Source organism: Caballeronia humi, assembly GCF_001544475.1.
GTDB classification, from domain to species: Bacteria; Pseudomonadota; Gammaproteobacteria; order Burkholderiales; family Burkholderiaceae; genus Caballeronia; species Caballeronia humi.
On the sequence record NZ_FCNW02000002.1, the window covers coordinates 166,674 to 223,220 of the forward strand.

51 protein-coding genes and 1 riboswitch (2 of these 52 running past the window's edge) are annotated in these 56,547 nt (G+C 65.0%); of the genes, 23 read left to right on the plus strand and 28 right to left on the minus strand.

The features are described from left to right. A protein-coding gene (locus AWB65_RS03685; RefSeq protein WP_087665846.1) for a Fe2+-dependent dioxygenase crosses the window boundary here: on the minus strand, positions 1-658 show its 5' portion. Its footprint begins 29 nt before the window's first position; the window shows 658 of its 687 coding nt (coding positions 1-658); its start codon is at positions 656-658; the stop codon falls past the left edge of the window. A gap of 86 nt (positions 659-744) precedes the next feature. Further along, the gene (locus AWB65_RS03690) at positions 745-2,955 is read right to left on the minus strand and encodes a TonB-dependent receptor (RefSeq protein ID WP_087665847.1); all 2,211 of its coding nucleotides are present in this window, start codon (positions 2,953-2,955) and stop codon (positions 745-747) included. Positions 2,956-3,169: 214 nt separating this feature from the next. Next, positions 3,170-3,347: riboswitch (yybP-ykoY riboswitch) on the plus strand. A gap of 8 nt (positions 3,348-3,355) precedes the next feature. Here AWB65_RS03690 and mntP point away from each other — a divergent pair. Next, complete coding sequence (mntP, locus tag AWB65_RS03695; RefSeq protein WP_087665848.1) at positions 3,356-3,925, plus strand: manganese efflux pump MntP; 570 nt, start codon at positions 3,356-3,358, stop codon at positions 3,923-3,925. Positions 3,926-3,929: 4 nt separating this feature from the next. Here the strand turns inward: mntP and yjfF are convergent, their stop codons facing one another. The 12 genes from yjfF to AWB65_RS03755 all read right to left on the minus strand — a co-directional run bounded on the left by yjfF (position 3,930) and on the right by AWB65_RS03755 (position 22,068). Then, positions 3,930-5,015: a galactofuranose ABC transporter, permease protein YjfF gene (gene yjfF / locus AWB65_RS03700; protein WP_235007492.1), complete on the minus strand. Its 1,086-nt coding sequence runs from the start codon at positions 5,013-5,015 to the stop codon at positions 3,930-3,932. Then, positions 5,012-6,049, minus strand: coding sequence for an ABC transporter permease (locus AWB65_RS03705; protein WP_087665849.1), 1,038 nt, complete (start codon positions 6,047-6,049; stop codon positions 5,012-5,014). Before AWB65_RS03705 ends, yjfF begins: the two co-directional genes overlap by 4 nt. Then, the gene (locus AWB65_RS03710) at positions 6,046-7,560 is read right to left on the minus strand and encodes a sugar ABC transporter ATP-binding protein (RefSeq protein ID WP_087665850.1); all 1,515 of its coding nucleotides are present in this window, start codon (positions 7,558-7,560) and stop codon (positions 6,046-6,048) included. Before AWB65_RS03710 ends, AWB65_RS03705 begins: the two co-directional genes overlap by 4 nt. A gap of 39 nt (positions 7,561-7,599) precedes the next feature. Further along, complete coding sequence (locus AWB65_RS03715; RefSeq protein WP_087665851.1) at positions 7,600-8,568, minus strand: ABC transporter substrate-binding protein; 969 nt, start codon at positions 8,566-8,568, stop codon at positions 7,600-7,602. Between the two features lie 196 nt (positions 8,569-8,764). After that, positions 8,765-13,381 carry a cellulose synthase subunit BcsC-related outer membrane protein gene (locus tag AWB65_RS03720; protein WP_087665852.1) on the minus strand — a complete coding sequence of 1,539 codons (4,617 nt, stop codon included), beginning with the start codon at positions 13,379-13,381 and terminating at the stop codon, positions 8,765-8,767. Then, entirely contained in the window at positions 13,375-14,526 is a 1,152-nt protein-coding gene (bcsZ, locus tag AWB65_RS03725) for a cellulose synthase complex periplasmic endoglucanase BcsZ (RefSeq protein ID WP_087665853.1), read from the minus strand. The genes AWB65_RS03720 and bcsZ overlap by 7 nt, the downstream gene beginning before the upstream one ends. A 1-nt stretch (position 14,527) precedes the next feature. Further along, positions 14,528-17,026 (minus strand): cellulose biosynthesis cyclic di-GMP-binding regulatory protein BcsB, encoded by a 2,499-nt coding sequence (gene bcsB / locus AWB65_RS03730; protein WP_087665854.1) that lies wholly within the window; start codon positions 17,024-17,026, stop codon positions 14,528-14,530. 3 nt (positions 17,027-17,029) lie between these two features. Then, positions 17,030-19,237, minus strand: coding sequence for a UDP-forming cellulose synthase catalytic subunit (gene bcsA / locus AWB65_RS03735; protein WP_087665855.1), 2,208 nt, complete (start codon positions 19,235-19,237; stop codon positions 17,030-17,032). Next, positions 19,234-20,022: a cellulose biosynthesis protein BcsQ gene (gene bcsQ / locus AWB65_RS03740; RefSeq protein WP_087665856.1), complete on the minus strand. Its 789-nt coding sequence runs from the start codon at positions 20,020-20,022 to the stop codon at positions 19,234-19,236. The genes bcsA and bcsQ overlap by 4 nt, the downstream gene beginning before the upstream one ends. Further along, positions 20,019-20,744 (minus strand): cellulose biosynthesis protein BcsP, encoded by a 726-nt coding sequence (bcsP, locus tag AWB65_RS03745; RefSeq protein WP_087665857.1) that lies wholly within the window; start codon positions 20,742-20,744, stop codon positions 20,019-20,021. Before bcsP ends, bcsQ begins: the two co-directional genes overlap by 4 nt. Positions 20,745-20,920: 176 nt before the next feature. Continuing rightward, positions 20,921-21,376, minus strand: a complete 456-nt coding sequence (gene bcsD / locus AWB65_RS03750; protein WP_087665858.1) for a cellulose biosynthesis protein BcsD — start codon at positions 21,374-21,376, stop codon at positions 20,921-20,923. A 494-nt stretch (positions 21,377-21,870) separates the two neighbouring features. Then, a complete protein-coding gene (locus AWB65_RS03755; protein WP_087665859.1) occupies positions 21,871-22,068 on the minus strand; it encodes a hypothetical protein in 198 nt (65 codons plus the stop codon). A 455-nt stretch (positions 22,069-22,523) separates the two neighbouring features. Here AWB65_RS03755 and AWB65_RS03760 point away from each other — a divergent pair, with 455 nt between their 5' ends. Then, on the plus strand, positions 22,524-23,138 hold the full coding sequence (locus tag AWB65_RS03760) for an NAD(P)-dependent oxidoreductase (protein WP_087665860.1): 615 nt from the start codon (positions 22,524-22,526) through the stop codon (positions 23,136-23,138). Positions 23,139-23,158: 20 nt separating this feature from the next. On the opposite strand, the gene AWB65_RS03765 is transcribed toward AWB65_RS03760, so the two are convergent. From AWB65_RS03765 to AWB65_RS03785, 5 genes are all read right to left on the minus strand, one after another. Beyond that, a complete protein-coding gene (locus AWB65_RS03765) occupies positions 23,159-23,623 on the minus strand; it encodes a DUF3331 domain-containing protein (protein WP_087665861.1) in 465 nt (154 codons plus the stop codon). 191 nt (positions 23,624-23,814) lie between these two features. Then, the gene (locus AWB65_RS03770) at positions 23,815-24,654 is read right to left on the minus strand and encodes an ABC transporter permease (RefSeq protein ID WP_087654343.1); all 840 of its coding nucleotides are present in this window, start codon (positions 24,652-24,654) and stop codon (positions 23,815-23,817) included. A gap of 5 nt (positions 24,655-24,659) precedes the next feature. Then, positions 24,660-25,931: an ABC transporter permease gene (locus tag AWB65_RS03775; protein WP_087665862.1), complete on the minus strand. Its 1,272-nt coding sequence runs from the start codon at positions 25,929-25,931 to the stop codon at positions 24,660-24,662. Positions 25,932-25,997: 66 nt separating this feature from the next. Further along, positions 25,998-27,035, minus strand: a complete 1,038-nt coding sequence (locus AWB65_RS03780) for an ABC transporter substrate-binding protein (protein ID WP_087654341.1) — start codon at positions 27,033-27,035, stop codon at positions 25,998-26,000. A 64-nt stretch (positions 27,036-27,099) separates the two neighbouring features. Then, positions 27,100-28,191, minus strand: coding sequence for an ABC transporter ATP-binding protein (locus AWB65_RS03785; RefSeq protein WP_087665863.1), 1,092 nt, complete (start codon positions 28,189-28,191; stop codon positions 27,100-27,102). 179 nt (positions 28,192-28,370) lie between these two features. Between AWB65_RS03785 and pdxR the strand changes: the two genes are divergently transcribed. Together pdxR and AWB65_RS03795 are read left to right on the plus strand one after the other, a co-directional pair. Then, positions 28,371-29,879, plus strand: coding sequence for a MocR-like pyridoxine biosynthesis transcription factor PdxR (gene pdxR, locus AWB65_RS03790; RefSeq protein WP_087665864.1), 1,509 nt, complete (start codon positions 28,371-28,373; stop codon positions 29,877-29,879). 144 nt (positions 29,880-30,023) lie between these two features. Next, entirely contained in the window at positions 30,024-30,458 is a 435-nt protein-coding gene (locus tag AWB65_RS03795) for an RcnB family protein (RefSeq protein WP_087665865.1), read from the plus strand. Between the two features lie 48 nt (positions 30,459-30,506). Here AWB65_RS03795 and AWB65_RS03800 read toward each other — a convergent pair whose 3' ends face one another. Further along, positions 30,507-31,073, minus strand: coding sequence for a TetR/AcrR family transcriptional regulator (locus AWB65_RS03800; protein ID WP_087665866.1), 567 nt, complete (start codon positions 31,071-31,073; stop codon positions 30,507-30,509). 100 nt (positions 31,074-31,173) lie between these two features. Between AWB65_RS03800 and AWB65_RS03805 the strand changes: the two genes are divergently transcribed. Further along, positions 31,174-31,641, plus strand: coding sequence for a nuclear transport factor 2 family protein (locus AWB65_RS03805; protein ID WP_087665867.1), 468 nt, complete (start codon positions 31,174-31,176; stop codon positions 31,639-31,641). A gap of 21 nt (positions 31,642-31,662) precedes the next feature. On the opposite strand, the gene AWB65_RS03810 is transcribed toward AWB65_RS03805, so the two are convergent. Further along, positions 31,663-32,688, minus strand: a complete 1,026-nt coding sequence (locus AWB65_RS03810; protein WP_087665868.1) for a transporter — start codon at positions 32,686-32,688, stop codon at positions 31,663-31,665. A gap of 170 nt (positions 32,689-32,858) precedes the next feature. Here AWB65_RS03810 and AWB65_RS03815 point away from each other — a divergent pair, with 170 nt between their 5' ends. From AWB65_RS03815 to AWB65_RS03825, 3 genes are all read left to right on the plus strand, one after another. Next, on the plus strand, positions 32,859-33,251 hold the full coding sequence (locus AWB65_RS03815) for a hypothetical protein (RefSeq protein ID WP_235007493.1): 393 nt from the start codon (positions 32,859-32,861) through the stop codon (positions 33,249-33,251). Positions 33,252-33,344: 93 nt separating this feature from the next. Further along, positions 33,345-33,785, plus strand: coding sequence for a response regulator (locus tag AWB65_RS03820; protein ID WP_087665869.1), 441 nt, complete (start codon positions 33,345-33,347; stop codon positions 33,783-33,785). A gap of 308 nt (positions 33,786-34,093) precedes the next feature. Beyond that, on the plus strand, positions 34,094-34,366 hold the full coding sequence (locus tag AWB65_RS03825; protein ID WP_087665870.1) for a hypothetical protein: 273 nt from the start codon (positions 34,094-34,096) through the stop codon (positions 34,364-34,366). A gap of 134 nt (positions 34,367-34,500) precedes the next feature. Here the strand turns inward: AWB65_RS03825 and AWB65_RS03830 are convergent, their stop codons facing one another. Beyond that, positions 34,501-35,457: a chemotaxis protein gene (locus AWB65_RS03830; RefSeq protein ID WP_087665871.1), complete on the minus strand. Its 957-nt coding sequence runs from the start codon at positions 35,455-35,457 to the stop codon at positions 34,501-34,503. Positions 35,458-35,779: 322 nt separating this feature from the next. Here AWB65_RS03830 and AWB65_RS03835 point away from each other — a divergent pair, with 322 nt between their 5' ends. From AWB65_RS03835 to AWB65_RS03855, 4 genes are all read left to right on the plus strand, one after another. Continuing rightward, positions 35,780-36,220 carry a CBS domain-containing protein gene (locus tag AWB65_RS03835; protein WP_087665872.1) on the plus strand — a complete coding sequence of 147 codons (441 nt, stop codon included), beginning with the start codon at positions 35,780-35,782 and terminating at the stop codon, positions 36,218-36,220. Positions 36,221-36,633: 413 nt separating this feature from the next. Then, positions 36,634-37,617 carry a diacylglycerol/lipid kinase family protein gene (locus AWB65_RS03845; protein ID WP_087665874.1) on the plus strand — a complete coding sequence of 328 codons (984 nt, stop codon included), beginning with the start codon at positions 36,634-36,636 and terminating at the stop codon, positions 37,615-37,617. After that, on the plus strand, positions 37,614-38,450 hold the full coding sequence (locus tag AWB65_RS03850) for a metallophosphoesterase family protein (RefSeq protein WP_087665875.1): 837 nt from the start codon (positions 37,614-37,616) through the stop codon (positions 38,448-38,450). The genes AWB65_RS03845 and AWB65_RS03850 overlap by 4 nt, the downstream gene beginning before the upstream one ends. Then, positions 38,447-39,277 (plus strand): phosphatase PAP2 family protein, encoded by an 831-nt coding sequence (locus tag AWB65_RS03855; protein WP_087665876.1) that lies wholly within the window; start codon positions 38,447-38,449, stop codon positions 39,275-39,277. Before AWB65_RS03850 ends, AWB65_RS03855 begins: the two co-directional genes overlap by 4 nt. On the opposite strand, the gene AWB65_RS03860 is transcribed toward AWB65_RS03855, so the two are convergent. Beyond that, positions 39,264-39,659, minus strand: a complete 396-nt coding sequence (locus AWB65_RS03860; RefSeq protein WP_087665877.1) for a PPC domain-containing DNA-binding protein — start codon at positions 39,657-39,659, stop codon at positions 39,264-39,266. The genes AWB65_RS03855 and AWB65_RS03860 overlap by 14 nt on opposite strands. A gap of 118 nt (positions 39,660-39,777) precedes the next feature. Between AWB65_RS03860 and AWB65_RS03865 the strand changes: the two genes are divergently transcribed. Together AWB65_RS03865 and AWB65_RS03870 are read left to right on the plus strand one after the other, a co-directional pair. Further along, on the plus strand, positions 39,778-40,167 hold the full coding sequence (locus AWB65_RS03865; protein ID WP_087665878.1) for an MAPEG family protein: 390 nt from the start codon (positions 39,778-39,780) through the stop codon (positions 40,165-40,167). A 24-nt stretch (positions 40,168-40,191) separates the two neighbouring features. Further along, positions 40,192-40,863, plus strand: coding sequence for an alpha/beta hydrolase (locus tag AWB65_RS03870; RefSeq protein ID WP_087665879.1), 672 nt, complete (start codon positions 40,192-40,194; stop codon positions 40,861-40,863). On the opposite strand, the gene AWB65_RS03875 is transcribed toward AWB65_RS03870, so the two are convergent. Beyond that, the gene (locus AWB65_RS03875; protein ID WP_087665880.1) at positions 40,860-41,828 is read right to left on the minus strand and encodes a nucleoside hydrolase; all 969 of its coding nucleotides are present in this window, start codon (positions 41,826-41,828) and stop codon (positions 40,860-40,862) included. The two genes, AWB65_RS03870 and AWB65_RS03875, sit on opposite strands and share 4 nt — an antisense overlap. Before the next feature lie 97 nt (positions 41,829-41,925). Here AWB65_RS03875 and AWB65_RS03880 point away from each other — a divergent pair, with 97 nt between their 5' ends. Next, positions 41,926-42,459, plus strand: a complete 534-nt coding sequence (locus AWB65_RS03880) for a hypothetical protein (RefSeq protein ID WP_087665881.1) — start codon at positions 41,926-41,928, stop codon at positions 42,457-42,459. Positions 42,460-42,468: 9 nt separating this feature from the next. On the opposite strand, the gene AWB65_RS03885 is transcribed toward AWB65_RS03880, so the two are convergent. Further along, positions 42,469-42,831, minus strand: a complete 363-nt coding sequence (locus AWB65_RS03885) for a hypothetical protein (protein WP_235007494.1) — start codon at positions 42,829-42,831, stop codon at positions 42,469-42,471. 449 nt (positions 42,832-43,280) lie between these two features. Between AWB65_RS03885 and mprF the strand changes: the two genes are divergently transcribed. After that, positions 43,281-45,875: a bifunctional lysylphosphatidylglycerol flippase/synthetase MprF gene (mprF, locus tag AWB65_RS03890; protein WP_087666035.1), complete on the plus strand. Its 2,595-nt coding sequence runs from the start codon at positions 43,281-43,283 to the stop codon at positions 45,873-45,875. Next, positions 45,863-47,140 carry a virulence factor family protein gene (locus tag AWB65_RS03895; protein ID WP_374729729.1) on the plus strand — a complete coding sequence of 426 codons (1,278 nt, stop codon included), beginning with the start codon at positions 45,863-45,865 and terminating at the stop codon, positions 47,138-47,140. The genes mprF and AWB65_RS03895 overlap by 13 nt, the downstream gene beginning before the upstream one ends. Before the next feature lie 54 nt (positions 47,141-47,194). Here AWB65_RS03895 and AWB65_RS03900 read toward each other — a convergent pair whose 3' ends face one another. Together AWB65_RS03900 and AWB65_RS03905 are read right to left on the minus strand one after the other, a co-directional pair. Next, complete coding sequence (locus tag AWB65_RS03900; RefSeq protein ID WP_087665882.1) at positions 47,195-47,704, minus strand: DUF1993 domain-containing protein; 510 nt, start codon at positions 47,702-47,704, stop codon at positions 47,195-47,197. A gap of 78 nt (positions 47,705-47,782) precedes the next feature. Continuing rightward, on the minus strand, positions 47,783-47,956 hold the full coding sequence (locus tag AWB65_RS03905; RefSeq protein WP_087666037.1) for an oxidoreductase-like domain-containing protein: 174 nt from the start codon (positions 47,954-47,956) through the stop codon (positions 47,783-47,785). 204 nt (positions 47,957-48,160) lie between these two features. Between AWB65_RS03905 and AWB65_RS03910 the strand changes: the two genes are divergently transcribed. The 3 genes from AWB65_RS03910 (at position 48,161) to AWB65_RS03920 (ending at position 53,374) form a co-directional block, all read left to right on the plus strand. After that, the gene (locus AWB65_RS03910; protein WP_087665883.1) at positions 48,161-50,611 is read left to right on the plus strand and encodes a penicillin acylase family protein; all 2,451 of its coding nucleotides are present in this window, start codon (positions 48,161-48,163) and stop codon (positions 50,609-50,611) included. Positions 50,612-50,674: 63 nt separating this feature from the next. Further along, the gene (locus tag AWB65_RS03915) at positions 50,675-52,144 is read left to right on the plus strand and encodes a M20 family metallopeptidase (protein WP_087665884.1); all 1,470 of its coding nucleotides are present in this window, start codon (positions 50,675-50,677) and stop codon (positions 52,142-52,144) included. A 135-nt stretch (positions 52,145-52,279) separates the two neighbouring features. Continuing rightward, a complete protein-coding gene (locus tag AWB65_RS03920) occupies positions 52,280-53,374 on the plus strand; it encodes a malate/lactate/ureidoglycolate dehydrogenase (RefSeq protein ID WP_087665885.1) in 1,095 nt (364 codons plus the stop codon). A 164-nt stretch (positions 53,375-53,538) separates the two neighbouring features. Here AWB65_RS03920 and AWB65_RS03925 read toward each other — a convergent pair whose 3' ends face one another. Then, positions 53,539-54,432 (minus strand): NAD-dependent epimerase/dehydratase family protein, encoded by an 894-nt coding sequence (locus tag AWB65_RS03925; RefSeq protein WP_087665886.1) that lies wholly within the window; start codon positions 54,430-54,432, stop codon positions 53,539-53,541. A 110-nt stretch (positions 54,433-54,542) separates the two neighbouring features. On the opposite strand from AWB65_RS03925, the gene AWB65_RS03930 reads away from it, so the two are divergent. The 3 genes in view from AWB65_RS03930 to AWB65_RS03940 are tightly spaced (at most 59 nt apart) and all read left to right on the plus strand, a layout consistent with a single transcriptional unit that may run on beyond the window. Beyond that, positions 54,543-55,436 carry a LysR family transcriptional regulator gene (locus AWB65_RS03930; protein ID WP_087665887.1) on the plus strand — a complete coding sequence of 298 codons (894 nt, stop codon included), beginning with the start codon at positions 54,543-54,545 and terminating at the stop codon, positions 55,434-55,436. 47 nt (positions 55,437-55,483) lie between these two features. Next, a complete protein-coding gene (locus AWB65_RS03935; RefSeq protein ID WP_087665888.1) occupies positions 55,484-55,873 on the plus strand; it encodes a RidA family protein in 390 nt (129 codons plus the stop codon). Between the two features lie 59 nt (positions 55,874-55,932). Beyond that, positions 55,933-56,547: the 5' end (the start) of an HdeD family acid-resistance protein gene (locus AWB65_RS03940; protein WP_087665889.1), read on the plus strand. Its footprint extends 801 nt past the window's final position; 615 of the gene's 1,416 nt are visible here — the first part of the coding sequence; the start codon lies at positions 55,933-55,935; its stop codon lies off the right edge, out of view.

Sequence of the window (56,547 nt, forward strand, 5' to 3'; positions counted from 1 at the left end):
TGTGATAGCACCCGACGAGACTGCGCCGCGCGGCATCGTCCGCGTTTTGCGCGTTCAGGCGCTGGATTGCTGTATCCATATCGAAGAGCAGCGTGCGGCGCATGTCGTCGCGCACGAGGCTCTGCACCCAGAAGAAGCTCGCCACGCGCGCCCCGCGCGTCACGGGCCGCACCTGATGCAAACTTGTCGCCGGATAGACGAGCGCATGTCCCGCGGGCAGCTTCACTTCCTGCACGCCGTAGGTATCCTCGATCACGAGTTCGCCGCCGTCGTACTCGTCGGGCTCGGAAAGAAACAGCGTGATCGACACATCGGTGCGCACGCGCGCGCCGTGTCCCGGCACGATGCGGATCGCGCCGTCGACGTGACTGCCGAAATGCATCCCGCCTTCGTAACGATTGAAGAGCGGCGGATACACGCGGTTCGGCAGCACGGCGCTGATGAAAAGCGGATGCCGCTCCAGCGCGCCGAGTATCACGTCGCCCATTTCGCGCGCGATCGGCGAGCCTTCCGCGATCTGCTGGTTGCGCTTGACAGGCGCGCCCTGATAGCCGGCGGTCGCGCGGCCGTCGACCCAGGAGTCGGTGGCGGCGTCGAGCCGGGCGCGCATCGCGGCGGCATCGGCGGGAGTGAGGACGTCGGGGATCGAGAGAATCATCGCGGGTGGGTTCCTGCATTTCCTGCGTTGCCGCGCGTGGCCCACGAGAGCCGGCGCGCGGGCTTCCAATGCTACGAAGCTGCGTTTCAGAAGAAGCGGTAGTTCAGCGTCGCGAGGAAAGTCCGGCCGAGGCCAGGCACCGCGCGACCGCCATCGGACGGAATCAGCGCATCGTAATACTTCTTGTCCGTCATGTTCAGGACGTTGAACTGGATGTCGTACTTCTTCTGATGATACGCGGCCATCGCGTCCCAGCGCGTGTACCCGCCGACCGACACGTAGTTCGTGTTCGCCGCATAGCGCGATGACGTGTACACCGGCCCGCCGCCGATCTCCCACTGCGGCGTGAACGCGTAGGTCGTCCACAGCGTGAGCATGTTGCGCGGGGTGTTCGCGAGCGTATGGCCTGTGGTGCCGTCGGCGGCCTTCAGCACGACGCCGTTCATGTACGTGTAGCCGCCGAACACCTGCCACTTGTTCGTGATGTGACCCGCCACACCGAGCTGATAGCCGCGCACGCGCACGTCGCCGTCGAGCGTGTATTCGCCGGTCGAGGTCTGCGTACGGGCGTTGTCCTTCTCGATGTTGAAGAGCGACTGCGTGATCGACAATCCGCCGCCGAGCAAATCCCACTTCGCACCGACTTCATACGAGCGGTTCGTCTCCGGCGAGATGTTCTGCGTGGTGTTCGTAAGCGTCAGCGCTTCGAGCGACGGGTTGAACGACGTGCCGTACGACACGTAGTACGACTGTGTCTCGGTCGGCTGGAAGATGATGCCGCCGCGCACGCTCGTGTAGAAGTTGGTCTGCGTGGCGTAGGAGGGCGCGTTGATGGAATTGTGGATCGACGCCTCGAAGCGGTCCCAGCGCACGCCGCCGACGATTTTCCAGTAATCGCCGAGCGAGATCGTATCGTTCGCATAGATGCCGATGCCGTTCGCGCTCGATTCGGCGAGATTGGTCGCGAGTTCGCGCACGTTCGACGGCCGGTTGTTGTACGGCGGATTGAGCAAGGGCACGATCGCGATCGTATTCGACGGCAGGCCGGGCGCGGTCGCCGTAAAGGTCTGGTTGCTGTACGTCTCGTGACTCAGGTCGACGCCCGCGACCACTTCGTGCTTGACGAAACCGGTGGCGAACTTCGCCTGCACGTCGGTCGTGTTGTAGACCGAGTGATCGTTGATGTTGCGGTCCTTGCCTTGCAGGCGCACGTAGAGGCTTTGCAGCGGCAGCGTCGTGTAGTTGCCGTTGGTGAGCGCCGTCGACGTGCCGAGCGGACCTGTCAGCACGGCTGCCGGGTTGGTCGCGCGCGCCTCGGTGCTGTAGTGGCTGAACTGCGTTTCGTTGCGCAGCGTGACGTTCTCGTTCACGCGATGCACGATGCGCGCGGAGAGCGTCTGCACGTCCTGGATCGTGCGGTCGTCGGTGAAGCCGTAGAAGGTCTTGCGATCGACCGGCGCCGGATGGCCGTTGAGCGGCGGCACGCCGTAGTCGGGCTGGTCGCGGTTGTGCTGGATCAGCGCGGAGAGTGTGATTTCCGTGGGCGTCCCGATGCCGAACTTCACCTGCGGCGCGATGCCGAAGTCCTTGCTTTTCATCACGTCGCGCGTCGAGCCGAGGTCCTGGCCGAACGCGTTGATGCGAAACGCGGCGGTGTCGGTGATCGGCTGGTCGAGGTCGACCGTCGTGCGGTAGCGGTCGTGCGTGCCCGCCATCACCGAGACGTCGGCGCGCTTCTTGAGCGTCGGCTGCTTGCTGACCTGGTTGATGACGCCGCCCGTCGAGCCGCGCCCGAAGTACAGCGACGACGGGCCGTACAGCACGTCGATCGAATCGAGGTTGAAGGTGTCGCGATAGTACTGGCCGCGGTCGCGGAAACCGTCGAGGTAGATGTCGGTGCGGGCCGTGAAGCCGCGCAGGTTGATGTTGTTGCCGATCTGGCCGCCTTCAGCCGCGCCGATCGTAATGCCGGGGACGTTGCGCAATGCGTCGGAGAAAGACGTCGCCGCTTGCGACTGCATGACTGATTTGGGCACCACGACAACCGCCTGCGGGATGTCGCGCAACGCGGTCGGCACCTTTGCGCCGACGCTCGATGTTTCCGGCTGGAAGTCGCTGCTCGTATCGGCTTGACCCGTCACGCGCACGGCGGGCAGCGTCGTGCCTTCGGCGGGAGAAATGTCGGCGGGAGTGGCTTGCGAAGTGGCTTGCGGTGCGGTCTGCGCGTAGAGCGGCGCGGCGATGGGTGCAGCGATGATCGTCATCAATGCCGCGGCAAGCGGCGTCTTCCTCAACATGTGAATCCCCGATCCTGTGATTTTTGCAGGCGAGAGAAGTCGTCGCTAGATGCAATGAAAATTCCAGACAACAACGTTTCTCGATAGTTAATGCGAATCACTATCATTACACGGGTGGAAATTATTTGCAAGAATGTGTAATAAAGCAGGAGATTTGGTGAGATTTTGCGAGAAGCGTGAATTATTACACCATGCTTTCAGGTGTGGTACGCTCACGTCTGTCTTTGGGGAGTAGCCGGCTTCCGTTTAACGGAAGCGCTCATGTCAACACACTCGGTCACCTCGACCGTGGCATGAGCAGCCATCAGCGCTTTAAGGTTGGCAAGACCATCGACATGTCAGCGCGACCCGGCCGGGCGTGCGGCATGTCGTTCGTCATGCCCGGCCAGAACGCTACTTCATGAATATCGCTTCCACGCTTTTGCTCGCCGTCGCCATGTCGACGGATGCCTTCGCCGCCGCCGTTGGAAAGGGCGCGGCCCTCCATCGTCCGCATCTGCGCGAGGCGCTCAGAACCGGGCTCATTTTCGGGATCATCGAGGCGTCGACGCCGCTCGTCGGCTGGGCGCTCGGCCGTGCGGCCGCGCCTTACGTCGAATCGTGGGATCACTGGATCGCGTTCGGCCTGCTCACGCTGCTCGGCTTGCGGATGATCCGCTCGGGCTTTGGCACGCCCGAGCCGGAGACGCAAAAGCCGGAACGCCATTCGCTGTGGCTGCTCGCGCTGACCGGTTTCGCCACGAGTCTCGATGCGATGGCGGTCGGCGCGGGGCTCGCCTTCATCGACGTGAACATTCTTTCGACCGCCGCGACCATCGGCCTCGCGACGATGGTGATGGTGACGCTGGGCGTGATGGTCGGGCGGTTTTTGGGCGCGGTGGCGGGACAGCGCGCGGAGATCGGCGGCGGGGTGATTCTGATCGTGATCGGCTCGGTGATACTGGCCGAGCATCTGGGGTTCATGCGATAGAAGCTCAACTACGCGGCGTCATCGCGACCGAATCGGCGCGCGGTTCATCATCGCGTGGGGCCGCCCGCCGCCCGTTCGCTTTCACGCGCTCCTTCATCCCCGTGCCGCCCGACTTGCGCCTCGCCGCGTGCCGTTCGATCACGCGCTGCAGCAGGCAAAACGCACATAAAAGCGCCCCGATCACGATGCGTGTCCACCACGAGCTGAGCGTGCCGTCGAAGGTGATGAGTGTCTGGATCGTCCCGAGGATGCCGACGCCGAACACCGATCCGATCACGTACCCCACACCGCCCGTCAGCAACGTCCCGCCGATCACGGTCGCGGCGATCGCATCGAGTTCCATGCCTTGTCCCTGCAAGCCGTAGCCCGAGAGCACGTACAACGTGAACACGAGCCCGCCCAACGCCGAGCAAAACCCCGAAAGCGCATACACGCCGACCTTCGTCCGCGCGACCGGCAAACCCATCAGCAACGCGGAACGCTCATTGCCGCCGATCGCGTAGACGTTGCGCCCAAAGCGCGTGAAATGCGCGACGAAGATCGCCACGGCGAGCGTCGCCAGAGCGATCAGCGACCCCGCCGTCAGCGAGCCGCTGCCCACTTGAAGGTGATACCCCGAAATCGCGTGAAAAGCGGGATCGTTGATGGTGATCGATTGCGTCGTGATGAGGAAGCACGCGCCGCGCGCGAGGAACATGCCCGCGAGCGTCACGATGAACGGCTGCAGCCGGAAGAAGTGGATCAGCGCGCCCATTGCGGCGCCGTAGAGCGTGCCCGCCGCGAGCACGAGCGGCACGATCACCCACACCGGCCAGTGAAGGCGCTCGGCGAAAACTGCGGCAAGGATCGTCGTCAGCGCGACGACCGAGCCGACCGACAAATCGATCCCGCCCGACACGATCACGAACGTCATCCCGATCGCGACGATCAGCAGGAACGCGTTATCGACGAGCAGTCCGAGCAGCACCTGCAGCGAGAAAAAGCCGGTGTACATCACCGAGCCGAAGCCGAACAGCACGGCGAACAGCACGACGGTGACGACGATCGGCAGCGTGCGCGGATCGATCAGGCGTTCGAGCAGGTTTCTCATCGGGCGGCCTCGGCGGCGGGCTTCTTGTTGGCGAACGGCAACGCGCGCTTCAACTGCCGCACGAGCACCGTGCGCGCGGTCGCGGACTGGATCACGCTGACCACCAGCACCACGGCTGCCTTCACGACGAGCGTCGCCTCGGGCGGCACGCCGATGGAATACGTCGTGTAGGTGAGCGTCTGGATGATGAGCGCGCCGAGCACCGTGCCCGCAAGGCTGAAGCGCCCGCCGAGCAGCGACGTGCCGCCGAGCGTCACGGCGAGGATCGCGTCGAGTTCGAGCAGGAGGCCCGCGTTGTTGCCATCGGCGCTGCGCACGTTCGAGCTGATCAGGATGCCCGCGAGCGCCGCCGTCAGTCCGGAAAACGTATAGACGCCGAACACGATCGCGCTCGAACGCAGGCCGACCAGACGCGTCGCCACCGGATTCACGCCGATCGCGCGGATGAACAGCCCGAGCGCCGTGCGGTTCATCAGGAGCGCCGTGACCGCGAGCGCGCCCACGGCGACCCACACCGAGCACGGCACGCGCGCCAGATAGCCACCGCCGACGACGAGATAACCCGGTGCGCCGATCGGAATGATCTGACCGCCGGTGAGTAATTGTGCGACGCCGCGTCCGGCGACCATCAGGATCAGCGTCGCGATGATCGGCTGCATGCCGACGAACGCGACCAGCAAGCCGTTCCACATGCCCGCCAGCACGCCGACCGCAAGCGCCGCGACCAGCGCCAGGCCGACGCGCGAAGGATCGTCGGCGAGAATCGTCGCGGCGGCCGCGCCCGCGATCGCGACGACGGCGCCGACCGAAATATCGATGCCGCGGGTCGCGATCACGAGCGTCATGCCAAGCGACACAAGCACGAGCGGCGCGGCGCGATTCAAAATGTCGATCGGCGCACCGAACAGGTGGCCGTCGAGCAGCGTGACGGAAAGAAACGCGGGGTTGTGCGCGAGATCGAGCCCGCACAGCGCGACGAGCGTGAGCAACGGCCACAGAAGCTGATGCTGCAAACCGGTTTTGATCCAGTTCATTCGCTACCTCCCGCGATCAGCCGGTACACCTGATCCTCCGATGCCGCGTTGCCCGCCACTTCCGCGACCTTGCGCCGGTCGCGCAGGACGGCGATCCGGTGGCTCACGCGTACGACTTCGCTCACCTCCGACGAGATGAACAGAATCCCGAGCCCTTTGGCGCAGAGCGCCAGCACGCGGTCCATGATCTCGAATTTCGCGGCGACGTCGATGCCGCGCGTCGGTTCGTCGAGGATCAGCATTTTCGGCTCGGTCGCGAGCCAGCGCGCGAGCAGCACTTTCTGCTGGTTGCCGCCCGACAAAAGCCCGATCGGTTGCTCGGCGTCGCGCGCCTTGATGCCGAGGCGTTCGATGTAATCGTCGGCGATCTGGCGCTGTTTCGCCCGGCCGATGAAGCGCCACACGCCACGCCGCGCCTGCAACGCGAGCACAATGTTCTCGCGTATCGACAGATCCGCGACGATGCCTTCTTTCTTGCGGTCTTCCGGGCAATAACCGACGCCGTGGCGCACCGCATCGCGCGGCGAATGCAGCTTCGCGGGCTTGCCGCCGATCGTCATCGTGCCCGCGTCGGCGCGCTCCGCACCGAAGAGCAGCCGCGCCGTCTCCGTGCGCCCCGAGCCGAGCAGGCCCGCGAGGCCGAGGATCTGGCCGGGCTGCACGTCGATATCGACGGGATTCATCACGCCGCGTCGCCCGACGCCGCGCATCTCCACGAACGGCGGCACCGCGCTTTTCTGCGCGGGCGGCTCGGACGCGGCGCGCTTCAGACGTTCCGTCATCCGCTCATGGCCGACCATTTTCGAGACGAGTAGTTCGACCGGCAAATCCTTCGCCAGATATTCGCCTTCGCGTTCGCCGTTGCGCATCACGGTGATGCGATCGGAGATGGCGTAGGTCTGCTCCAGAAAATGCGTGACGAACAGGATTCCGATGCCTGATTGCTTCAACTTGCGCAACACGTCAAAGAGACGCGTGACCTCGCCGTCGTCAAGGCTCGAAGTGGGTTCGTCGAGAATCAGAACGCGCGCATCGACCGACAGCGCCCGCGCGATCGCCACCATCTGCTGCACGGCGATCGGATAGGTATCGAGCGATTTCGTCACGTCGAGCGACACGTTGAGGCGCGCGAGCGCATCCGCCGCGCGCTCGTGAATCAGGTTCCAGTCGATTGCGCCGCGCCGCTTCGGTTGCCGCCCCGCGAACACATTCTCCGCCACCGACAAATTCGGACACAAATTCACTTCCTGATACAACGTGCGGATGCCGGCGGCTTCCGCCTCGAGCGGCGTCGAGAAGGCGACGCGCTCGCCGCCGAGCAGGATTTCGCCGGCGTCGGGCGCGTGGACGCCGGTCAGCACGTTGATGAGCGTCGATTTGCCGGCGCCGTTTTGCCCCATCAGCGTGTGGATTTCGCCGGGGTAAAGCCGGAAATCGACCTGCCGAAGCGCCTTGACGCCCGGAAAAGTCTTATCCAGGCCGATGGTTTCGAGAATCGGGGCAGCGGTCATGTTCCTCCAGCAAGTCGAGTGCGGGCAAAGGCGCTTCGCTCAGTACTTGCGGGTCGGCATGACTTCGGCGGCGACGCTCATCGGGAACACGGTTTCCTCGGTCACGATGCGCTTCGGCAACTGCTTGCCCGCGACCACGTCCTTGACCGCCGTCATCAGTTGCGGGCCGAGCAGCGGGCTGCATTCCACGTCGACGTTGATCTTGCCCGCGACCATCGCCTGGAAGCCGCCCTTGGTGGCATCGAACGAGACGACGCTCACGTCCTTGCCCGGCTTCCAGCCCGCTTCCTCCATCGCCTGGATCGCGCCGAGCGCCATGTCGTCGTTGTGCGCGTAGACCACGTTGATCTTCTTGCCGTAGGTCTTCACGAACGCTTCCATCACCTGCTTGCCGCCCGCGAGCGTGAAATCGCCGCTTTGCGACGCGATCACCTTGAACTTGGGATCGTTCTTGATGACTTCGAGCAGGCCCGCGCGCCGGTCGTTCGCGGGCGCCGAGCCGACCGTGCCCTGCAATTCCGCAATGTTGATCGGGCCGGGTTCGTTCTTGTAGCGTTCTTCGAGCCATTTGCCCGCGCGGCGGCCTTCTTCGAGGAAATCGGAGCCGATCATCGTCACGTAGAGCGACTTGTCCTTCACGTCGATGTTGCGGTCGGTCAGGATCACCGGGATCTTTGCGTTCTTCGCTTCGAGCAGCACCGGTTCCCAGCCCGATTCGACGACCGGCGAGAACGCGATCACATCGACTTTCTGCGCGATATACGAGCGGATCGCCTTGATCTGGTTTTCCTGCTTCTGCTGGGCGTCGGAGAATTTCAGGTTGATGCCGGCCTCGGTGGCGGCGCTTTTGACGGACACGGTGTTGGCCGTGCGCCAGGCGCTTTCCGCGCCGACCTGCGCAAAGCCGAGCGTGATTTTCTTGTCCTCGGCGTGGGCGAGCGGGCCGAATGTCAGGGCGAACGCGGAACCGACCAGCGCGGCGAGCGCGTCGCGTCGTGAAAGTGTCATGGCTGTCTCCGTTGTGTTGTCGGTACCGCCGCGATTAAGGGGTCGCGGTCGTCAAGGCTCGTACCAATCCGGAGATTAGCTCCGCCACGCATGACGGTCCAATCCTTTAAATCGCTGTGCCGATACCGTTTTTGATATGGCGGCGGCGCCTCCAAATGAGCACAGCCGGGCGGACCCGGCTGTTTTGTAGATCGCGTCAGTTCGACAGCGAGAGATAAGGCGAAACGAGCGGATTCGGCGGGAATGGCGAGAGGCCCGACTGCTTCGTGAAGCTGTATCGGAAATACACGGCCGCCAGCCACTCGCGATACTGATAGGCGTTGCCGAAGGCCGCCGTCGCGCCGAATGCGAGCTGCGGCGCGAGCTGGTACTCGCCCGTCGCGTTGAGCGAGTACGACACGCCGGTCTTGCTCTGCGACGGATAGACCGCGCCGGCATCGGGCGTGAGGCCGCTTTGTGCCGCCGCGGCCTGATAGCCGCCGTTGGTCGGGAAGTAGTTCGACGCGTCCTGCCGGTAATGCTGCACGCCGATCGACGCCTTCAGGTCATACGTGAAGAGCCCCGAGCGTCCCATGTACTCGACCGGGAAGTTGAGAATCACGTACTGCTGCGGGCTGAAGTAGCCGCCCTGACCATACGTGAAATACGACAGGTTCTTGTTGTAGTGCATCAGCGTGGTGTTCGCGCCGACTGTCAACGTCTGGTCGGCGTCCTTGATGACGCGCGTGTAGATGCCGCCGCCGCCCTTCACCGCGTTGTTGCTCGCGACATTGTTGCCTTCGAGGTACTGGAACGCCGCATTCACGTAGATGCCGCTCGTGCCGTCGTCCCAGCCGAGGTCGGCGCGCGCGCCGTTCGACGTCACGCCGCCCCATTCGAGGCCCGCGCCCTGGTCGCGCGTGCCGGCGTAGGAGAGCAGGCTGTCGGTGACGGCGCGCCGCGCGACTGCTACGGAATACGACACCTTGTCGGTGATCGCGTTCTGATACTGCACCCCGCCGACGACCGTCGTTTCGCGGAAGCCGAGCGGCGTCGAGCCGACATCGCCCTTGATGTTGCGGTTCTCGTAGCCGAGCGACAGACCGACGCCGGTCGCCGTCTGCGAGCCGTAGGTGTTGGTGAGCCCGGCGGCGTTGGGCACGCCCGTCAGCACGGCCTGGCCCGAACCGAAGCGCGCGAGCGTCTGCTGGTTGGTGGCGGCGGTGCCGGCGTCGAGCGTGACCGGCGTCGCGCGCACGACGATGTGGCCGTTGCCCGCCTTGATGCGGCCTTCGATCGGCGCTTCGATATCGGTCAGGTTCGAGAGGCCGTCCTCGCCGTTGCGGTTGCGGAACACGATCCCGCCCGACACCGTGCTCGCCTGCTCGCGTTCGATCTGGGCGAGTTCATCGGCGACGCTCGACGGCTGGGCGCCAGCGACAGCGGCTTGCGATTGCGTCGGGTTGACCTGCTGCGCGTAGCCTGCAGGCGGTTGCGGGATGTATTGCTGCTGCGCGTAGGCAGGCTGGCGTGCGTAAGGTTGCGGCGCGTATTGCTGCGGCTGCGGCGCATACGGTTGCTGCGCATAAGCCTGCTGCTGCTGCGGATAGGGCGCTTGCGAATAAGTGGGCGGCGCGCCGTATTGGTTCGGCGTCTGCGCCGCGCGCGCCGTCGACGACTGCTTCTTGCCCGTCGAGCGCTTCGAATTCGAGGCGGGCAGCGGCATACCGCCCGCCGCCGGGTTCGCATAGGCGTTCGCTTGCGCATCGCGCGCTGCCTGCGACATCGGCCACGGCGTGCTCACGTACGGGTCCTGCGCGGGATAGGGCGCCGGCGCTTGCTGATACGGCTGGGCCTGCTGCTGCGGATACCCCGGCTGATACGGCTGCGCTTGCTGTTGCTGCGGATAAGCGGGCTGATACTGCTGCGCGTCTTGCCCCGGATACGGCTGCAACGGCGCGGCAGCGGGCGCGCCCGACTGGCCCGAGCCGTACGTATCGGGGCCATAGCCACCGCTCGCTGCCACCGGACGAGGCACGCCGGACGGCGCCCCCGGCGCGCCATAAGGCGCAACATAAGGCGCGCCATAAGGCGCAACATAAGGCGCGACATAAGGCGCGGGCTGGGAAGGCGGCAGGTAGTTCGGCACGGCTTGCGTCGGAGAGGTGGTCGGCTGGAAAGGGGCCGGGAAAGCGGTCGTGGCCGTATCGACGGCCGTCTTGCCTTCGAACGGATTCGTGCCCGGCAGCGGCGTCGTGCCGATGCGCTGCATCGCGGTTTCCCAGCCGCGCGGCACGTTGCCCGGTGCGCCCGCGACCGGTCTTGCAGACGGCGCGAGCGGCGTATTGGCCGCGATGAGCGAGCGCTGCAGATACTGCGCGGCGAGACTGAGCTTGCCCTCCGCGCGATACATCCGGCCGACGGCGGCAAGCACCGCAGGGTCGCCGGGAGCGGTTTGCAGCGCCTGGTTCGCGAGCGTCTCCGCGTATCGAAAATCCTTCGCGCCCGCCGCGGCGGGGATCGCGGCGACTTGCAGGTCGAGATCGTCGGGACGGCGGGTGAGCGCCTGGCGATAGCACCGGAGCGCGCTGGCATCGTCGCCGGCGGAGGTGTAGAGACGCGCGAGCGCCGCCTGTAAATCGGCGTTGTCCGGCATCGCGGCGAGCCACGGCGAGATCACGTCGTAGGCGGCGGCGAGGTCGCCGCGCAGGCGCACGGCATCGGCCTGACGGATCACGATCCCGAGATTCAGGTTGCTGAAGTCGGTGCGCTGCTGCGGCGTGAGTTGCATCGACGCGAGGCGGCGCATCACCGAGCCGAGTTCGGCGTCCTGCCGCGTCGACGAAAGGATGCCCGCGTATTGCAGCAAGAGACCGGCGTCGTTGGGCGCGGCGGCCATCGCGTTGCGCACGAGCGATAGCGCGCGGCCCTGGTCGCCCGCCGCCAGATACCCCGACGCCACCGCGCCGATCAGTTCCGGCGATCCATACGCGACCGGCTCCGCCGCCTGCAATGTGGCGAACGCCTGCTGACGCTGCCCGCTGCGCGCCTGGCGCACGGCGAGATCGGCCTGTTGATGCACCCACAGCCGGTGCTGCAGCGTGGTCATCGCGGCGGTGCGTTGCGCGGCCGGAATCCGTTCAAGCTGCACGAGCCCCGCCGACCAGTCCTGCGTCTCGGCGGACAGCAGCGCGCTCGCGTAGAGCGCGTCGGTCATGTCGGGATGGGCGGCGAGCAGGCCGTCCATCATGCTGCGCGCGTTCGCAACGGCGCCCTGCCGCACGTAGATGCGCGCGAGGTCGAGCCGCAGCCACGGATCGTCGGGATTGTTCAGGAGCGCGTCTTCGAAAAGACTGCGCGCGCTGCCCAGATCGCCGCGCGCTTCCGCCGCGCGCGCCTGCGCCGCTTGCGCCTCGCCGCGCAGCTTGTTGATGCCGCCCGCCTTCGATTGCTGTTCCGCGTTCAACTTGTTCGCGAATTCGAGTGCTTCGTTGCCGCGACCCTGCGCCGCGAGCGCGCCGACGAGTCCGCGGATCGCGTCGGGATTGTCGGCCTGACGGCGCAACGCCATGCGGTACGCGGCTTCCGCGCCGCGCGGGTCGCCGGAAGCGAGCAGCGTCTCGCCGAGCAGCGTTTGCGCGGTGACGTCAGACGGATTCACGGCGATCGCGCGCTCCAGCAGCGCCTTAGCCTTCGCGTTGTCGCCGTTGCTGCGCGCGCCGATCGCCTCGCTCGTGTAGGTCCAGTAGGTCGCGCTGGTGAGCGCGTCCTTCCAGCGTGCGGGATTGCCCGCCCGCGACGCGCGTTCCAGATACGTGCGCGCCTCGGCGAAGCGCTCCTGCTTGAGCGACGCGACGCCCATGCCGCCGAGCGCATCGCCATCGTTCGGGTTCGATGCCAGCACCGACGAAAACTTCGCGCGGGCCGTCACGAGATCGCCGCGATCGAGCGCAGTGAAACCTTCCGCGACGGTGCGTCCGCGCGCATCGACGGCGGCGTCGGCCTGCGAGCGTTCGCGCGCGGCCTTGTCCTGCTGCACCATCGAATCGAAGCGGGCCTTGACGGCGGCGTCGTCCGGTGAGGTTTGCAGGTATGCCTGATAAAGCGGTGCGTCGGAAGCGCGCGCGCCGAGCCACAAGAGGGCCTGCCGCCAGCTTTTCCTGGCTGCTGCGCCGACCGTCGAATCGTTCGACAACTGCGCGAGACGCGCGATGCCGTCGCGGCGGGTCGTATCGCGATAGGTCAGGTGCTGCGCGTAGGCGAGCGTATAGCGCGGATCGTCGGCGTTCTGGCGCGCGAGCTGTTCGAGCCCGCGGCGCGCTTCGTCCCAGCCCTGCGGCGTGGCGGCGAGCGCCTGGTAATACTCGAGCTGGAGCGCGGGCGTGGCGGGCTTGCCTTCGATCGCGCGCTTGTATTCCTGCACCGCTGACGCACTCTGTCCGCTCTGCGCGAGACGCCGCGCGTCGTTCACGGTCTGGTCGCGAGAACTGGTTTCGCCGAGGCGCCGGCCGAGATCGTCGATGCTCGGGTAATTCGGCGCGACTTCCCGCAGACGCGCGAGATATTGCTGCGCGCCGCTGCCGTCCTTGCGGTCGGCGAGGACCATGCCCATGCCGAAGAGCGCGTCGGGCTGTTTCGGATCGATGCGCAGCACTTTCTGCCACGCCTGCTCGGCGAGGTCGCCGCGCTTGTGGGACTGCCAGTACTTGCCCTGGTCGATCAGGACGTTCAGCGGATCGGCCGCCGCTTGCGCGAAGACGATTCCGGGAGCCTGCGCGGCGAACGCCGTCGCGAGGCCGAGTGCAATGGCGCGTTTTTTAGCGCGAATCAGCATGCGCTTCTCCAGCTCGGCACGAGACGGCCGGCATCGTCGAAACGATAGCGGCCGTCGATGAATCCAGTGCCGAACAAGCCCAGCACACGATCGTAGTAAACAGGGTCGCGCCCGGCGCCTTGCGGCGGCGCGTCGAGTGCGGCGAGATGGGTGCGGGCGAGGCCGAGCGCGCGCTCGTCGCCCAATGCCTTGAAGTACGGCGCGAGCGCCGCCCAGTAGCTGAGCGGGCCGTCGCCTGTGGGCGCGCCCGTCGTCGACGCGACGCGCTCCGGCGGCACGCCCGTCTGCGCGATGCTCTGGCGCATACCGCCGAGCGCGGCGAGCCACGGCTTCGCGAGCGGATCGGACGGCGCGGCGAGTCCCGCCCATAGATACACGCGGATCGCGTCGTAGCTGCCGGTGTCGCCGTTTTTAGGATCGACCACGAACTGGCCGTCCTTGTATGCCGCCCAGTCGGGCGCGTAGCCGTGCGGCGACGTCGTTTTGACGAGCTTGTAGGCGTTCTCCGCGATGCGCGCCCACGGGCCGCCGGGTACTTCATGCGCGAGCGCGCGCAGAACGGGCAGCGGCAAATAGCTCGGATTCAGGCGCGTCACGTCGCCAGTTTTGAAGCCAATCGGGCCAGGCAGCAGCATCGGCCCGAGATTCGGCAAATCGACGACTTCCTGCTTCGCGATCTGCGCGGCAAGCGCCTGGCCGAGCTTCGTGTACGCGGAGTCTTTCCAGAGGCGCCCGGCCTGCAACAAATCGTAGGCGATCCACACATCCGAATCCGATGCCGAGTTCGGATCGAGCACGCCATACGAGCCGTCCGGCTTCCGGCCCCATTGCCACGCGGGCAGGCGCATGTTCTGCGCGTCGAACTGATTACCGGCGAGATTCGTGCGCGTCCAGTTGAGCAGGCGGTCGAACGTCGCGCGGTCGTTCGCAACGAGCGCGAAGAACATCGCGTACGACTGGCCTTCCGAGGTCGTCTGCTGCGCGGGCGTCGAATAGTCGATCACGCGGCCGTCCGCCTGCACGAAGCGCTCGACGAACGTGCGATACGCGTTCCAGTCGGCGGGGCACTGGGCGGCGTTCGCTACGTTCGCGGCGCCCGAGGCAAGCAGCACCGCCGATAAGCCGATTCCGATCACATGCCGCATGTCAGTCCCTCAGCCGGCGCGCGGCGATCGCGCGCAACGTGCGGTAGAACAGCGCGGCGATGATCAGCGCCGCGAGCAGCCCGCCGAGCACCAGCAGAACCGGATGCGACGACAGCGCCCAGCGCATGTAATGCATCGGCGAGAGATGGCCGACGTAGTACGCCTCGCCGTTCGACGTCACGTTGACGGTGCGTCCGTGGATTACGGCCATCGCGCCCTGAATGCTCGGCAGCAGGTCGTTGTCGAGGAGCGCCGCGCTGAGATCGGCGTCCGACTGGCCCGCCGCGCTCACGAGCGCCACCGCGCTGCGATCCTTCTTCAGCGGCGATTCGAAGCCAGTAATCAGCGCATCGCCGTTCGAGCTGACGAGCGACAGGTCCGCGCGCGCCGGCGAGCGCTCGACACCATGCTCGCCGTGCCACCAGTCGACGACCTTGTACGCGACGTCGGTCAACTGGAAGGTGCGCGCGTCGCCGTCGCCGGAGAAGGGCATCGACTTGGCCCAGCGTTGCAAGAGCGGCTGGCGTCCCGGCGAGCCGAGGATCAGGAGGTCCTTGTCGGCGAACTGATCGACCTGGTCGGCGAACCCGACCGTGACGCCCGTCGCCGGATAACCCGTCGATGCGCCCATGCGGCCCATTTCGAGCAGATACAAGCTGTAGTCGGCGGAACCGGCCTCGTTCGGCAGGATCACCGCTGTCTGCGACAAATCGGCCATCCGCGTGAACGGGAAGCCGCCGTTCGCGAACGCGGCCAGATCGGGCAGGGCCATGTAGTGCGGGAACCCGGACAGATCGATGGTCGAATTCGGATCGATCGCGCCGACGACGTTGTCCAGCACGCGCCCCGTACATTCACCCGTCTTCGGGATGTCGTAGTAGAAGTGCAGGCGCAACTGGGCGCGCGGCGTGAGCAGCAGCGGCGGCAAATAGATCTGGCGGCGCGCGGCGACGGTTTTGTCCGGCATCACGCGGCTGAAGTACTGGCCGAGATCGAACGTCGATGCCGATACCGCCGGAATCCGCAGCGACTGCACGAAACCGTTGTTCACGCTGATGTTGAGCGACGAGCGGTCCGGCGCCGGGCGCACGGTGTAGCGGTACGCGAGGTCGATCGGCGCGCCCTTCGTCTGCCACATGAAGAGATCGGGCGGCACGCGCAGGTTCACGCGCACGGCGTCGGCGTCGTAGCCGTTGACGGTCAGGTCGCGCGCTTCCGCCAGTTCGCCGAAGCGCACCGGGCGGTCAGTCGGCAGCCAGTTCGGGGCGTCGTAGGGACGGCGCGGCTGGAGATCGGTCAGTTGCGTGATCGTCGCGCTTTCGCCCGACAGCGCGTTCTGCCCCATGCCGAGCGCGCGCGCGGCGGTCTTCAATTCGGAATCGTTGCGGCCGAGCACGAGCAGGAAACGTCCGCGCGCGGGCGCCGGGCGATCGACCACGGCGATCGTCGGCCCCGACACCGCCGGAATCTCGACGCCGGCCGGGCGCGCGTCGGACGTCGCGAAGATGACGGCGTTGCCCGAGAGCGGCGCGTTGTCGATCTGCGCGGGGAACACGGCACCGCGATAGCCCGCGAGCGAGCCGAACCACGACGCGACCGAACCAGCCGCTTCGAGCGCCTGCGTGCTCGGCTTTTGCGCGAACACGAACGGCAGTTCGAGCCGGCGCACGTCGCGGCGGTCGAAGAAGGGCGCGGGCAGCGCGGCGAGATCGGGCTTGCTCGCGAGGAACGCGTAGGTCAGGTCGAGCGAACTCGCGTTGCTGACGGTCGCCCACAGCGACGAACTCGACGGGTCCTCGCACTGCTGCGTGTAGTGCCCGATGAGCTGCACGTTCAGGTGGTTGAATTCGGTGATGAAGCGCGGGTCGATCGATACGTCACGCGCGACGAGCGTGCCCGCCTGATCGCGCGGCACCGGCAGCGTGGCCGCGACTTCGCCGTTGATCAGCACCTTCAGTTGCGAGATGTTCGGCAGCAGCGCCGGCGAGTAGCTGTAGATCAGATGCAGCACGGCGGCGGTCACGACTTCGTCGCCGCGCACCGAGAAGGGCACGCCGTTCTGGCCGTCGGTGCCGCGCAGTTGCAGCGGATCGAGCGCGCCGAGATCGACGAACGACAGCGACTGGCGGCGCCCGCCCGGCACGAGCGTGCCCGGATCGGCGGTGGTCGGCGTGCGCGCGTTGAGCGGCTTCGCCTGATTGCCGGCGAAGGCGGGCACGGGCATCGCCAAAGCAGGCTGGGGAATCGTGTTCGGATTGAGCAGCACGGCCGGGCTCGGCGCCGGCACGGCGCCTACGCCGGTCGCGACATTGACGCCGGCAGCGGGCGCGCTCGCTGCCGTGGCCACTGCGGTCGCCGCTGCGGCCAGGGGTGCTGCGAACGCCGTCTGCAATGCCATGCAGATCGCGATCACGCGCCCGAGGGGCCTTTCGCAAAAACGCGGCGTGCGCTCGCCCCGTACGTTGTTATCCACGCGCAACTTCGACATGCCTTTGCCCATTTTTCAGTCTTTCGTTTTCAGCTTCTTGGTATCGATCGGGCGCTTGCGCATCCACGTCAGAAGGTCGTTGTGAAGATGTTCGAAGAGCCCGGCGATGCCCCGCGTGCCCACCAGCAGCACGTGCGACAGGCCGCGCAGCGGGGTATCCGCGAGACGTCCCTCGGACCAGCCGGTCCAGGCATCGGCGCGCGCGAAGGTCGTCTTGACGAATTCGAATTCCTGCTCGCGCGTGAGCGTCCCGAAGCGCAACCCGACGCGCCCCGGCGCTGTGAAGCCGACCGTCGCGGGGAACGCGTATTCCTCGTCGCCCCGGAAGAGCGACACGGTCACGCGTTCGTGCATCGGCACTTCGATGTCGTTCGGCAGCTTCACGCCGACGCCGCCTTCCGAATAGTCGATCGTCTGGCACGCGAGCGTTCGGCCCGTCGAAAACTTGAGCATCACCGGCATTTCCATGTGCACGCGATGCGTCGTGCGGACCTGGCGCCGTTCGCTCGCCGCCGCGACGCTCGCGCCGAGGATCAGCATGTTGTACACGGTCCAGCAGAGGTTCAGCACGGTGGTCTGCACTTCGCTGCGCACGTCCCAATAGAGCCAGATATGCGCGATGCCCGCGCCGAAGCCGATCAGGTTCAAAAGCAGCAGGAACAAGTACGGACGCGAGATCGACCAGTCGAAATAATCCTTCGCGATCTGGCCGCCCTTCGCCGTCACGTTGAACTTGCCGAGCTTCGGGTTGATGACGGCGAGGAGTGTCGGCGCCGTGATGTACGACGCCAGCACCGATTCATACACTTCGGCCCAGAACGAATGGCGGAACGATCGCTGCATCCGCGAGTTCGTGATGCTCGCGTGCATCATGTGCGGCAGCGCGAAGATCGCGATGGTGCTCGCCGCCGCTTCGATCACGTGCGCGCCGAAGAACAGGAACGACAGCGGCGCGGTCAGAAAAACGAGCCGCGGGATGCCGTAGAAGAAGTGCATCATCGCGTTCAGGTAGCACAGACGCTGGCCGATCTTGAGGCCGCGCCCGGTGAGCGGATTGTCGATGCGGAAAATCTGCGTCATGCCGCGCGCCCAGCGAATTCGCTGGCCGATGTGGCCGGAGAGGCTTTCGGTCGCGAGACCCGCTGCCTGCGGAATAGCGAGATAGGCGGTCGTGTAGCCGAGGCGGTGGAGCTTGAGCGCCGTGTGCGCGTCTTCCGTCACCGTTTCCACCGCGATGCCGCCGATCTCTTCCACCATCGTGCGGCGCAAGAGCGCGCACGAGCCGCAGAAGAACGTCGCGTTCCAGAGGTCGTTGCCGTCCTGCACGAGGCCGTAGAACAGTTCGCCTTCATTCGGAACCTTGCGGAACGTGCCGAGGTTGCGTTCGAACGGATCAGGTGAGAAGAAATGGTGCGGCGTCTGCAGCATCGAGAGCAGCTTGTCGCGCAGGAACCAGCCGAGGCCGATCTGCAGGAACGAGCGCGTCGGGATGTGATCGCAGTCGAAGATCGCGAGGTATTCGCCCTTCGTGATCTTCAGCGCTTCGTTGATGTTGCCGGCCTTCGCGTGGCGATTGTGCGTGCGGATCGTCCAGTTGACGCCGATTTCCTCGCAGAACGCCTTAAATTCGGGACGGCGGCCGTCGTCGAGGACGTGGATCGCGATCTTGTCGGCGGGATAGTCGAGCGCGAGCGCGGCATAGATCGTCGGCTTCACGACCGTCAGCGGCTCGTTGTAAGTGGGGATGAAGACGTCGACGGTCGGCCATTCGTCGCGCGAGGCGGGCAGCGGCATCGGCTTGCGCTTGAGCGGCCAGGCGGTCTGAAAATAGCCGAGCAGCAGGACGAGTGCCGAATACACTTCGGCCGCGACCAGCAAGAGGCCCCAGGCGGCGTCGAGCGGACGCTCCCAGTACGTGGTTTCGGTCAGGCGCCAGAACATGTAGCGGCCCGACGCGACCACCGACAGCATGATCATCACGAGCGTCGCGTACTGGCCCTGCAGGCGACGGAAAAAGAGCGCGAACAGGAAGCAGATGGTCGCGAACGCGAGCTGCTGGCCGAACGCGAGCGGCACCGTCACGACGAAATAGAGCGCGACAACCGCGAACAGCGTCACGAGGATCGTGACCAGGCGGCTCGCCCAGATGCGCGAATCGACGAAGCGTTCGAGCCGAGACGGCGGCCCTTCGCCTGCGTCGGGCGTGGCGTTGCTCGTGCTCATGCGACGTTCCTCGGCGAAACCTGCATCGTGTCGATCGCCGACAGCAGCCAGTCGCCGCACGCGCGCAGATCGGCGGCGGCCTGGGAGAGCGGATCGTAGTGGATCAGCGTCGTGTCGCAGGCGAGCGATTCGCTCACGCCTTCGTCCTGATGGATCACGCCCGGAAACACCTTCGAGCCGAGCATGTTGCGCAGCACTTTGAGCACGTCCTTGCTCAACTGGCGCGACTGGTCCACCTGATTCACGACATAACCCTGACCGCCGAAATCGCTGCGCGGCGCGGCGTAGTTCTCGATCATGCGTTCCATCTGCGGGATCGCGGCGTAGGAGGCGGCGTCCGCGAGCACGACGTTCAGCGCGAAATTCGCCGCCGTCAGCGCTGCGCGCGTGTAGACGGACGAGCCCGGCGGGGTATCGACGATCACGATGTCGGAAGCGTCGAGTCCGAGCGTATCGAGCGAATGCGCGAGCCACGCCGGCTCGCGATCGACGTGCGCCTCGAAGCGGCGGCGATCGTCTTCCAGGACCGCGCCGTACGGCAGGACCGTCACACCATCGACACCGTCGAACATCACGGTTTGCCAGGCATCGCCGGCGAGTGTCGCGCGCGAAATGCCGTCGATGCTGTCGAGCGGGATGCCGAAGTGCAGGCGCAGCGCGTTCTGCGGATCGAGGTCGAGCACGATTACGCGACGCCCGCGCGCCGCGAGCACCGACGCGAGGTTTGCGGCGAGCGTCGTCTTGCCGACGCCGCCCTTGGCCGACACCACGGTGATGACTTTCATGAACGCGTCGCCCGGTTGGCGGCCCAGGTGCGGGCCGGAGCGACGGGTTCGGCCGCGTTGCCGCGCAGGCGGTCAAACACGGACAGAAGCGACGACGGTTGCGCCTCGGCTTGAACTTGCGGCGCGGTTTGCGGCTCGGTCGAAGCGAAGAGTTTGCCGAGGATCGACGGAGCGGGCGCTGCGGGTTGCACCGGAACGGACTGGCGCGGTGCAGCGGAAAACGCAATTGATGGTGAAGTCGGTGCAACCGGCGTCACCGTCGCTGTGCCGAATGCACGCAAAGGCGATTGCTGCGTCGGTGCGACAGGTGCAACCGGCGCGGCGGGCCGGACCGTCTGCGTCACGGGCGGTGGTGCTTCGACCGGCTCCGCCATTGCATCCACATCCGCAAATCGCGAAGCGCCCGGCGCAACCGCCGGCAGCGTTACGTTGCTGACCGGCGGAATCGTCCGGCGATGCGCGCGCGCGAAAAGCGGCGGCTTGCCGCGATTGATCGGCGTCGCCTTGGGTGTCGCGTCACCTTCGCCGCGCGTACCCGGCAATTGCACGTCACGGCGCTGCGCGACTTCCGGAATCGGCGGCTGCGTGAAATCGAGCGTCGCAAGCAGCGGCCAGCGCGTGCGTGCCGAGCGCGCCTCGTTCTCTCGCCCGATTTCCTGATAATCGCCTGCGTTGCCGCCAAAATGCTCGAATAATTTCTCGATGTCGCGCGAAGTATTCATGATGCCGCCGTCCTCGTAATCCCGATCTGCTTCTAATTAGCCATTTGCCGCGCAGACATCTGTGGTCCGCTGCGGGTAAAGATTCAACGTTCGGAAGCAAGGTGAATGCCGTAGTGCGGTTTCAGTCATCCTTGCCGACTTCACCGATGCATTTTTTGCAATCCGTATAAGTCTTATTACGGCATGCCTCGCGCAAGCCTGAATTCCACGGCCGAATTTTCATCGAATTCGCCCGCTTGCTTGACTGCCAGTCCCTGCGCGCCGAGTGCGCCGAGCCATTGCTGATACGCGCCTTCCAGAAACGCCGGACTCCACGTAAGCGCGCGCGCGCCGAATGCCGGCAGCGGCGCGCAATAGTGCGTGATACTCAAATAGCCAGGCTTCTCCGCAATCGCGACGAAACCCCAGTCTGTGTCGCGCCACAAGGCATTGAGCGAATCGACGAGTTCCGCCATCGATTCACACGCGGGCAGCGGATGCGCGTCCGCGAACCGGCGTCCGATGCGATTCATCAACTGACGCAGTTCGCTCTGCCCGATCTGCGCTTCGAATTCTTCGGCGAGCGCGGCAAGCACACCGCGCCACTGCACTGATATCTGACGTTCCAGCAAGTAATCGAAAATGGCAACCATGTTGGCCCTGAAAAGACTTGGGAGCGTCGACCGTTATTCGGTCGTTCTTACTCGGTATTACTGCGGGATTCTTAATTGCTGCTGCTGTCAACATAATCGGGCGGGCTATTTCCATGCGCCCGCGCACGCCCGAAGGTACTTCAACCGCTTTTTTTTCGCCAGTAGAAAGACTAACAGTGCCATTTTTATCGAATCTCGCGAATTGACTTGCGATCGGCCTTCTATTTACCGATTCAATTCATTCGTCGATAGACAAAAGCTTGGCGAAGACGCGTTTAAAGCGCTTGTATGATGAATACGCTCCTGTACTAGCTGGTTAACGGCAAAACGCGAGTATGGTTTACATCGTATCGAATGGCAAATGCGGCATTTTCTGCCGATTCGGGCGCGAAAACGTTTGCTATCGAAGCTGCGGCGTCTTCGATACAACAGAAAATGCCAGCGAAAAAAAAGCGCCCCGATTGGGGCGCCTTGTTGGAAAAGAGATCGGCGTCTTAGAGATTGGCCCGGACGGCGTCTCTGACGGCGTCCATGACGATGCCGTAGTCGAGCGGGATGTCCAGCGAATCGGAGTAGCCGAAGTCGTCAGCCGACGCTTCGGGCATTGCGCGGACCGGGACAGGTTCAACGTTGGGCTGACCCGGTAGGCTCGCGCCTCCTTCGATGACACCCTGCGCTTGCGGATTCTTCACGATTAACTCCTTGCGGTAATGGGAGCGGGCGAGAGAGTGCAATATAAATCAAGGAAATGACAAATTGACGACGTTCAGTTCCACTCGACTGCGGATCACCGGCGCCCGCAAAGCCTTGCTGCGAGGCCCTGCCAGGGCGGCCGTTACGCGATCTGCAACGAGTGCGCGGCTCTACAGTTTAATAGCGGCAACGAGGGGCAAACGTTTGTCGGACTTATGGCGAGCCCATCTCAATATAGCTGTGGCAGCCTAAAAACGGGCGTGATTTTTGCCCGAGCGACGGAATCGGGCATTCGGCGGACGAAAAGGGCGGAGATCGAAACGGTCGCATTCTGTCATCTGCGGAAAGAAATCATGTTGGTTGAGCGGCTTTCGCGGCCGTTTGTTCGCGACTATGATGATTTTTCATTGATTGGGCGCTTTTGCCCATCACTGATGCAAGGAGAAACGAGCAAATGAGCAAGATTGCAATTATCGGAGCGACAGGGAACGTGGGCAGCCAACTGCTCGCGGAAGCGTTGCGACGCGGGCACACCGTGACTGGCATTGCGCGCGATGCCTCATCGCTCGAAGGGCGGGACGGCGTGGCGGCACGCAGCGTCGATCTTTTTGACGCCGATGCGCTCGCGCAAGCCGTCGTGGGTCACGATGCCGTGTTCAGTTCGGCGCGCTTCGACGGCGTGCCGGCGAGCGCGATCGTCGAGCCGGTGAAGAAGGCTGGCGTCGAGCGGTTACTGGTGGTCGGCGGAGCGGGAAGTCTGTACGCGGCGCCCGGAATGCGCGTGATCGATGCGCCCAACTTCCCGCCGCAGTACAAGACGGAAGCGGCGGCGAGCGCCGCGTTCCTCGACGCGTTGCGCGCGGAGAAGGACCTCGACTGGACGTTCGTATCTCCATCGGCGGAATTCGTCGACGGCAAGCGCACGCAGAGCTTCCGCATCGGGCGGGACGAATTGCTGGTCGATGGCAATGGCCGAAGCTGGATCTCTTTCCAGGACTTCGCGATCGCCTTCCTCGACGAATTCGAAAAGTCCGTGCACGTGCGGCAGCGGTTTACCGTCGGCTATTGAAGAAGCCGCCGGTAAAACGCTCAGCCGTGCAGGTCGGCTTCCATTTCCTCGTCGGCGGGCATCGCGGCGGCGAGAATCATCGCTGACGCGTTCTGTGGCTTCGGATCGCGTTGCGACGGCCGGTACACCGCGTCGCCGCGATGAATCGGCATGCCCGACAGCGAGCAGACGCCCGCGACGGTTGCGCTCGTCGCGCGCCATCCCTGATAGCCGTAGTGGCACGTGCCGGGGTCGGACCAGTAGACCAGCGCCGTCGCGCTGCTCGGCCGCTCGATCACGCGCACGACCGCTTCCGGAAACGGCCGCAGATCGTTCGACGGGCGCGGATGATCGCGATCCCAGTCGCGCGTCAACTGGTCGATGAACGCACGCTCCGCGCTCGCCGACTTCTGCGGCGCGTTCCCCACGGCGCTCTCACTCGGGAGCGCTTTCAGCTGGTGGACCGTTTGTATCCACGGGTCCGCTCTTTTCATCAATGCTGTCATGGCATCTGTTCCAGGCGTTGCTTGCCCTAGAACGTACGTCAATAAGCACATTCTGATAAATACTGCATCAGTGAATACACTGTCCCGTTGGCGCGAATAATCGACGGGAATAAACCGTCATTTGCTCGACAGGCCCGTCGGACGGGGCAAAGCGGTTGTCTGACAAATGACCGCCGAGGCTGAAATAAGGCTCAGGCCGCTACCGCGCGCGCCGCCGCACGCCCGCGCAGCCACTCCAAAGCGAGCAAAAGACTCGTCGAGAACACGATCAGGATCGTCGCGAGAGCGGCGATCGTCGGGCTGATGTTCTCGCGAATGCCGGTGAACATCTGGCGCGGCAGCGTCGTCTGGTCGGCGCCGGCGAGGAAAAGCGTGACGACCACTTCATCAAACGACGTCGCGAACGCGAACAGCGCGCCCGAAATCACGCCCGGCGCGATCACCGGCAGCGTGACGCGGAAAAACGTCGTGAGCGGGCTCGCGCCGAGCGACTGGCTCGCCCGCACCAGGTTGAAGTTGAAGTTCTGCAACGTCGCGCCGACGGTCGTCACGACGAACGGCACGCCGAGCGCCGCATGCGCGAGGATCAGCCCGAAGTACGTGTTTGCGATGCCGAGCGGCGCAAAAAACAGGTACATCCCGACGCCGACCACGATCACCGGCACGATCATCGGCGAAATAAGCACGGCCATCAGCAGCCCTTTGCCGACGAAATTGGCCTTCTGCAGTCCGACAGCGGCGAGTGTGCCGAAAATCGTCGCGACGATCGTGGCCGATGGCGCCACGATGAAGCTGTTTTTCGCGGCCATGCGCCATTCGTCGGACATGACGAGGTTCTCGTACCAGCGCATCGAGAAGCCGGGAATCGGATAAACGAGGAACGTGCTCGACGAAAACGACAGCGGCACGATCGCGAGAACGGGCAGGATCAGGTAAAGGAGCGTCAGCACGCAAATGATGCGCAGCGCGAAGAACCAGATGCGCTCGATGACCGACGTATGGGGCGCGAACAGCGGTTTGGCGAGTTTCATATTCTTTACCCCAGGCTCACGTTCGAGCGCGTGAAGCGGCCGTAGACCACGTACAACAGGAGCGTCGCGGCAAGCAGCAAGGCGCCGAGCGCGCACGCCATACCCCAGTTGATCGTCACGTTCGTGAAGTAGGCGATGTAGTAGCTGACCATTTGGTCGTTCGGGCCGCCGAGCAGCGCTGGCGTGATGTAGTAACCGATCGCGAGGATGAACACGAGCAGCACTCCCGCGCCGATGCCCGGATACGTCTGCGGCACGTACACGCGCCAGAACGCGGCGAACGGATGGCTGCCGAGCGACACGGCCGCGCGCTGGAACGTCGGCGGGACGGACTTCATCACGCTATAAAGCGGCAGGATCATGAAGGGCAGCAGGATGTGCGTCATCGAGATGTAGACGCCCACGCGGTTGAAAAGCAGCGCGAACGGTTGATCGATGAGGCCCGCGCCGATCAGCGTCTTGTTCACCAGCCCTTCGCTTTGCAGCAGCACGATCCACGCGGCGACGCGCACCAGCACCGACGTCCAGAATGGAATCAGCACGAGCACCATCACGAGATTGGCTTTGCGGGCGGGCAGCGTCGAAATCCAGTACGCGAGCGGATAGCCGAGCAGCAACGCGAAGAACGTCACCGCGACCCCGATCACGAACGTGCGCGCAAAGATGCTCAGGTAAATCGATTGATCCGGCCCCGCGTGCTCGATGTCGCCGAAGCCGTCCTGCCGGTGATCCAGCGCGGCGAGCAGATAGAACGGCGAATAGCGGCCCGCGTTTTTCGCGATCGCCTGCCAGTACGCGACGTCCCCCCAGCGCTCGTCGATACCGATGATCTTTTCGCGGATTTGCGGCCCGGCGAGCGGCTGACCGTCGTCGCCGACGAGGGGCATGTCGCGCGCCGTCTTCGTGACGAGCGAGCGGTAGCCCGGAATCTCCGTGTTCAGGCGCCGGGCGAGCGCCCCCATCGATTCGCCGTCCTTGACCACCGCCAGGTCCTGCGCGAGCGCGGCGTAGGCGGCGTCGGGCGGCGGCGTCTTGCGGTCCCATTTGGCGAGCGCGGCGCCCGTGTGCGGCAGCGCGGTCGCGACTTCGGGGTTCTCGGCGGCGCGCGTGAGCAGCGCGCCGATCGGCACCACGAAGATCAGAAAAAGGAAGATCGCGAGCGGCGCGATCAGGAGGAGCGCCATCGCGCGCTTCTTCGCATCGGCGATTTTCAGCTCGCGCTTTAGCCGCGCCGTGGATTCGAGCGTCGGTTCGGCGGCTATCGTCATCGTGTTCACTCAAATCTCTCCTTGCTTGCTGCATGGCACGGACGCCTTCCCAAGGAAGGCGGCCAACCAACTACGTTACTTCGACGCCCAGGCCGTAAACCGCTGCTCCAGCTCGTCACCGTGATCGGTCCAGAACGCCATGTCCTGCAGCACGGCGTTCTTTGCGTTTTCCGGCGAATTCGGCATGTTCGACTGCGTCTTCGCGTCGAGCGCCTTGATCGCGGCCTTGTTCACCGGACCATAGGCGATGTTCTTCGCGTATTCCTGCTGCGGCTTCTCGGACACCGAATACGCGATGTACTTCGTCGCGAGGTCCTTGTTCGGCGAGCCCTTCGGGATCGCCCAGTAATCCAGGTCATAGATGCTGCCGTTCCACACGACCTTCAGGTTTTTGCCTTCCTTCTGCGCGGCGTCGATCCGGCCGTTATAGGCCGTCGACATCACGACATCGCCCGCGACGAGGAACTGCGGCGGCTGCGCGCCCGCTTCCCACCACTGGATGTTCGGCTTCAGTTCTTCGAGCTTTTTGAACGCGCGATCGGCGCCGGCCTTCGTGCCGAGCACCTTGTAGACGTCCTTCGGCGCGACGCCGTCGGCCATCAGCGCGAATTCGAGGTTGTAGCGCGCGCCTTTGCGCATGCCGCGCTTGCCGGGGAATTTCTTCACGTCCCAGAAATCGGCCCAGCCGGCGGGCGCGGATTTCAGCTTGTCAGCGTTGTAGGCGAGTGCCGTCGACCACACGAAGAAGCCGACGCCGCAGGTCGCGGGCGATTCGGAAACGAGGTCCGGCTTCTTCGCGATCTTCGACCAGTCGAGCTTCTCGTACAGCCCTTCGTCGCAGCCGCGTCCAAGATCGCCCGATTCGACTTCGACGACGTCCCAGTTCACGTGCTTCGCTTCGACCATCGCCTTGACCTTGGCCTGCTCGCCGTTGTACTCGACGGCCGTGACCTTCGTGCCCGATTCCTTCTCGAACGGCTGGTTGAACGCGACTTTTTGCGCGTTGCCGTTCGCGCCGCCGAAATTGACGACGGTCAGCTCGGCGGCCATCGCCCCTGAAGCGCACACGAGCGCAGCCGCAGCCGCGATGGAACACATTGCGAACTTCTTCATGATCTGGCTTCCTCTTCTGCTTGCTGTTATGAATTGGACTGCGGTGGGAAACGTTTCTGCCGCTTCAGGCGAAGACGCGCAGATGCTCGGGCGCGAATTCCAGCGCGATCGGCGCGCCGGGTGCGAAGGCGTCGAGCGCTTCGGTGCCGAGCGGCACTTTCACGAAGCATTCGTCCTGCTCGCGCAAACCGCAGCGCATGCGGACGTGATCGCCGAAATAGATCAGGCTTTTCGCCTCGCCCGCGAGCGCGTTCGCGCCCGGCCGGCCTTGATTGAGCGAGAGCTTCATGCGCTCCGGCCGGATACACGCGATCGCCTGCGCGCCCGGCTGCGCCTTCGCCACGTTCAGCCCCGAGACGCGTGTGCCGTCGGCGAGACGGATGTCGCAGAAATCGCCTTGAATCTGTTCGATCGTGCCGCGCAGCTTGTTGCTGTCGCCGATGAAGTTCGCGACGAATTCGTTGCACGGCGCTTCATACAAGTGATCGACGGTATCGAGCTGCTGCACGATGCCCTTGTCGAACACCGCAACGCGGTCCGACATCGTGAGCGCCTCGCCCTGATCGTGCGTCACGTAGACGAAGGTCACGCCAAGCTTCTCGTGCAACGACTTCAGCTCGTATTGCATGTGCTCGCGCAATTGTTTGTCGAGGGCGCCGAGCGGTTCGTCCATCAGCACGAGCTTCGGCTCGAACACGAGGGCGCGGGCAAGCGCGATGCGCTGCTGCTGCCCGCCCGAAAGCTGCGCCGGATAACGCTTCGCGAAGCTCTCCATGCGCACCATCTTGAGCGCGTTGTGCGTACGCTCGACGCGCTCGGCGGCGGACATCTTGCGCACCGTCAGCGGATATTCGACGTTCTGCTGCACCGACAGATGCGGAAAGAGCGCGTAGTTCTGAAACACCATGCCGATGTCGCGCTTGTGCGGCGGCACCTTGTTGAGCAGCTTGCCGTCGAGCCAGATTTCGCCGCCGGTGGGGAATTCGAAGCCCGCGAGCATCATGAGACACGTCGTCTTGCCCGAGCCCGACGGCCCGAGCAGCGTGAGGAATTCGCCCTGATAGATGTCAAGATCGAGTTGCTTGACGACGAGCGTTTCGCCGTCATATGTCTTGCGAACCCCGCGAAAGCTGACGATCACCTGATCGGATTTCATCGTCCGAGTCTCCTTCGAATCCGTTATGCCTGTCGCCGCGACGCATGCTGCGCCGCACCGAAAAATTTTTCCACTGCCCGCGATAACTATAGCCCTGTACGGTTCTACAATGTGGAGCCATTTCAATATTCACAGTGGAACCACTTAGACAGGGCCACTCGTACGGTCAAGGGAACCACGTGGACACGATCATCCTCTCCGACTGGCTACACGCGCGGCTCGACCGCGCGCACGCCGAACCGATGTACCGCCAGGTGCTCGACCTGATGCAGCAGGCGATCCTGACCGGCCAGCTCGCGCCCGGCACCAAGCTGCCGAGTTCGCGCACACTCGCCGCCGATCTGGAAATCGCGCGCAATACGGTGCTGCACGTGTACGACCAGCTCACGGCCGAGGGCTATGTGATTTCGTCGACGGGAAGCGGTACTTATGTCGCCGATACGCGGCCGCAGGAAGCCCGGCCGCCCGTTGACAACGTTGGCCCTAAGAAGCCCTGCGCGCTTTCGAAGCGCGGCGCGCGTCTGATCGGGCAAGCGGGTGTCTCGCCGAAACAGTGGGGCGCGTTCATGCCCGGCGTGCCCGATGTTGCCGAGTTTCCCGCGCGCACGTGGAGCCGCTTGCAGGCGCGGCTCTGGAAGCGCGCCAGTCCCGAACTGCTGACTTACGCACCCGGCGGCGGGTATCGGCCGCTCAGGCGCGCGCTGTCGGACTACTTGCGCGTCGCGCGCTCGGTGAAGTGCTCGCCGGACCAGATCGTGATCACGACCGGCATCCACCAGTCGATCGATCTCGCCGTGCGCCTGCTCACCGATTTCGGCGACCGCGCGTGGGTCGAGGAGCCGTGCTACTGGGGCGTGAGGAGCGTGCTGCAATCTTCGGGGCTGACGCTCGTGCCGATTCCCGTCGATGGCGAAGGCCTCAATCCGCTCGAACGCGACATGCGCGAGCCGCCTCGGCTCGCGCTCGTGACGCCGTCGCATCAATATCCACTCGGCATGGTGATGAGCCTCGCGCGGCGCCGCTCGCTGCTCGAATTCGCGCGCCAGCACGACGTCTGGATCATCGAGGACGACTATGACAGCGAGTTCCGCTACGGCAGCCGGCCGCTTGCGTCGCTGCAAGGGCTCGATGAAGCTGGGCAGGTGATCTACGTCGGCAGCCTCGGGAAGATGCTGTTTCCCGGCTTGCGCATGGGCTACATGGTCGTGCCGGAGCAACTCGTCGACACCTTTCGCACGGGGATCGCGGAACTCTATCGCGAAGGGCAATTGATGCAGCAGGCCGTGCTGACCGAGTTCATCATGGACGGCTACCTGACCTCGCACGTGCGCCGCATGCGCACGCTGTACGGCGAGCGCAGGCAATTGCTGATTGATTCGATTACCGCGCATTTCGGCGACACGCTCGACGTGATGGGCGACGAAGCCGGCCTGCATCTCGTGCTCGGACTACCCGACGGCACCGACGATCGCGCCGTCGCGGCTGCTGCTTTGGACGCGGGTGTCGTGACGCGGCCGCTCGCGAATTACTACGTGGATCAGGCATCAGCGCGACCGGGGCTGATGCTCGGCTACGCGTGCGTGCCGAACGAACAGATCGGCCCGGCCTTCGAAACGCTTGCGAACGTGATCGAAAAAGCCATCGCTCCGGCCGATGCACGCAGGCATCGCAAGGTGGCGAGCCGGTAAACCGCGGTAAGCGTTGCTTACACAATGACACGGCTCGGACCGCTTGCGCCGCGTACAGTCACCTCTTCCGATTCGTCCCGCAGGTTCACATTGCCGGATGATTTTTTTTATCGGCCAGTCATGGATCGTCGAAGAGGTGTTTATATGAAGAAGAGTCGAATCGTTGCCGCGTTGCTTTGCGCGAGCATGGGTCTTTCCAGCGCTGCGGTTTTTGCGCAGGGAATGCCGGGCGGTCCTGGCGAGCCGCATCAGCAGGAGCATGGTTCCAATGGTGGCCCGCATGGCAGCCCTGATCGAGGCCAGCATGGCGCGCCGAACAACGCGCATGACAACGGTCACGCACCCGCGCCGATGCATGCAGAAGGCGGCGGCCCCGGCGGCCCCGATGGACACGCCGAATGGCGCAAGGGCGATCGTCTCTCGCACGATTATCGCGACCGCCAGTACGTCGTCGACGACTGGCGCGGCTATGGCCTGCGCCAGCCGCCGCGCGGTTATCAGTGGGTCGGCGTAGGCGGCGACTATCTGCTCGTCGCGGCGGCGTCGGGCATCATCGCGCAGATTGTTCTCGCGCGATAACCACCGCTGTCATCGGAACTTCAACACCGGCCTCGCGCCGGTGTTTTTCTATGTGCTCATCGCCCGGACGATGCGCGCCAGCGACTTCAACGCCACCGCCGGCGAGTCCTCGAACTGCGCCGCGATGATCGCGCCATCGACCGCCATCGCGAGCGCCTGGGCATCGGCTTTCGCGGTGCGCGACGCCGCCGGCAGCAGCTTCCTGATCGCATCGGCCATATCGCGCTTGTGGCGCCTTGCGATATCGACCGCGTCCGCATGCGTGCCGCCCACTTCCACCACTGAGTTGATGAACGCGCACCCGCGATACGCCTCGCTTTCGAACCACTCGGCGAGCGCGGGTACGAGCGCTTGCAGGTTCGCGCCGTGACGTTCGAGCGCTTCGTTGAACCACATCATCCAGTTCTGATGCCGGTATTCGAGGAACGCGACGATCAGGTCGTCCTTGCTCGGAAAGGCTCGATAGAACGTTTTCTTCGCAACGCTCGATTCCGCGATCACGCGATCGATGCCCGTCGCGCGGATGCCGTCGCGATAGAAGAGATCGTGCGCGGCGAGCAGGATGCGCTCGAACGGCGTGAGATCGGGTGCTTCGATGAGGTCGGCAGAGTTCATGACAGGAGATTGTAGACAGGTCTGTCTCCCTGCGCTAGAGTGCGTCGGTAGACCGATCTGTCTACCTTCTCCATCAGTCACCTGCTAAAAGGATTGCGTCATGGAAACCAAGCCGCCGTTCCCGCCTTTCGATCCCGAATCCGCCAAGCTCAAAGTCCGCCTCGCCGAAGACGGCTGGAACAGCCGCGATCCGAAGCGCGTCGCGCTCTCGTACAGCGAGGACACGCGCTGGCGCAACCGCGCGGAATTCATCACGGGCCGCGCCGCCGTCGAGGCGTTCTTGCAGCGCAAATGGGTGCGCGAAATCGACTATCGATTGATCAAGGAATTGTGGGCGTTCACTGGATCGCGCATCGCTGTGCGTTTCGCGTATGAATGGCGCGACGATTCGGGCAGTTGGTTCCGCAGCTACGGCAACGAGAACTGGGAGTTCAACGAAGCGGGGCTCATGACGCATCGGCACGCGAGCATCAACGACCTGCCGATCAAGGAATCCGAGCGCAAGTATCACTGGCCGCTCGGCCGCCGCCCCGACGACCATCCGGGCCTGACCGATCTGGGCCTTTGAGCAACAAGGAAAGGTGCGCCGCTACTGATCGCCGCGCCGCCTGCGGAAGACCCACCATCCCGCAAGCACGGTGAACGTCGCGACGATCAGCACCATCAGCCAGAAGCCGTGATGATTCTCGGCGAACGGAATCCCGCCGACGTTCATCCCAAAGAACCCCGCGACGATGTTGATCGGCAGCGCGAGCACGGTGACGAGCGTGAGCGTGAAGAGCGTGCGGTTGCTCTGCTCGTCCATGCGCGTGCCGATTTCTTCCTGCAGCAGCTTGATCCGTTCGACGAGCCCCGCCAGATCGCCGAGCACGAGCGAGAACTCCTCGGTCGCGTCGCGCAGGTCCTGTACGTCGTGCAGATGCAGCCAGCGCGGCGGCCTCGCGAGCAGCCGGAACACCGAACCGGGTTCCGGCGCGAGCAGCCGCTGCAGGCGCACGAGCACGCGCCGCATCGCGCCGAGATCCGAGCGGCTCGCGGGCGCGCGCATAGAGAGGAAACGGTCCTCGATCCGGTCGACTTCGACGTTCGTGCGCCGCACGATCTGCACGAGCAGATCGGCCTGATCGCGCAACAGGTGCGTGAGCAACTCCGCCGGTGAGCGAAACACCTCGCCGCGCCGCACCGATTCGCGCAGCGTATCGACCGAGCGCAGCGGCTTCAGGCGCGCCGTCACGAGCAGCTTCTGGTGCGTGTAGACCCAGAGCGTTGCGATTTCGGCGGGCGTCAGCTCGAAGTTGAAGATGACGTCGTTGATCACCGCGAGCAGCGCGCCTTCCTGATGCTCGATGCGCGTCGAGTGCGAGCCGTCGCGCAGGGTGTCGAAGAAGGCTTCCGGCAGATCGAGCCGCGTGCGCATCCAGCGTTCGCACGAACTGTTCGCGAGGTCGAAATGCAGCCAGAGGAATTCCTTCGCGGTATCGTGCCGCTCGATCCATTGGACGACGCCGTTCGAATCGATCGGCACGCCGGGTTCATCGGCGACGAAGCGAAAGCCGCAGACGAGGCCGGAGAAGTCGGAGCCGTAGGGCGTAGCCTTGATAGTCGGGGAATTCATGCGTGGCTTGGGTAGCGTGTATTTTTGGGATCGCGTGCCGTAGTTTGCCACCGCTTGAGGCCCTTTTTGATGCGCGCAGCGTTTCGATGGCTGCGCCAATCGGTGAAACCGTGCATATTGAAAGGCACGTATGACTGTCACATTGACGCGCTACGATGGCGCGGCGCACGATGACCGTGCATCCGCACGGCACGCAGAATGGCGCTCAAGGGAGAATCGCGGTGGAACTTCAGGACGAAATCGATGAACCCACGCAGACGACCGCGACCGGCCTGACGCGGCTCGCGGCGACCCTCAGCGATCTGCTGCGCGAACAGGCCATCGACAGCCGTTTCGGCACGAAACTCTTCAAGCGCCTGGAAAAGGAAGCGAAACGCGTGATCGATCACGCCCCGGCGTCGCTCAATAAAGCCGATAAAGCCGCGTTGCGCGAGGCGCTCGAAAGTCTTGAACACGCACTCGTTCAGCGCGACGCCGCGCTGCTCGTCGCGGCAAACGCCAGGTTGCGCGACAGCGAGGAAGCGACGGCCAAGCGCCGCAAGGGTAAAAAAGACGATGTCTGAGCGACCCGCGCGGCGCGTTTGTCCATGTGTTGTGCATGTCAGGCGCGAAACCTGCTGCTCCACACCAAGACGAATATTCCGAGCGTGCGTCACATGCATTCAGTCTTGCCGCGTTCCTGTTCCTGTGTCCTCTGGACCGACCGAAGTGTCGACTCCGACGCCGACGTAAAGCGCTGGCGGATTCTCGTCGTCGACGATAACGAAGCGAGCGCCGAAGGTCTCGCCGCCGCGCTCGCCGCGGACGGCCTGGATACCCGCTACGTGCTGAGCGGCGTCGATGCGCTGCATGCGATCGACGGCTGGGTGCCGCACGTGATCGTTCTCGATATCAGCATGCCGGAGCACGACGGTTTCGCGACCGCGCGCGTTCTGCGCCGCATTCCACCGACGCGCAACGTCGGGATCATCGCGTTTACGGCGCTCGCCGAGGATTACGTCCGCACGAAGGGCATGCACGCCGGGTTCGACGGCTACTGCCAGAAAGGCAACACGCCGCGCGAACTCGTTCTTCTGATTCAGCGCCTGCTCCACTAGCCCTCGCCACGCTCCGCCGCGCGCGGCCGCAAAAAACTTTGCGCCGCGATTGTTCCGTCCCCCGAAACCGACCCCGCCGCTCGAATCGCGCAAACCTTTGCGTGGCGGGCGTTTGCGCAATTTCAACTAAAACCGCTCCAGATCGATTGTTGGCCTATCTTGAAAAGACAATTGAAATTTATGGGGATAAAAAATCAATAGTGCGGGTATACACTGCATTTCATCGACGTAGCACAGAGTTTCTTGCAAGTCTGCTGCGGCGCCTTCTGAAACGAATCGAAACGTCAAACGACTCTGGAGCAACCACCATGAAACGCAATCTTCTCGCTGCCTTGCTGATCGCCGCTTCCGCCACCCTCGCCGCACCGGCTTTCGCCAGCGGTTACGGCCCGGCACCGTCGTATCGCCCGGCTGTCGGCGCACCGTCGTCGCAACATGGCCCGAGCGCGCAGACCATCGCCGCCGAGCAAGCTGCATACGGTTCGGACGCCCGCGCCTATGGCGGTTCGCGTGACTCGCTGGCTCAATCGGGCAACCGCGCGCAATCGAACGACACGAATTCGGTCTTCTTCGGTCGCTGATCGAACGGCGTTCGGGCCGCGTAACCCACGGTCCTGAACGCAGCAGAAACGAAACGGCGCCCGGCGCAGCAGACTCACGAGGTCTGACTGCACCGGGCGCCGTTTCGTTTACAACGCGGTCTATTCGAACGCGATCACGTCCCGTAAAGCGCCTCGCGCATCACGGACGCCAGTTCCGCCGCCACGAATTTCGACACATACGCGTTCGCGCCGACCTTGCGCACGTGCTCCTCGTTCGCCGAACCCGACAGCGACGAGTGGATCACGACCGGAATCGACTGCAAGCCCGCGTCGGCCTTGATACGGCGCGTGAGCGTGAAGCCGTCCATCTCCGGCATTTCGAGGTCGGTCAGGACAAGCGCGATCTGATCGCCGATGTCCGTGCCGTCGGCCTGGGCTTTTCTCTGCGCGGCTTGCAACACGTGCCACGCTTCCTGGCCGGTTTTCGTCATCACGAAGGGCACGCCCATCGCGGTCAGGCTTTGCTCGATGAGGCTGCGCGCGACGCCGGAGTCATCGGCGGCGAGCACTTTCGCGCCCGGCTTGAGCTTGACGCGGCCGGTCTGTTCCTCGGTGATGTCGGGTTCCGTCGACGGCAGCACGTCGCGCACGATGCGCTCCACGTCGAGCACCTGCGCGAGCCGCGAACCGTCGACGTTGCCGTCGAGCCGCGCGAAGCTCGTCACCGTGCGCCCGCTCGAATGCGATTCCGCCGAGAGCACCTGATTCCACTCGAGCCGCACGATATCGTCGACTTCCTCGACGGCGAAGCCTTGCGTCGTGCGCGCGAATTCCGTGACGAGCAGGATCTTCGGGCCGTTCTTCGGGCGGCAGCCGGTGACTTTCGCCAGGTCGATGACGGGAATGATCTGCCCGCGAATATCCGCGACGCCGAGAATTTCCGCGTTCGCGCCCGCGACGGCCGTGATGGCCGGCATCGCGAGGATTTCGCGCACCTTGAAGACGTTGATGCCGTAAAGCTCGCGCTGCTCCGAGTCCGGGGCTTCGCCCAGACGGAACAGCAGCAATTCGAACATGTTGTTGCCGGCGAGCCTGACGCGCTGCTCGATATCGTGCTGTGAACTGCTCACTCTTTTCCCCTGATCGTCGCTGGAAACGCTGGTTGCGCTGTGTGTTATCGCCCGCTTGCAGACGATGGATTGCTGATTAGCGGCAACTTTCTGCGAAACTGAAGGTGTTTCGCCTCGCGTGCGGGTTTGCGCGAGCCTGACGGGCGGGGGCGCACATCGGCGCGTGTCTCTGAACTATACTTTTTGAATGGTCGGGGTAATTGGGGCGTAATTGCCCTTTGAGGCGCTCCCGGCCACGCCGCGACGCAAGGGCGGCGATCCCGAAGAAGAAAGAAGGCGTGCATCGGCCGATGCACGCCGTGCGGTCAAACGGAGGCGCTCGATGGCAACTGTCGCACAGGTTCTGAATTCGAAGCCCGATCAAACGGTGTTTACGATCGCGGCGACCGCGTCCGTATTCGACGCCATCAAGATGATGGCGGACAAGCACATCGGCGCGGTCGTGGTGACGGAAGGGGAGGAAATCGTCGGCATCATGACGGAGCGCGACTACGCGCGAAAGGTCGTGCTGATGGACCGCGCGTCGAAGCAGACGCCGGTGCGCGACATCATGACCGCGCAGGTGCGCTACGTGCGCCTCGACCAGACCACCGACGACTGCATGGCCCTCATGACCGACAAACGCATGCGGCACTTGCCCGTGATCGACGGCGGGAAACTCGTCGGGATGATTTCAATCGGGGATCTGGTGAAGAACATCATTTCCGAGCAGCAGTTCACTATTCAGCAGCTTGAGTTTTATATTCGCGGCGAGCATACGTGAGCCGTTCGATGTGCCGTGGTTCGGAGAATCGCGGCGTAGTCGGCGAGTAGCTTGCCGGTGCGCACGAGGGTGCGAGAAAACCGCCGACTTGCACCGGCGGTTTTTTTGTATCGTCATGCTCTGCAAATGCCTCGTTCGTGCCCAAGCCCGGATTCCTGCGCCTGCTTCGCGAGCGCGGTCATCGCCTCTGCGCTCGTGCGTTCGCGTTAGGTGCTTTTAGCGCATCGCATCGGCGAAACGCACACGGCGATGCGTGCCGGTGTGAAACGGCCGCGCTTTCTTTTTGCCTGCAAGCGAATCCGGAACCAAGCTCGTTGTAATGAACTCGTATACTTGCCGCGCCGCCTGATGCAAGCGCGCCGCTCCGCCTTCCGAACGAGCGCCATCGCCCGCCCCCAAGGAGCGCCTGCCCCATGACCCCGACCGCCGAGCGCGCCGTTTCCGCGCTCACCATCCCGCCCGACGCCCCGTTCTTCATCGTCATGAACGCCGGTTCCGGCCGCAAGCAAGGCGACCTCACACGCGAAATCCTGGATCGCGAGCTCGGCGGCGCGGGTCGTCGCTACGAATTGCGTCTCGTCGACGATCCCGCGGAACTCGCCGCCACCGCTCGAATGGCCGTAGAAGACGCGATCCAGCAAAACGGCGTGGTCGTCGGCGCGGGTGGCGACGGCACGCTCTGCGCCGTCGCGCAGGCGACTCTCGGCAGCGGCTGCCCGTTCGCCGTCCTTCCGCGCGGCACGTTCAACTACTTCAGCCGCGACCACGGCATCCCCGCCGGGCTAGACGAATCGACGCGGCTCCTCCTCACCGCGCGCGCTTATCCGGTGCAGGTCGGCGTGGTGAACGGGCGCATGTTCCTCGTCAACGCGAGCCTCGGGCTCTATCCAAAACTCCTCGAAGACCGCGAAATCTACAAACAGCAGTTCGGCCGCAGCCGCCTGATCGCGCTTTTCTCTGCGGCCGCGACGATGCTGCGTGCCCATCGCCATCTGCGTCTGCACATCGAGCACGAAGGACAGATGCGCGAAATCCGCACCTCGACGCTCTTTGTCGGCAACAACCGGCTGCAGCTCGAACAGATCGGCATGAGGGAAGCGCCTTTGCTGGAACAGGGCTTGCTTGCAGCCATCGCGCCGCGCGCGGTCGGCCGGATCGCGCAGATTTTTCTGTCGCTGCGCGGCGCCGCCGGACGCCTGAGCGACGCGGACAACGTGATCAGCTTCGCGTTTCGCAGCATCACGGTGACGCATCCGTCCAAACGGCGCCGCCGCGTGAAAATCGCAACCGATGGCGAAGTGACGCATCTCGACATGCCGCTCGAATTCCACGTCGCGCCCGAACCGCTCTTTTTGCTGAAACCGGAGCCCGAAATCGCCCTCGCCAATCGCTCATGACGCTGCTGCTGCAGATTTCCGATCCGCATTTCGGCACCGAACGGCCGCGCGTCGTCGATGCGCTGCTCTCCCTCAAGGAGACGATGCAGCCCGATCTCATCGTCATGTCCGGCGATCTGACGCAGCGCGCGCGCCGCGCGCAGTTCCAGGCAGCGCGCGCTTTCGTCGACAGGCTCGGCGCCACGCCGACGCTGATCGTCCCCGGCAATCACGACATTCCGCTCTTCAACGTGTTCGCGCGCGTGTTTCACCCGTACGCGAACCATCAGCGCGTGTTCGGGCGGGACCTTGAACCGGTGTACGAATCGCCGGAACTGCTCGTGATCGCGCTCAACACGACGCGCCCGTATCGCCACAAGGACGGCGAGGTGTCGATGCAGCAAATCAGACGCGTCGCCGAGCGGCTCGAGCGCGCGACGCCCGCGCAGTTGCGCGTCGTGATCACGCACCAGCCGGTGGCCGTCACACGCGCGCAGGACGAAGCGAACCTGCTGCACGGCCGCGAGCGTGCAGTGCCGCGCTGGGCGCGCGCGGGCGCCGACTTGATCGCGGGTGGCCACATCCACTTGCCGTACGTGCTGCCGCTGCACGACACGTTCGCGAACCTGCCGCGACGGATGTGGGCGGTGCAGGCGGGGACGGCGGTGTCGACGCGGGTGCGCGGGGAGATCAACAATTCGGTGAACCTGATCCGCTACGAACACGCGGCGCCGGGGTCGCGACGGGCGGTGGTCGAGCGCTGGGATTTCGCGGAAGCGAGCGGGGCCTTTGCGCTCGTGACGCAGCACGATCTCGCCTTCGATGAAGCACGTCAGGCGTGTGAAACCTCATGAAGCCATTGAGTCCCGATGCCATCGCGCGCTTCGCCGGGGAACATGCGCTCGCCGGCTTCGGCGTGTTGCTGCTGGTGCTCGTAATCGCGGTGCCGCTCGCGTGGTGGCTCGTCCTTCGGTTCGGCGTGCCGCGCGAAGAGAGCCGCCTGCCGCCGAAGACACTGCTTTCCATCCACCTCGCGGTGAGTTTCGCAATCATCGCGGGCGCAGCGGCACTTTTCGCCGCGATCGCCGACGAACTCGGAGCCGAGGAAGAACTCGGCCGCCTCGACCAGACTTTCGCCGATGCGATCGCCGCGTCCGTACCGCCCGCTGTGATCCGTGCGTTCGCATGGATTACCCATCTCGGCGATCCGTGGCTGCTGACGGTGTGGTGCATCGGCGGCGCGGTGGCACTCTTATTAGCGCGGCGGCGGCTGCTCGCGTTCGGCTTCGTGCTCGCGATCGCGGGCAATGGCGTGCTCAACACGACGCTCAAGCACATTTTCGAGCGCGTGCGGCCGGTGCACGATCAGGCCGTCGCTACTGCCGCTGGCTGGAGCTTTCCGAGCGGGCACACGTCGGGTTCGCTCGTGACTTACGGGATGATCGCGTACGTCCTCGTGCGAACGATGCCCGCGCGGTGGCACAAACCGGTCGTGGTCGCGGCGACAGTCGTCGCGTTCACGACCGCTTGCAGCCGCGTGTTCCTGCGCGTGCATTTCGCGAGCGACGTGCTGGCGGGGTTCGCGTCGGGGACGGCGTGGCTGGTCGCGTGCATTTTGAGCATCGAATTGACGCGGATGGCGTGGCATCGCCGCCGCGCCCGGCGTGCTAGCGCGGCCTGACGACGAGTTCCGGAAAGCCCGTTTGCGCATCGTTCTCGCGCGAAAATGTGTGCTCCTCAAGCAGCGCGACGAGGATTTCGGCAGTCGTGCGCACGATGCAGCCCGCCGCGACGTGGCCGCCGAACACCCGTCCGTCGCGATCGGAAATGGACATATGCAGATGCGCGCCATCGACGGAAAGCGAGCCGGCGAGCGTCAGGATTTCGAAGTCGCCGGTAAGCTGCGCGGGATCGTCGATGCCCGCGTAGCGCAGCCGCGCGGCGCTCAGGCTGCCGATGCCCTGCAGCACGAACGCGGCGGACAGCGCGCGCGAACGGGCGATGGCTTCGAGCGACGCGCGTAAATCGTCACCGGGGACGAGGCGCAACGGAAGGGTCTGCATGAGCGTGGTCCTGGCCAAAACGCCTAGCCTACACGCCGCCCGGACGCCGATGGCATCATGTGCGCGCACGCGGCCGGCACCATCCCGAAAATAGTCGAACCTGCCTCAAGGAGTCACCATGAGTTTCGAACTGACGGTTCTCGCCTGGACGCTGGTTCTCGCGCTCGTGCAGGTGATGCTGCCCGCCGTGCTGCGCAATGGCGAGACGGGCATCGGCTACAACGCCGGTCCGCGCGACGCGCCCGCGCCGCCGCCGCGCAAGCTGACTGGCCGCCTCATGCGCGCACAGAGCAATCTTTTCGAGACGCTGCCGGTATTCGCCGCCGCGATCCTGATCGCGCACGTCGCGGGGCGCGAGGGTGTGATGACGCACTGGGGCGCGCTCATCTACATTATCGCGCGCGTGATCTACTTGCCGCTGTACGCGGCGGGCATCCCGTTTCTGCGCTCGCTCGTGTGGGCGGTGTCGTTCATCGGCATCATCCTCGTGCTGATTCCCATCATCTGACTGTAATAAAACGGAGCCGCAGACATGACCGACCAACCGTCGACGATCGAAATCGAGACCGCGCCTGATCCCGAATTCGCCGTGATCCTGATGCACGGCCTGGGCGCCGATGCCAACGACTTCGTGCCGCTCGTGCCCGAATTGCGTCTGCAGGACGCACCCGCCGTGCGTTTCGTGTTTCCGAACGCGCCGGAGATCGCCGTCACCGCGAACAACGGCTATGTGATGCGCGCGTGGTACGACATCCTGTCGTTCCAGGGGATCAACCGGCGCGTCGACGAGGCGGGCATCGAGGCGTCGTGCGGCGTTGTGCGTGATTTGATTGCGCAGCAGAACGCGCGCGGCATCCCGACGGAGAAGATTTTCCTCGCGGGCTTCTCGCAAGGCGGCGCGATGACGTATTCGGCCGGCCTCACGCATCCCGAAAAACTGGCGGGGCTGATCGTGCTGTCGGGCTACGTGCCGTCGACGAGCGTGATCGACGCGGCGTTCAGCGAGGCCAACCGCGACACGCCGATCTTCGCCGCCCACGGCACCGCCGACGACGTCCTCCCTTTACGTTTAGGCGAGGAAGCACGCGATTTCGCGCTGGCGCACCGCTGCCCGGTCGAATGGCACACGTATCCGATGCCGCATTCGGTGTGCATCGAGGAAATCGAGGCGTTGCGCGACTGGCTGGCCAGACAACTGGCCTAAGCGTTTTGGTCGCAAAGCATGCGATCGAAGAGATCGAGCACGCCCGGCGCATCGACGCCGACGCAGACTTCACACGACGGCCGGCCCTCCCAGTCCGGCGCGTCTACCTGCATCCCGAACGGCTTCTGAATCGTCAGACCGTTCGCGATGCCCTCCGTCACCACGCGCACCGGCCCGCCGCGCGTTTCATATAGATGCGGCGCGACGAGGTACGCGGCGGCCGAATAATCGTGCGCGAAGATTCCCGTGGCCTGGTCGCTTTCCGAGTGAAAACGTTCGTAGTGTCGCGAAATGTCCCAGACGAAGCGCCCCGCGTCGCCGCCCCGGTCGCGGATCGAGGCGAGATAGGCCGTCGTCATCACGGTTTCGTGCGTCACGTCCAGCCCGACGATCGACACCTTCCACGGCGCCGCGAACACGAGGTCGGCGGCGTGCGGATCGCAGTGGATATTGGCCTCGGCGGCCGGCGTGACGTTGCCGAGCACGCCGCCGATGCCGAACGCGCCGCCCATGATCACCACTTCCTTGACCCGTTCTGCGATGCCGGGATCGTCGGCGAGCGCGAGCGCCAGGTTCGTAAGTGGCCCGACGGCGAGCAGCGTGATCTCGCCCGGACGCGCGCGCACCGTCTCGGCGATGAACTGATGCGCCGGCCGCGAATCGAGCGGAGCGTGATCGACTTCGGGCAATCCGATATTGCCGAGGCCGTCGTCGCCGTGAATCCAGCCGAGCGGTTCGGGCGCCATGCACTGCAACGGCGCGGCCGCCCCGCGCGCAACCGGCACGCCCGGCGCAAAACGCTGCGCGAGATATAGGGCGTTGCGCGTCGTCGTCGCGATCGACGCGTTGCCGAACACGCTCGTGATCCCCGCCAGCTCGATTTCCGGATGCAACGCCTGGAACACAAGGGCGATGGCGTCGTCGATGCCGGGGTCGGTGTCGTAGATGACGGTGTGGAGGGTCATGGAAGCGATCGGAACCGTCTGGTGAAAGCGCCGCGTAAATATGAGATTCGTCTGAGATGTTAAGGTAGCGGTCGGATTATTTGAGACGGAATCGCAGGTGATTTTCCTAAGACGTTTGAAAGTTTTCGGCGCGGCGTTAGCCGCGTCGATGCTCCTTCTGGGCGCGTGCGCGCCGCTTCCCCAATCCACCGATGCCAATGCCAGCCTGCCGCCCGTGCCGAATTCGGCGTCGGGAACGGCCGCGACGCTCGTCGGCCCGCCGGTGCCGGCCGGGCCGCCGGGTGAACAGCGCATCATGGTCGGCGGGTCGAGTGGCCATCACGTGACCCTCAAGCTCGTGCCGCCGTCGCAAGTATGCGACAACGACGCTTTCGCCGACGGCGTTCGCTACGGCTATGCGTTGACGTGGAACCGCCTCGTGCTGGAACAGGCGCGCGACGCGGGCGCCAAAGCACCGCCGAAACGCAAGTTCGACGCCGCCAGCGTCCAGTCGCGCGAGGATCAATACAAGATCCAGTGGAACGGCAACGAGCGCGTCAACGCGTGCGCGTCGGACGGCTATCTGATCGGACGGATCGTCGGCACGCATCGCGCGGGCATCGATCTGAACGGCGGCGCCAAGGCTTCCTGAAGCGCTGACTCAGTCGCAGGCGTGCGCCGCCGAGACGTAGCGGGCGGCCGCGATATCTCCATAGATCGTGTAGCCAGTGTTGCGCGCCGCCGGCGACGGCTGGGCGTACAGCAGCACGTCATCGCCGCTGCCGCTCGCGCTGCGCACGGCGAGGACCTGACCGTCCGCGTCGGGCGTGTACTGGCGCAGACGTCCGGCCTGCGGCGCCCATTTCGCTTTCACGCACTCGATGAACGGATAAATTTCGAGATGCGACGTACCCGAGCCGACCGGCACGTTTTTCATGAGATTGCTGTCGTCCATCGCTGCGGCGCAGCCGGTCAGGACGAGCGCGCAGGTCGCGGCGGACGAGGCGAGGGCGGGAAATTTCATGCGTTTCGATGCCTTATCGTGATGTCGCCGCAGTTGGCGGCTTGTTTTCGCGGGCGGCGACGCGAAAAAATCGCCGTTCCCGATGCTAACCGCTCGTCTGACGAACCGTAAAGCCAGCGGCCGATGCGTTCTGAAACCTACTCAACTCGGCCAGACCCCCAAAATTCAGCAAACACTTACGATCGATCGGTAACTTTCAGAATTATTCGAGTGACTTTCTTCTCAATTACTTAAGTCACGTCAACCCGCGCCGTTATACAGGCGTTCCTACTTAATAAGATAAGACGCCGTCCGCAAGAGCCGGCCCCATATGCCGCCGATGCATTATTTCGCCTCCGAGACAACGGCGGAAAACCCGCAGAAGCTCCACGGAAAATGCTTATGCCGCCAAAGCGGCGCCCGAGCAATCGGGCCCCGCCGCGACGGTTCTTGTCACCTTGGTTGAACGCATGCCCCGCAGAAAGTTGTTCGATCCCGCCCGCACAATTGCGAAAGTCCGCAGCTGGTCCCACGCTCATCGCCTGCAGCGTTTCACCGCGCCCGTCCTCACGGTCGTCGTGTGCGCGCTCCTGCTCGCCGTGTTCCAGCACCTGTCGCAAACCGTCGATTACAAATCGGTGATGCGGCAATTGCGCCATCTGCCCCTCGATGCCTGGGGCGCCGCGCTTTTCGCCACCGCGCTCAGCTTCGGCGCGCTGATCGGGCGCGATGGCGTCGGGCTGCGGCACGTCGGCGTGCAGGTGCCGCGCTCGCTGCTATGGGTCGGCGCGACGGTAGGCTCGGCGCTCGGCAACGCGACCGGTTTCGGCGCGCTCACCGGCGGCGCGGTGCGCTGCCGCGTGTACGGCGCGGCGGACGTGACGCCCGCTCAGGTCGGCCGGCTCACGGTGTTCACGAGCGTCACGCTCGCGCTATCGCTGGTGCTGATGACAGCGGTCGGCATGATCGTTTCCGCCGATACCCTGGCTCGCATGATGCCGCTTTCGCCCGTCGCGCTGCGGTCGGCCGGTGCGGCGCTCGTCGTCGTATTCGCCGTGATGATCGCCTGCTGCGGCGCGGCGCCGCGCACGCTGGCCACGCGCTGGACGTGGCTGCGCTTCATGATTCCCGCGCGCCGCGATTTCGTCGCGCAGATCGTGCTCGCGATCGTCGACGTAATTGCCGCCGGCCTCGCGCTGTGGGCGCTTCTGCCGCACGCGCAAGTCGGCTTCGGCGATTTCATCACCGTGTTCTCCGCCGCGATGCTGCTCGGCATGATCGGCCATACGCCGGGCGGCGTGGGCGTGTTCGAAGCGTCGATGGTGTTCGCGCTCGGCGGCACCGTGCAAACGCCCGAAATGGTCGCGGCGCTGCTCGCGTACCGCGCGATCTACTTCGGCGTGCCGCTGATCCTCTCGGCCGGCGTGATGGCCGCGTTTGAAGGCCGCGCGCTGAAAGGCCGCTTCGCGTTCCTGCGTCCGCGCCACGTATCGCAGCTCGCGCCGCTCTTTTTGAGCATCGTCACGTTCGTAGCCGGCTCGATGCTCGTCATCTCCGGCGCGACGCCTGCATTCGCAAAACGCATCGCCACGCTTCAGACGATTCTGCCGCTCTGGGTGCTTGAAGGCTCGCAATTGCTCGGCAGCGTGCTCGGCGTGCTGTTGCTGTTCGTCGCGCGCGGGCTGCTGCGCCGGCTCGACGCCGCCTGGTGGCTCGCGATGATTCTGGCGGTCGCGAATCTGGCGCTGTCGCTGGCGAAGGGTCTCGCGTTTGTCGAAGCGGGGGTGCTCGGCTTCCTGATCGTTCTCCTGTTCGCGACGCGCGAGCGCTTCAACCGCCGTTCGTCGCTCTTCGCCGAGCGTTTCACGGCGACGTGGCTCGCGTCGGTCGCCGTCGTGATGGTGCTGGCGGTGTGGGTGATGTTCTTCGCGTTCCGCGACGTTCCTTATAGCGGCGACCTCTGGTGGCAGTTCGCGTTCGACAACCGCGCCCCGCGCGCGCTGCGCGCGACGCTGGCGGCGGTCCTGTTCGCCGCCGTCTTCGCGATGTGGCAATTGCTGCGTCCGGCCGCTGGCCGCTTCGTGATGCCCGAGCCGCAGGATTTGCTCGACGCCGCGCGCATTTTCCGCGCGCAGGAGCGCAGCGACGCCGGACTCGCGATGATGGGCGACAAGAGCTTCCTGTTTTCCGAGTCGCGCGAAGCATTTCTGATGTACGCGAAGCACGGCCGCACGTGGGCCGCGCTGCACGATCCGGTCGGCCCGCGCCGCGAATGGGCTGAACTGATCCGCAAGTTTGTCGAACTCGCGCATGCGCACCACGGCCGCGCCGCGTTCTACCAGGTGCGCGCCGACGCACTTCCGCTCTATCTCGACGCCGGCCTCACGCTGATGAAGCTCGGCGAGGAAGCGCACGTCGTGCTCTCCGATTTCGACCTGAAGGGCTCGCACCGCGCACATCTGCGTTATGCGCTCAAACGCGGCGAACGCGATGGCTTCGACGTCGAAGTGATCGAGCCGGCGCGCGTGCCCGAAAGCCTGCCGATGCTGCGCGAAATCTCCGATGCGTGGCTCGAAAGCCGTCTCGCGCGCGAAAAGAGCTTCTCGGTGGCGGCGTTCAACGAGGACTATCTGGCCGCGCAATCGGTGCTGCTGGTGCGCCAGCAGGGCACGCCCGTCGCATTCGTCACGTTCATGACGACCGACATGAACACCGAAGCGACGGTCGGCGTGATGCGCCATGTGTCCGACGCGTCGCCTTACGCGATGGAGTATCTGTTCACCAAGCTTGCGCTGCATCTGAAGCAGGCGGGGTTCCAGTCGCTGTCGCTCGGCATCGCGCCGCTTTCCGGCATGCAGCCGACGCCGCTCGCGTCTTACTGGCACCGGCTTGCTGGCCTGATCTGGCGCTTTGGCGGACGGTTCTACAATTTCCGCGGCCTGCGCGGATTCAAAAGCAAGTTCCAGCCGCGCTGGGAGCCGCGTTATCTCGCGGCGTCCGGCTCGGTCGGCGTATTTTTCACTTTGGCGGACCTCTCGCTGCTCGCGGGCGGATGGCGTTCATGAAATTTTTGTTGAAGGTCGCGGCGGTTTCGCTCGCGCTGATCTCCGCGGCCCACGCCGCCACGATCCCGGGCGGCCGCTACGGCCAGGTCACGCTGACGAAGCCCGTCGGCGAAATGCGCGGCTTCGTCGTGCTGTTTTCGGAAAAAAGCGGCTGGAGCCCGGCCGATCAGCAAGCCGCCGATGCGCTCTCGAAGAACGGCGCGATGGTCGTCGGCGTGGATACGGAGCATTACGCGGCGCGCCTGAAATCGCCGGCGGAAAAGGAAAGCTGTCACAACCTCGTCGGCGATGCCGAAGCCGTGAGCCATCAACTCGAACGCGGCGTGCAGACGAGCCGTTATTTCGCGCCGATCGTCGCGGGCACGGGGCAAGGCGCGATCCTCGCCGAGCGGATTCTGGCGCAGGCGCCGGAAAACACCGTCGCGGGCGCCGTTTCGCTCGACGCCGAGAAGCAACTCGACCCGCGCTTCGACCTCTGCCCGCCGGACCCGACGATCACGCACGGCAAGGGCCTGCCGGGCTTCGTCGAGCGCGGCGCGATGCAGGCGGGGCGCACCAGGGCCGACGCACTCGTCGCGATGACGGCGCCGCATCTGCGCGCGACCGTCGAGCGCGAGGAAGACGTGTCCGACCTGCCGCTGGTCGAACTGCGCGCGTCCCGTCCGACCGACCTGCTCGCGATCGTCATTTCCGGCGACGGCGGCTGGCGCGATCTCGACAAGACGATGGCCGAAGCGCTGCAGCGCGAAGGCGTATCGGTGATCGGCATCGACGCGCTGCGCTACTTCTGGAGCGAGAAGACGCCGCAGCAGACCGCGCACGACCTCGGCCGCGTGATCCAGACTTACAACGCGCGCTGGCATACGAGCCACGTCGCGCTGGTCGGCTACTCGTTCGGCGCCGATGTGATGCCGTTCGCTTACAACCGTCTGCCGGACGCGTTGCGCGCGAAGGTGTCGTATGTGTCGCTGATGGGGTTCGCGCCGACGGCGGATTTCCAGATTCGCGTGACCGGCTGGCTCGGCATGCCGGCAAGCGACAAGGCGCTGCCCGTAAAGGGCGAGCTGGCGAAGCTGCCGCCCGCGATCGTGCAGTGCATCTACGGGGAGAAGGAAGAGGACACCCTGTGTCCGACGCTGACGAAGACGGGTATCGACGTGGTCAGGCTGCCGGGCGATCACCACTTCGGCGGCGATTACGATGCGCTCGCCAAGCGCATTCTCGGCGGGTGGCAGAAGCAGATTGCTGCGCGCAACGGGGCGTAAAGCAGTAAGAAGCCGCGCGCGCCATCATGGCGGCGCGGCTAGCCGTCGCTCGAATTACTTCAACAGCCCCAGATAATCCATTTTCCCGATTGGCACGCCCAGATGCCGCAGGATGTCGTACGCCGTCACGACGTGGAAGTAAAAGTTCGGCAACCCGAACCCCAGCAGATAATCGACGCCGCTGAAGCTCGGCTGCGCATCCTTGAACTTGACCGTGACGGTGCGCGTGTCGCTGCCGTCGAGTTGCTTCGCGTCGATGCTCTTCAAATACATGATCGTGTTCGCGATGCGTTCCTGGAGCGCGTCGAAGCTGTCCTCGTTGTCTTCGAAACGCGGTGCTTCGCCGCCCGCGAGTCGTTGCGCCGAGAGCTTCGACGTATCGCTCGCGCGCTGGATCTGCGCGGCGAACGGCAGCATGTCGGGCGCAAGCCGGGCGCCGATGATGTCGGCATGCGCGATGCCTTTTTCGTCGGCGAAAGCGGCCGCCTTTTCGAGCAGCGTGGACAGCACTTCGAGGCCGCGGATGAACGCCGGAATCGACGCGCGATACATCGTCAGGGACATGGGTGTCTCCTTTTTTGACTGTGGTTTGACAGGGGCCACAAGGATAGCGCGTCGGGCTTTCGGCTGCCCAAACGAGGCTTATGACGGCGTCGTCCGCGCACGGGATTCCCACGCGCGCAAGTCGGCTTCGTAGCGTTCGAGAGCGGTTTCATAGAGATCGAACACGCACGGATGGCAGCCGCTCTGGCAGCATTCGTCCGGGGCAGGTCGCTCGGGAGGAATCGGGCGCGGATCGGGGTCTTTATCAGGCATCTCACCGGCGTTCAAAGGCAGTCACGCCATTTTGCGCCGATCAATGTTCGCAGACTTCGGCGGCTAGGTTTTGGCGTCGTCCGACGGTGTGCCCGATGGCATACTTTGGCGCAGCAGCCGTGAGCCACGGGCATGAGCCGTGGTTTCGCGCGTGGTTCCATAGGGCGACGCTGCTGCCTCTCGAACGAATGGAAGGCTCCTTCGATGACCAAGACAGCCACGCTCCTTTTTGCCGCGCTCGTCGTCCTTGCGGGCTGCATGCAGTTGCAGCCGCAGCCGTCGGCCACTGCCACTCAGCCCGACACCCCCTACACCGCCGAAATCCGCCGCACGCAGTCGGGCATCCCGCACATCAAGGCCGCCGACTGGGGCAGCCTGGGCTTTGGCTACGGCTACGCGCAGGCGGAAGACAACCTCTGCACGCTCGCCGACGCCTTCGTGACCTATCGCGGCGAGCGCTCCGCCTGGTTCGGCGCAGACGCCCGTCCGCCTGCGGGCGCGACCTTCGGACAGCCGCGCAACATCGACGCCGATTTCTTCTTTCGCTTCATCGTCGATAGTGCCGCCGTCGAACGCTATCGATCCGCGCAACCGGCCACGCTGCAAAGCTTGATCGAAGGCTTCGCGGCCGGCTACAACCGCTATCTGCGCGACCTCGACGCCGGCCGCTTCGCCAACGCCCACGCCGCCTGCAAGGGCAAGCCGTGGGTCGAGCGCATCACCGCCGCCGACGTCTACCAGCGGCTGATCGCCGCAAACCTCGCCGGCGGATCGACGCAGTTCCTGCAGCAGATCGCGAACGCGCGGCCGCCGCGCGCGCCGTCGGCCGAAGCACCCGCCGCGCCCGGCGAGGTCGAAAAAATCACGCGTGTCGACATCGGCAAGACGCCCGGCATCGGCAGCAACGCGCTCGCGTTCGGCGCGCCGATCACGCACGACGACAGCAGCCTCCTGTTCGGCAATCCGCACTGGTTCTGGCGCGGCCCGGACCGCTTCTATCAGGCGCAACTGACGATTCCGGGCGTCGTGAACGTGGCGGGCGTGTCGTTTCTCGGCGTGCCGGTGATCGTGCTCGGCTTCAATGACAACGTCGCGTGGACGCACACGGTCTCGACCGTGCGCCGCTTCGGCCTGTTCCAGTTGACGCTCGATCCCGCCGACCCGACGCGCTACGTCGTCGACGGCCGCTCCGAGCCGATGACGCCCGTGCAGATCACGGTGCAGACGCGCCGTCCCGACGGCTCGACCGAACCGGTCACGCGCACGCTGTATCGAACGCGCTTCGGGCCGGTGGTGGATTTGTCGTCGATGGCGCCGGGGCTCGGCTGGACCGCGCAGCGCGCCTTCGCCCTGCGCGACGTGAACGCCGAGAACAATCGCGCGTTCCTCAACTTCTTCGCGTGGAACCAGGCGCGCTCGCTGACCGATTTCATCTCGATCCAGAAGCGCTTCGCCGCGATGCCGTGGGTCAACACGTTCGCGATCGGACGCGGCGACGCGCGCGTCTGGTTCGCCGACATCGGCCCGATGCCGAACGTGCCCGACACCGTTCTCGACACCTGCACGACGCCCGCCGGCCGCGCGTTCGCGGGCCGCGTGCCGGGCGTCGCGTTCCTCGACGGCGCGAAGAGCGCCTGCGCGTGGCGCGTAGACGATACGGCGGCGCAGGCGGGCGCGCTCCCCGTCGACGAGATGCCGAGCATCGCGCGCGGCGATTACGTCGGCAATTTCAACGACAGCTACTGGCTCACCAACGCGAACGCGCCGATGACGGGTTACCCACGCATCGCGGGCGCGACCGGCACGCCGCAGTCGCTGCGCACGCGCTACGGGCATCTGCTTGCCGCGCAGTTGCAGCGCGAGCCCGGCGGCATCACGCGCGACGCGCTGAAAACAGCGGTGCTGGATTCCGGATCGATGTCGGAGCGGCTTTACCGGAAGCCGCTGCTCGATGCCGCCTGCAATTTCGGCGATCCGGCCAACAACCTGCGCGAAGCCTGCGACGTGCTGCGCGTCTGGGACGGCACCGCGAACACCGACGCGCGCGGCGCCAATCTGTGGGACGAATTCTGGGTGCGCCTCGTGCGCATCGCGCCGGAGCGGCTGTGGGCGAACGCCTTCGATCCCGCCAAGCCGCTCGCGACGCCGGGCGGCTTCAACACGTCGAATCCGTCGGTGGTGCAGGATTTGAAGCAGGCGCTCGGCGGCGCGGTGCTGGCGCTCAAGCTCAACGGCTTCGCATTGAATTCGCGGCGCGGCGACATCCTCTACACGACGCGCAACGGCGCTCGCGTGCCGCTCTACGGCGGCTGCGACGAAGTCGGGTACTTCGCGGTCGTGTGCGCGCGCCGGCCGCTCGACTCGCGCGGCTATTCCATGGACGTGAACGGCCAGGGCGACAGTTACATGCAGGTGGTGTCATTCGGCCAGCAGGGCGTCGATGCGGACACGATGCTCGCGCACTCAGAATCCGACGATCTCGCGTCCCCGCGTTCCGGCGACGCAACGCGGCTTTTCGCCTCGAAGACGTGGTCGCGCTTTCCTTTCACCGACGCCGCGATCGACGCCGACCCGACGCTCGTGCGCGCGACCGTCACCGGCGAACGTGTGCAGGAGCCGGTGCTGCGCCCGGTCGGGCCGCGTCGCGTGCCGTAAGGAACGGCTATGAGTGTTGAAACGCGTCTATGATTGAGGTTTAAATCGGATGGAACGACCGTCATGATTTCCGATGACACCTCGCAGCAAGCCGCAGCCCCACAACTCGATCGCGGTGCGTTGTCCGCCTTCGTCGAGCGCAAGTGGAACGACGAGATCGTTCCCGCGCTGACCGACTACATCGCCGTCCCCGCCAAAAGCCCGATGTTCGATGCCGACTGGGTTCGCCACGGCTTCATCGAACGCGTCGTGACGGACGCCGTGCAATGGGTCGAGCAGCAGCCCGTGACGGGCCTGAAAGTCGAGATCGTGCGGCTTGCCGGGCGCACGCCGGTGATCTTTTTCGAAGCGCCCGCGACGCGTTCGGGCAGCACGGAAACCGTTGTGCTGTACGGGCATCTGGACAAGCAGCCCGAGTTCGAAGGCTGGCGCCGCGACCTCGGTCCGTGGACGCCGAAGCTCGAAGACGACAAGCTCTACGGCCGCGGCGGCGCCGACGACGGCTATGCGACCTATGCCAGCATCACCGCGATCGCGGCGCTTGACGCGCAGGGCATCGAGCGGCCCCGCTGCGTCGGCATCATCGAGACGTGCGAGGAATCGGGCAGCTACGATTTGCTGCCCTACATCGATGCGTTGCGCAACCGGCTGGGCGATGTCGGCCTCGTGATCTGCCTCGATTCCGGCGCGGGCAACTACGACCAGCTCTGGCTGACGACGTCGCTGCGCGGTCTCGTCGCGGGCGATCTCGAAGTGCAGGTGCTCGATGAAGGCATCCATTCGGGCGGTTACGGCGGCATCGCGCCATCGACGTTCCGGATCATGCGGCAACTGTTCGAGCGGCTCGAAGACGCCGGCACTGGGAATCTCCTGCCGAAGGGCTTTCACTGCCCGATCCCGCTGCAACGCCTGCGCGAAGCGGAAGCGACGGCGCACATCCTCGGCAACGACGTCTGGAAAAAGCTGCCGTGGAGCTGCGGGCAGGACGGTGGCTCGGTCCTGCCGACCACGACCGATCCGCAGGAGGCGCTCTTGAATTCGACGTGGCGGCCATCGCTCACGGTGACGGGCGCCTCCGGCCTCCCGCCGCTCGCCGATGCCGGGAACGTGCTCGCGCCGCGCACGGCGTTCAAGCTGTCGCTGCGACTGCCGCCGCTCGTCGAGGCGACGCAGGCGGTCGCGGAGCTGAAGGCGCTGCTCGAATTCGATCCGCCTTACAACGCAAAGGTCACGTTCAAGCCGGAGGCGGGTGCGGCAACCGGCTGGGACGCGCCGGATCTCGCGGCGTGGCTCGGATCAGCACTGAACGATGCGTCGCGGCGGCACTTCGGCGCGGATGTCGCGTACATCGGGCAGGGCGGGACGATTCCGCTGATGAACACGCTCAAGGAAGGTTTTCCGCGCTCGCAGTTCATGGTGTGCGGCGTGCTCGGGCCGAAATCGAATGCACACGGGCCGAATGAGTTTTTACATGTGCCGTATGGGAAGAAGCTGACGTCGGCGGTTGCGGAGGTGATTGCGGCGGCGCCGTGATGTTTCACGCAGGATGACGGAGGCGCGCGGGTGGTTCTGCGCGCCTTTTTTCTCGTCGAAAGTGGTAAGGCCAATCGATCATCTGTAGAGTATGCTTTCTGTTACGCGACTGCATAAATGGAGACAAAACCTCTGATGACCGACACCAAGATCCCCGAACTCCGCATTCCCGCCGAGGCCCTCCACACCTACGTCCGCACGATCTGGGAGCGCGCTGGCAGCACGCCGCGCGAGGCGCAACTCGTGGCCGATCATCTCGTGATGGCGAACCTGTCAGGCCACGATTCACACGGCGTCGGGATGATCCCGCGCTACGTCGCCTCGCTCGCGGACGGCGAACTCAAGCTCAACGCTCACGCCGAAATCGTCCGCGATGCGGGCGCGGTGTTGACCATCGACGGCGTCAAGGGTTTTGGCCAGGTCGTCGCCTACGAGGCGATGGAGCACGGCATCGAGCGCGCGAAAAAGCTCGGCGTCTGCGCGGTCGGCCTGCGCAACGCGCACCACATCGGGCGCATCGGGCACTGGGCCGAGCAGTGCGCGAAGGCCGGCCTCGTGTCGTTTCACTTCGTGAACGTCGCGGGCGACCCGCTCGTCGCGCCGTTCGGCGGCATCGACCGGCGCTTCGGCACGAATCCGTTCTGCGCCGCGTTCCCGCGCGACGGCAAGACGCCGCTCGTGCTCGATTTCGCGACGAGCGGCATCGCGTACGGCAAGACCCGCGTCGCGTACAACAAGGGCGTGAAGGTCGCGCCGGGCTACCTGATCGAACACGACGGCACGCCGACCGTCGAGCCGAAGGTGATGCACGAGGAGCCGTTCGGCTCACTGCTGCCGTTCGGGCTGCACAAGGGATTTGGTCTGGCCGCCATGTGCGAAATTCTCGGCGGCGCGCTGTCGGGCGGTTACACGACGCGTGAAAGCACGTTGCAGAAGACGAGCGCGATCATGAATTGCATGACGTCGGTGATCCTCGATCCGAACGCATTCGATGCACCCGCAGCGCAGGAAGAGGCGGAGGCGTTTATCGAGTGGGTGAAGGCGTCGCCGGTGCAGGCGGGCGTCGAACGCATCTACGCGCCGGGCGAACCGGAGGACGCGCGCCGCGAAGAGCGCGGCGCGAACGGCGTGCCAATCGATCCGACGACCTGGCAGCAGATTCGCGATGCGGCGGCGGCGTCGGGGATGGCGGGTGAGGAGATCGAGGGGTTTGTGAGGCAGTTGCGGTAGGGATTCGAGAATCGCTGGCCGGTGTAGTGCCGGTCACGTGAGCGGGATCGAAGCTTGATGTAGCTGCGGGCGCGAAAACCGCGAAAACCGCGAAAAAAGCCGTTCCGCACGTGTTGGAATGGCTTTTTTCTCTTCAGACCAGCGGCATCACGCCGTACTCGTAATCAAACCATCTCGTTCTTGATCCACTCCACCACCGACGTGCGCTTCGGCGACCATCCAAGCAGTTCCCGCGCCCGCTCGCCGCGCACCCGGCTGTTCGACCCGAGCCCGTACGACGCCATCTCATAACCCCATTCTTCCTTCGCGGCGTCGAGCGGCCAGTCCTGCGGCTCGCCCAAACCCAGCACCTCAGCCATCGCCGTCGTCATTTCGCGGAACGGCGCTTCACCGCTCTCGATGAAATAGAACGTCCCCGGCGGCGTCTTGTCGAGCGCGCGGCGGTACGCATCGACGACGTCGTCGATATGCACGTTCGACCAGATATTGCGCCCCGGCCCGACGTGGCGCACGACGCCGCTCTTCTGCGCCTGCTTGAGCAAGCGCGGCAACTGCACGCTCGCCGCCGACGGAATCGCGCCGTGCCCGTAGATCAGCGTGTTGCAGAGCACGGCCGAGCGCACACCGCGCCTGGCGGCGTCGAGCACGAGGTTGTCGATCGCGACGCGCGGCGCCTTGTCGGCTGTCGGCTCGGGCAGGTTGTCCTCGCGATAGATCGCCTCCGACGCCTCGCCGCCGGATGCATCGCCGACGATGCTCGAACCGCTCGTGTGCAGGAACGGCTTGTTCGAGCCTTCGAGCCCTTCGATCAGCGCTTCGACCGCGCCGCGATGGTCGCTGCTGGCGGCGTTGATGACGGCGTCCGCCGCGCGCGCTTCGGCGACGAGGAGCGCGCGGTCGTCGAGGCTGCCGAGCACCGGTTCGATGCCGAGGCGTTTCAGTTCGTCCGATTGCTCCGCGCGCCGCACGAGGCCGCGTACCTGATGGCCGTCGCGCACGAGACCCGCCGCGATCGATCCACCGATAAACCCGCCTGCGCCAGTCACAAAAATTTTCATGGTGCTGCTCCTTTGAAAGGTGTCGATGAAGGGCAGTATGGGCCGTTTCGACTTTCGCAAAAACAGTGCTAGTCTCAAATCAATCTTGATTTTGAGTCAACAAATAAGCGATGAAGACTAACACCGACGAATTGCAGGTCTTCGTGAGCGTGATCGATTGCGGCTCGATCACGGCGGCGGCCGAGGCGCTGCGGCAGACCGTCTCCGGCGTGAGCCGCGCGCTCACGCGGCTGGAGACGAAACTCGACGCCACGCTCGTGCGCCGCACGACGCGCCGTCTGCAACTGACCGACGAGGGCGAACTGTTCCTCGCGCGCGCCCGGCTGATCCTCGCCGCGATGGACGACGCCGAGGAAGCCATCGTGCGGCATCGCGAGCGGCCAGCGGGGCGGCTGCGCGTCGATGCCGCGTCGCCGTTCATGCTCCACTGCATCGTGCCGAACGTGAAGGCGTTCAACGCGCTCTATCCCGATATCACGCTGGAGCTGACGAGCAACGAGCGCATCGTCGACCTGATGGAGCAGCGCGTCGATATCGCGATCCGGCTTGGCGCGCTACAGGATTCGACGCTGCACGCGCGCTCGCTCGGCAGCACGCGCTGGAGGGTTCTCGCGACTCCGGCGTATCTGGCGGAAAACGGCGAGCCAGGCGACGTCGATGAATTGCTGCGGCATCGGCTGATCGGCTTTACGGCGCCGGAAAGCCTCAATGACTGGCCCCTGCGCGATGCCCGCTCCGGCCGCGCGTTCGTGACGATCACGCCGGCGCTCGCGGCATCGAGCGGCGAGACGATCCGGCAACTCGCGCTGAACGACTGCGGGATCGCGTGTCTGTCCGAGTTCATGACCGCCGCCGACCTGCGCGCCGGCCGCCTGCGCGCGATCCTCGACGACTCCACGGCCGACGTCCGCCTGCCGGTCAACGCGGTGTACTACCAGAGCGCGTCGATGGCGGGCCGGGCGCGCGCGTTCCTGGATTTTCTGGCGGCGAAGCTGGCGGGGTGATGCGCGGCTGCGTATGCTTGGGCGTCTCCTCAACCACCCGACCGACGATGCCAATCGAAGCCCTCAACGCCCCCGGCCTGCCGATCCCCGCCGGCCACTACAGCCACGCGACGCGCGCGGGCAACCTGATCTGCGTGTCCGGCCAGTTGCCGATGCGCCCCGACGGCACCCACACCGGCGACCAGCCGTTCGCGGTGCAGGCGGAACAGACGTTATCGAACCTGCGCACAGTGCTCGCGGCGGCGGGCGCCGAACTGAAAGACTGCATCGAAGTGACGGTGTACCTGGTTGGCGTCGAACACTGGAAGGAATTCAACGAGATCTACGCGCGCCATTTCGGCGACTGGAAGCCCGCGCGCGCGGTCGTGCCCGTCGGCGCGCTGCATTACGAGTACTTGCTGGAGATCGCGGCGCGCGCGTGGGTCGAGCGCGACTGATTTTGCTCGCCCGGCCATCGCTCTTATTATTGCGATGTCCGGTCAATACAGGTTGCGTCATGGTCCAGCTCGTTTTGCTTCTCCTCGGCGTCGACTATTTGCGCAGGCGCTGGCGCACGCTGTTCGCCGTCGGCCTGTTGTGGCTTCTGATCGGCGTAGGCGTTTTCATCGACGCGCTCGACAACGCCATTTATTTCCCGATGCAGTTCCTCGCCTATCTGCTGCTTACCGAGGGCGTGGCGACGCTCGCCGTCGCGTGGACCGGCGCGGGCGGGCAGCGCGTGCTGCGCTACGTGAAGGGCGCGGCGGTCGTGCTGGCGGCGGCGCTGATTCTGGCCGGCCATCACCACGGCAACTTCGTGCTGTCGATGATCTTCGGCATGCTCTTTCTCGCCGACGGTCTTTTGCAGGCGGTGTCGGCGTTCGTCGTGCGCTATCCGCGCTGGCGGGTCGTGCTGGGGTTTGCGATCGTCGAAATTTTGCTCGCGATATTTTTCTTCCAGCCGTATCCGACGCATTACGTCGGCACGGCGCCTTATTGCCTCGGCCTCGGGCTCGCGTTCGGCGGCTGGAACCTCCTGTGGATCGCGTTGCGCGTGCGCGCGTTGCAGCGCATCCCGCCGGAACGAAAGCGCACGCTGAACCTGTCCGACGACGTGATCGCGGACCACACG

What these genes read in the sequence shown, in the direction of transcription:
- AWB65_RS03690 (WP_087665847.1), bottom strand. Translation starts at nt 2,955, where the DNA reads ATGTTGAGGAAGACGCCGCTTGCCGCGGCATTGATGACGATCATCGCT.
- mntP (WP_087665848.1), top strand. Translation starts at nt 3,356, where the DNA reads ATGAATATCGCTTCCACGCTTTTGCTCGCCGTCGCCATGTCGACGGAT.
- yjfF (WP_235007492.1), bottom strand. Translation starts at nt 5,015, where the DNA reads ATGAGAAACCTGCTCGAACGCCTGATCGATCCGCGCACGCTGCCGATC.
- AWB65_RS03705 (WP_087665849.1), bottom strand. Translation starts at nt 6,049, where the DNA reads ATGAACTGGATCAAAACCGGTTTGCAGCATCAGCTTCTGTGGCCGTTG.
- AWB65_RS03710 (WP_087665850.1), bottom strand. Translation starts at nt 7,560, where the DNA reads ATGACCGCTGCCCCGATTCTCGAAACCATCGGCCTGGATAAGACTTTT.
- AWB65_RS03715 (WP_087665851.1), bottom strand. Translation starts at nt 8,568, where the DNA reads ATGACACTTTCACGACGCGACGCGCTCGCCGCGCTGGTCGGTTCCGCG.
- AWB65_RS03720 (WP_087665852.1), bottom strand. Translation starts at nt 13,381, where the DNA reads ATGCTGATTCGCGCTAAAAAACGCGCCATTGCACTCGGCCTCGCGACG.
- bcsZ (WP_087665853.1), bottom strand. Translation starts at nt 14,526, where the DNA reads ATGCGGCATGTGATCGGAATCGGCTTATCGGCGGTGCTGCTTGCCTCG.
- bcsB (WP_087665854.1), bottom strand. Translation starts at nt 17,026, where the DNA reads ATGGGCAAAGGCATGTCGAAGTTGCGCGTGGATAACAACGTACGGGGC.
- bcsA (WP_087665855.1), bottom strand. Translation starts at nt 19,237, where the DNA reads ATGAGCACGAGCAACGCCACGCCCGACGCAGGCGAAGGGCCGCCGTCT.
- bcsQ (WP_087665856.1), bottom strand. Translation starts at nt 20,022, where the DNA reads ATGAAAGTCATCACCGTGGTGTCGGCCAAGGGCGGCGTCGGCAAGACG.
- bcsP (WP_087665857.1), bottom strand. Translation starts at nt 20,744, where the DNA reads ATGAATACTTCGCGCGACATCGAGAAATTATTCGAGCATTTTGGCGGC.
- bcsD (WP_087665858.1), bottom strand. Translation starts at nt 21,376, where the DNA reads ATGGTTGCCATTTTCGATTACTTGCTGGAACGTCAGATATCAGTGCAG.
- AWB65_RS03760 (WP_087665860.1), top strand. Translation starts at nt 22,524, where the DNA reads ATGAGCAAGATTGCAATTATCGGAGCGACAGGGAACGTGGGCAGCCAA.
- AWB65_RS03765 (WP_087665861.1), bottom strand. Translation starts at nt 23,623, where the DNA reads ATGACAGCATTGATGAAAAGAGCGGACCCGTGGATACAAACGGTCCAC.
- AWB65_RS03770 (WP_087654343.1), bottom strand. Translation starts at nt 24,654, where the DNA reads ATGAAACTCGCCAAACCGCTGTTCGCGCCCCATACGTCGGTCATCGAG.
- AWB65_RS03780 (WP_087654341.1), bottom strand. Translation starts at nt 27,035, where the DNA reads ATGAAGAAGTTCGCAATGTGTTCCATCGCGGCTGCGGCTGCGCTCGTG.
- AWB65_RS03785 (WP_087665863.1), bottom strand. Translation starts at nt 28,191, where the DNA reads ATGAAATCCGATCAGGTGATCGTCAGCTTTCGCGGGGTTCGCAAGACA.
- AWB65_RS03795 (WP_087665865.1), top strand. Translation starts at nt 30,024, where the DNA reads ATGAAGAAGAGTCGAATCGTTGCCGCGTTGCTTTGCGCGAGCATGGGT.
- AWB65_RS03800 (WP_087665866.1), bottom strand. Translation starts at nt 31,073, where the DNA reads ATGAACTCTGCCGACCTCATCGAAGCACCCGATCTCACGCCGTTCGAG.
- AWB65_RS03805 (WP_087665867.1), top strand. Translation starts at nt 31,174, where the DNA reads ATGGAAACCAAGCCGCCGTTCCCGCCTTTCGATCCCGAATCCGCCAAG.
- AWB65_RS03810 (WP_087665868.1), bottom strand. Translation starts at nt 32,688, where the DNA reads ATGAATTCCCCGACTATCAAGGCTACGCCCTACGGCTCCGACTTCTCC.
- AWB65_RS03815 (WP_235007493.1), top strand. Translation starts at nt 32,859, where the DNA reads ATGACCGTGCATCCGCACGGCACGCAGAATGGCGCTCAAGGGAGAATC.
- AWB65_RS03820 (WP_087665869.1), top strand. Translation starts at nt 33,345, where the DNA reads ATGCATTCAGTCTTGCCGCGTTCCTGTTCCTGTGTCCTCTGGACCGAC.
- AWB65_RS03825 (WP_087665870.1), top strand. Translation starts at nt 34,094, where the DNA reads ATGAAACGCAATCTTCTCGCTGCCTTGCTGATCGCCGCTTCCGCCACC.
- AWB65_RS03835 (WP_087665872.1), top strand. Translation starts at nt 35,780, where the DNA reads ATGGCAACTGTCGCACAGGTTCTGAATTCGAAGCCCGATCAAACGGTG.
- AWB65_RS03845 (WP_087665874.1), top strand. Translation starts at nt 36,634, where the DNA reads ATGACCCCGACCGCCGAGCGCGCCGTTTCCGCGCTCACCATCCCGCCC.
- AWB65_RS03850 (WP_087665875.1), top strand. Translation starts at nt 37,614, where the DNA reads ATGACGCTGCTGCTGCAGATTTCCGATCCGCATTTCGGCACCGAACGG.
- AWB65_RS03855 (WP_087665876.1), top strand. Translation starts at nt 38,447, where the DNA reads ATGAAGCCATTGAGTCCCGATGCCATCGCGCGCTTCGCCGGGGAACAT.
- AWB65_RS03860 (WP_087665877.1), bottom strand. Translation starts at nt 39,659, where the DNA reads ATGCAGACCCTTCCGTTGCGCCTCGTCCCCGGTGACGATTTACGCGCG.
- AWB65_RS03865 (WP_087665878.1), top strand. Translation starts at nt 39,778, where the DNA reads ATGAGTTTCGAACTGACGGTTCTCGCCTGGACGCTGGTTCTCGCGCTC.
- AWB65_RS03870 (WP_087665879.1), top strand. Translation starts at nt 40,192, where the DNA reads ATGACCGACCAACCGTCGACGATCGAAATCGAGACCGCGCCTGATCCC.
- AWB65_RS03875 (WP_087665880.1), bottom strand. Translation starts at nt 41,828, where the DNA reads ATGACCCTCCACACCGTCATCTACGACACCGACCCCGGCATCGACGAC.
- AWB65_RS03885 (WP_235007494.1), bottom strand. Translation starts at nt 42,831, where the DNA reads ATGAAATTTCCCGCCCTCGCCTCGTCCGCCGCGACCTGCGCGCTCGTC.
- mprF (WP_087666035.1), top strand. Translation starts at nt 43,281, where the DNA reads ATGCCCCGCAGAAAGTTGTTCGATCCCGCCCGCACAATTGCGAAAGTC.
- AWB65_RS03895 (WP_374729729.1), top strand. Translation starts at nt 45,863, where the DNA reads ATGGCGTTCATGAAATTTTTGTTGAAGGTCGCGGCGGTTTCGCTCGCG.
- AWB65_RS03900 (WP_087665882.1), bottom strand. Translation starts at nt 47,704, where the DNA reads ATGTCCCTGACGATGTATCGCGCGTCGATTCCGGCGTTCATCCGCGGC.
- AWB65_RS03905 (WP_087666037.1), bottom strand. Translation starts at nt 47,956, where the DNA reads ATGCCTGATAAAGACCCCGATCCGCGCCCGATTCCTCCCGAGCGACCT.
- AWB65_RS03910 (WP_087665883.1), top strand. Translation starts at nt 48,161, where the DNA reads ATGACCAAGACAGCCACGCTCCTTTTTGCCGCGCTCGTCGTCCTTGCG.
- AWB65_RS03915 (WP_087665884.1), top strand. Translation starts at nt 50,675, where the DNA reads ATGATTTCCGATGACACCTCGCAGCAAGCCGCAGCCCCACAACTCGAT.
- AWB65_RS03920 (WP_087665885.1), top strand. Translation starts at nt 52,280, where the DNA reads ATGACCGACACCAAGATCCCCGAACTCCGCATTCCCGCCGAGGCCCTC.
- AWB65_RS03925 (WP_087665886.1), bottom strand. Translation starts at nt 54,432, where the DNA reads ATGAAAATTTTTGTGACTGGCGCAGGCGGGTTTATCGGTGGATCGATC.
- AWB65_RS03930 (WP_087665887.1), top strand. Translation starts at nt 54,543, where the DNA reads ATGAAGACTAACACCGACGAATTGCAGGTCTTCGTGAGCGTGATCGAT.
- AWB65_RS03935 (WP_087665888.1), top strand. Translation starts at nt 55,484, where the DNA reads ATGCCAATCGAAGCCCTCAACGCCCCCGGCCTGCCGATCCCCGCCGGC.